This window comes from Halorhodospira halochloris (assembly GCF_002356555.2).
In the GTDB taxonomy this organism is placed as follows: Bacteria; Pseudomonadota; Gammaproteobacteria; order Nitrococcales; family Halorhodospiraceae; genus Halorhodospira; species Halorhodospira halochloris.
In genome coordinates, this window is sequence record NZ_AP017372.2 from 1381177 (window position 1) to 1438847 (window position 57671).

Annotated in this window: 46 protein-coding genes and 2 tRNA genes (2 of these 48 only partly in view); 20 read left to right on the plus strand and 28 right to left on the minus strand. The window is 55.0% G+C overall.

The annotated features are described in order from the left end of the window. Positions 1-133, plus strand: partial view of an EAL domain-containing protein gene (locus HH1059_RS06395; protein ID WP_096409348.1) — the final stretch only. Its footprint begins 1976 nt before the window's first position; only the last 133 of its 2109 coding nucleotides appear in the window; its start codon lies off the left edge, out of view; the stop codon is at positions 131-133. On the opposite strand, the gene HH1059_RS06400 is transcribed toward HH1059_RS06395, so the two are convergent. Further along, positions 80-2182, minus strand: coding sequence for a YgiQ family radical SAM protein (locus HH1059_RS06400; protein ID WP_096409350.1), 2103 nt, complete (start codon positions 2180-2182; stop codon positions 80-82). The genes HH1059_RS06395 and HH1059_RS06400 overlap by 54 nt on opposite strands. Before the next feature lie 69 nt (positions 2183-2251). Between HH1059_RS06400 and HH1059_RS06405 the strand changes: the two genes are divergently transcribed. Both HH1059_RS06405 and HH1059_RS06410 read left to right on the plus strand, forming a co-directional pair. Then, complete coding sequence (locus HH1059_RS06405; protein ID WP_096410361.1) at positions 2252-2860, plus strand: class I SAM-dependent methyltransferase; 609 nt, start codon at positions 2252-2254, stop codon at positions 2858-2860. Between the two features lie 451 nt (positions 2861-3311). Continuing rightward, positions 3312-7127 (plus strand): EAL domain-containing protein, encoded by a 3816-nt coding sequence (locus tag HH1059_RS06410; RefSeq protein WP_096409351.1) that lies wholly within the window; start codon positions 3312-3314, stop codon positions 7125-7127. 53 nt (positions 7128-7180) lie between these two features. On the opposite strand, the gene HH1059_RS06415 is transcribed toward HH1059_RS06410, so the two are convergent. The 7 genes from HH1059_RS06415 to HH1059_RS06445 all read right to left on the minus strand — a co-directional run bounded on the left by HH1059_RS06415 (position 7181) and on the right by HH1059_RS06445 (position 12872). Next, a tRNA-Leu gene (locus HH1059_RS06415) sits at positions 7181-7267 on the minus strand. 70 nt (positions 7268-7337) lie between these two features. Continuing rightward, positions 7338-7411 (minus strand) — tRNA-Cys (locus tag HH1059_RS06420). Between the two features lie 48 nt (positions 7412-7459). Further along, a complete protein-coding gene (locus HH1059_RS06425) occupies positions 7460-8686 on the minus strand; it encodes a LytR C-terminal domain-containing protein (protein ID WP_096409353.1) in 1227 nt (408 codons plus the stop codon). 17 nt (positions 8687-8703) lie between these two features. After that, on the minus strand, positions 8704-10098 hold the full coding sequence (gene hemN / locus HH1059_RS06430; protein WP_096409354.1) for an oxygen-independent coproporphyrinogen III oxidase: 1395 nt from the start codon (positions 10096-10098) through the stop codon (positions 8704-8706). Positions 10099-10171: 73 nt separating this feature from the next. Continuing rightward, positions 10172-11389 (minus strand): beta-ketoacyl-ACP synthase I, encoded by a 1218-nt coding sequence (fabB, locus tag HH1059_RS06435; RefSeq protein ID WP_096409356.1) that lies wholly within the window; start codon positions 11387-11389, stop codon positions 10172-10174. Positions 11390-11421: 32 nt separating this feature from the next. Beyond that, on the minus strand, positions 11422-11955 hold the full coding sequence (gene fabA, locus HH1059_RS06440; protein ID WP_096409357.1) for a bifunctional 3-hydroxydecanoyl-ACP dehydratase/trans-2-decenoyl-ACP isomerase: 534 nt from the start codon (positions 11953-11955) through the stop codon (positions 11422-11424). A 383-nt stretch (positions 11956-12338) separates the two neighbouring features. Next, the gene (locus HH1059_RS06445; protein WP_162549404.1) at positions 12339-12872 is read right to left on the minus strand and encodes a DUF4168 domain-containing protein; all 534 of its coding nucleotides are present in this window, start codon (positions 12870-12872) and stop codon (positions 12339-12341) included. A gap of 308 nt (positions 12873-13180) precedes the next feature. Between HH1059_RS06445 and HH1059_RS06450 the strand changes: the two genes are divergently transcribed. Next, complete coding sequence (locus tag HH1059_RS06450) at positions 13181-14734, plus strand: peptide chain release factor 3 (protein WP_096409360.1); 1554 nt, start codon at positions 13181-13183, stop codon at positions 14732-14734. 179 nt (positions 14735-14913) lie between these two features. Here the strand turns inward: HH1059_RS06450 and HH1059_RS06455 are convergent, their stop codons facing one another. Beyond that, the gene (locus HH1059_RS06455; RefSeq protein WP_096409362.1) at positions 14914-16113 is read right to left on the minus strand and encodes a TraB/GumN family protein; all 1200 of its coding nucleotides are present in this window, start codon (positions 16111-16113) and stop codon (positions 14914-14916) included. Between the two features lie 126 nt (positions 16114-16239). Between HH1059_RS06455 and HH1059_RS06460 the strand changes: the two genes are divergently transcribed. Further along, the gene (locus HH1059_RS06460; RefSeq protein WP_096409363.1) at positions 16240-17094 is read left to right on the plus strand and encodes a M90 family metallopeptidase; all 855 of its coding nucleotides are present in this window, start codon (positions 16240-16242) and stop codon (positions 17092-17094) included. Between the two features lie 346 nt (positions 17095-17440). Here the strand turns inward: HH1059_RS06460 and HH1059_RS06465 are convergent, their stop codons facing one another. After that, positions 17441-19348 (minus strand): propionyl-CoA synthetase, encoded by a 1908-nt coding sequence (locus HH1059_RS06465; protein WP_096409365.1) that lies wholly within the window; start codon positions 19346-19348, stop codon positions 17441-17443. Positions 19349-19552: 204 nt separating this feature from the next. On the opposite strand from HH1059_RS06465, the gene HH1059_RS06470 reads away from it, so the two are divergent. Together HH1059_RS06470 and HH1059_RS06475 are read left to right on the plus strand one after the other, a co-directional pair. Next, positions 19553-20338 carry an SDR family NAD(P)-dependent oxidoreductase gene (locus tag HH1059_RS06470; RefSeq protein WP_096409366.1) on the plus strand — a complete coding sequence of 262 codons (786 nt, stop codon included), beginning with the start codon at positions 19553-19555 and terminating at the stop codon, positions 20336-20338. Positions 20339-20642: 304 nt separating this feature from the next. Next, complete coding sequence (locus HH1059_RS06475) at positions 20643-21779, plus strand: aminotransferase class V-fold PLP-dependent enzyme (RefSeq protein ID WP_096409368.1); 1137 nt, start codon at positions 20643-20645, stop codon at positions 21777-21779. A 139-nt stretch (positions 21780-21918) separates the two neighbouring features. Here the strand turns inward: HH1059_RS06475 and HH1059_RS06480 are convergent, their stop codons facing one another. From HH1059_RS06480 to HH1059_RS06535, 12 genes are all read right to left on the minus strand, one after another. Then, positions 21919-23079 carry an AAA family ATPase gene (locus HH1059_RS06480; RefSeq protein ID WP_096409369.1) on the minus strand — a complete coding sequence of 387 codons (1161 nt, stop codon included), beginning with the start codon at positions 23077-23079 and terminating at the stop codon, positions 21919-21921. A 26-nt stretch (positions 23080-23105) separates the two neighbouring features. Next, positions 23106-23759 carry a dTMP kinase gene (gene tmk / locus HH1059_RS06485; RefSeq protein WP_096409371.1) on the minus strand — a complete coding sequence of 218 codons (654 nt, stop codon included), beginning with the start codon at positions 23757-23759 and terminating at the stop codon, positions 23106-23108. A gap of 202 nt (positions 23760-23961) precedes the next feature. After that, positions 23962-24975, minus strand: coding sequence for an endolytic transglycosylase MltG (gene mltG / locus HH1059_RS06490; RefSeq protein ID WP_096409372.1), 1014 nt, complete (start codon positions 24973-24975; stop codon positions 23962-23964). Positions 24976-25085: 110 nt separating this feature from the next. Beyond that, positions 25086-25949 (minus strand): aminodeoxychorismate lyase, encoded by an 864-nt coding sequence (gene pabC, locus HH1059_RS06495; protein ID WP_162549405.1) that lies wholly within the window; start codon positions 25947-25949, stop codon positions 25086-25088. Positions 25950-25957: 8 nt separating this feature from the next. Further along, positions 25958-27205, minus strand: coding sequence for a beta-ketoacyl-ACP synthase II (gene fabF / locus HH1059_RS06500; protein WP_096409375.1), 1248 nt, complete (start codon positions 27203-27205; stop codon positions 25958-25960). A gap of 247 nt (positions 27206-27452) precedes the next feature. Then, entirely contained in the window at positions 27453-27692 is a 240-nt protein-coding gene (acpP, locus tag HH1059_RS06505; protein ID WP_096409377.1) for an acyl carrier protein, read from the minus strand. A 142-nt stretch (positions 27693-27834) separates the two neighbouring features. After that, positions 27835-28587, minus strand: coding sequence for a 3-oxoacyl-ACP reductase FabG (gene fabG, locus HH1059_RS06510; protein ID WP_096409378.1), 753 nt, complete (start codon positions 28585-28587; stop codon positions 27835-27837). A gap of 33 nt (positions 28588-28620) precedes the next feature. Next, complete coding sequence (fabD, locus tag HH1059_RS06515) at positions 28621-29565, minus strand: ACP S-malonyltransferase (protein WP_096409380.1); 945 nt, start codon at positions 29563-29565, stop codon at positions 28621-28623. A 90-nt stretch (positions 29566-29655) separates the two neighbouring features. After that, positions 29656-30630: a beta-ketoacyl-ACP synthase III gene (locus HH1059_RS06520; protein WP_096409381.1), complete on the minus strand. Its 975-nt coding sequence runs from the start codon at positions 30628-30630 to the stop codon at positions 29656-29658. Then, positions 30627-31628, minus strand: a complete 1002-nt coding sequence (gene plsX, locus HH1059_RS06525; RefSeq protein WP_420797771.1) for a phosphate acyltransferase PlsX — start codon at positions 31626-31628, stop codon at positions 30627-30629. The genes HH1059_RS06520 and plsX overlap by 4 nt, the downstream gene beginning before the upstream one ends. A gap of 110 nt (positions 31629-31738) precedes the next feature. Then, positions 31739-31918, minus strand: a complete 180-nt coding sequence (gene rpmF / locus HH1059_RS06530; protein ID WP_096409385.1) for a 50S ribosomal protein L32 — start codon at positions 31916-31918, stop codon at positions 31739-31741. A gap of 56 nt (positions 31919-31974) precedes the next feature. Continuing rightward, positions 31975-32496 carry a YceD family protein gene (locus HH1059_RS06535; protein WP_096409386.1) on the minus strand — a complete coding sequence of 174 codons (522 nt, stop codon included), beginning with the start codon at positions 32494-32496 and terminating at the stop codon, positions 31975-31977. A gap of 495 nt (positions 32497-32991) precedes the next feature. Between HH1059_RS06535 and HH1059_RS06540 the strand changes: the two genes are divergently transcribed. Continuing rightward, positions 32992-33585: a Maf family protein gene (locus HH1059_RS06540; RefSeq protein WP_096409388.1), complete on the plus strand. Its 594-nt coding sequence runs from the start codon at positions 32992-32994 to the stop codon at positions 33583-33585. Positions 33586-33775: 190 nt separating this feature from the next. On the opposite strand, the gene HH1059_RS06545 is transcribed toward HH1059_RS06540, so the two are convergent. Together HH1059_RS06545 and HH1059_RS06550 are read right to left on the minus strand one after the other, a co-directional pair. Further along, a complete protein-coding gene (locus HH1059_RS06545; protein WP_096409389.1) occupies positions 33776-34723 on the minus strand; it encodes a S49 family peptidase in 948 nt (315 codons plus the stop codon). A 33-nt stretch (positions 34724-34756) separates the two neighbouring features. Next, positions 34757-35716: an RluA family pseudouridine synthase gene (locus HH1059_RS06550; protein ID WP_096409391.1), complete on the minus strand. Its 960-nt coding sequence runs from the start codon at positions 35714-35716 to the stop codon at positions 34757-34759. A gap of 505 nt (positions 35717-36221) precedes the next feature. Here HH1059_RS06550 and HH1059_RS06555 point away from each other — a divergent pair. The 4 genes from HH1059_RS06555 (at position 36222) to HH1059_RS06570 (ending at position 45358) form a co-directional block, all read left to right on the plus strand. Continuing rightward, complete coding sequence (locus HH1059_RS06555; protein WP_096409392.1) at positions 36222-38963, plus strand: Rne/Rng family ribonuclease; 2742 nt, start codon at positions 36222-36224, stop codon at positions 38961-38963. A gap of 1 nt (position 38964) precedes the next feature. Then, positions 38965-40956 (plus strand): CHASE2 domain-containing protein, encoded by a 1992-nt coding sequence (locus HH1059_RS06560; protein WP_096409394.1) that lies wholly within the window; start codon positions 38965-38967, stop codon positions 40954-40956. Positions 40957-41256: 300 nt separating this feature from the next. Continuing rightward, complete coding sequence (locus tag HH1059_RS06565; protein ID WP_162549406.1) at positions 41257-42627, plus strand: tetratricopeptide repeat protein; 1371 nt, start codon at positions 41257-41259, stop codon at positions 42625-42627. Between the two features lie 13 nt (positions 42628-42640). After that, positions 42641-45358, plus strand: coding sequence for a FecR family protein (locus HH1059_RS06570; protein WP_096409397.1), 2718 nt, complete (start codon positions 42641-42643; stop codon positions 45356-45358). 136 nt (positions 45359-45494) lie between these two features. On the opposite strand, the gene HH1059_RS06575 is transcribed toward HH1059_RS06570, so the two are convergent. Together HH1059_RS06575 and hemP are read right to left on the minus strand one after the other, a co-directional pair. Beyond that, positions 45495-45995 (minus strand): low molecular weight protein-tyrosine-phosphatase, encoded by a 501-nt coding sequence (locus tag HH1059_RS06575; protein WP_096409399.1) that lies wholly within the window; start codon positions 45993-45995, stop codon positions 45495-45497. 129 nt (positions 45996-46124) lie between these two features. Continuing rightward, the gene (gene hemP / locus HH1059_RS14080) at positions 46125-46379 is read right to left on the minus strand and encodes a hemin uptake protein HemP (protein ID WP_096409400.1); all 255 of its coding nucleotides are present in this window, start codon (positions 46377-46379) and stop codon (positions 46125-46127) included. Positions 46380-46845: 466 nt separating this feature from the next. Here hemP and HH1059_RS06585 point away from each other — a divergent pair, with 466 nt between their 5' ends. Together HH1059_RS06585 and HH1059_RS06590 are read left to right on the plus strand one after the other, a co-directional pair. Then, positions 46846-48957 carry a TonB-dependent receptor plug domain-containing protein gene (locus HH1059_RS06585; RefSeq protein WP_162549407.1) on the plus strand — a complete coding sequence of 704 codons (2112 nt, stop codon included), beginning with the start codon at positions 46846-46848 and terminating at the stop codon, positions 48955-48957. A 228-nt stretch (positions 48958-49185) separates the two neighbouring features. Next, complete coding sequence (locus HH1059_RS06590; protein WP_096409403.1) at positions 49186-49806, plus strand: cytochrome c; 621 nt, start codon at positions 49186-49188, stop codon at positions 49804-49806. A gap of 2 nt (positions 49807-49808) precedes the next feature. Here the strand turns inward: HH1059_RS06590 and HH1059_RS06595 are convergent, their stop codons facing one another. Beyond that, entirely contained in the window at positions 49809-50300 is a 492-nt protein-coding gene (locus tag HH1059_RS06595; RefSeq protein ID WP_096409405.1) for an HMA2 domain-containing protein, read from the minus strand. A 297-nt stretch (positions 50301-50597) separates the two neighbouring features. Here HH1059_RS06595 and HH1059_RS13610 point away from each other — a divergent pair, with 297 nt between their 5' ends. The 6 genes from HH1059_RS13610 (at position 50598) to HH1059_RS06630 (ending at position 57464) form a co-directional block, all read left to right on the plus strand. After that, positions 50598-51017, plus strand: a complete 420-nt coding sequence (locus HH1059_RS13610) for a heavy-metal-associated domain-containing protein (protein ID WP_179948758.1) — start codon at positions 50598-50600, stop codon at positions 51015-51017. Between the two features lie 17 nt (positions 51018-51034). Further along, positions 51035-51379 (plus strand): hypothetical protein, encoded by a 345-nt coding sequence (locus HH1059_RS06605; protein WP_096409406.1) that lies wholly within the window; start codon positions 51035-51037, stop codon positions 51377-51379. A 35-nt stretch (positions 51380-51414) separates the two neighbouring features. After that, positions 51415-51762: a hypothetical protein gene (locus HH1059_RS06610; protein ID WP_096409408.1), complete on the plus strand. Its 348-nt coding sequence runs from the start codon at positions 51415-51417 to the stop codon at positions 51760-51762. Beyond that, entirely contained in the window at positions 51755-52363 is a 609-nt protein-coding gene (locus tag HH1059_RS13280) for a YtxH domain-containing protein (RefSeq protein WP_162549408.1), read from the plus strand. Before HH1059_RS06610 ends, HH1059_RS13280 begins: the two co-directional genes overlap by 8 nt. After that, the gene (locus HH1059_RS06625; protein ID WP_096409412.1) at positions 52360-54471 is read left to right on the plus strand and encodes a heavy metal translocating P-type ATPase; all 2112 of its coding nucleotides are present in this window, start codon (positions 52360-52362) and stop codon (positions 54469-54471) included. Before HH1059_RS13280 ends, HH1059_RS06625 begins: the two co-directional genes overlap by 4 nt. 266 nt (positions 54472-54737) lie before the next feature. Next, positions 54738-57464: a phosphoenolpyruvate carboxylase gene (locus HH1059_RS06630; protein ID WP_096409414.1), complete on the plus strand. Its 2727-nt coding sequence runs from the start codon at positions 54738-54740 to the stop codon at positions 57462-57464. A gap of 136 nt (positions 57465-57600) precedes the next feature. On the opposite strand, the gene HH1059_RS06635 is transcribed toward HH1059_RS06630, so the two are convergent. Continuing rightward, positions 57601-57671, minus strand: partial view of a hybrid sensor histidine kinase/response regulator gene (locus HH1059_RS06635; RefSeq protein WP_096409415.1) — the final stretch only. 2752 nt of this gene lie beyond the right edge of the window; only the last 71 of its 2823 coding nucleotides appear in the window; its start codon lies beyond the right edge, outside the window; its stop codon occupies positions 57601-57603.

A 57671-nucleotide genomic window follows, 5' to 3' on the forward strand; every position in this document is an offset into this window, starting at 1 on the left:
GATTGAGACTGCCGAGCAGTTTGACTTTCTGCGTGATCTTGGCTGCCCGCAGGGCCAGGGCTTTGGCCTGGCAAAGCCGCTAACGGCCTCGCAGTTTAGCAGCTTTCTTACCTCTTCGGCCTTCTCCAGATGAGCCTGTGCCAGCTGGCTGGTGGTTAGGGATAAGGTGGTGTTTGCTGTTGCCGAGCACATCGGTGCGGCCCATTTTTTTCAGCGCATCGCGCAACAGTGGCCAGTTCTCCGGATCGTGGTAGCGCAGAAAGGCCTTGTGCAAGCGCCTTTTACGCAGCCCCTTGGCGGTAGCCAGGGCCTCTCCGCCGTCTTTGCCGAGCGGCTTTAGCGGGTTATAGCCGGTATGATACATCGCTGTGGCCAGAGCCATAGGCGCGGGCAAGAAGGCCTGCACCTGATTGGGACGAAAGCCGTTGCGCTTGAGCCACAGCGCCAGATTAAGCATATCCTCATCGGTGGTCCCCGGATGGGCAGCGATAAAGTAGGGGATCAGATACTGCTCCTTGCCGGCACGCTTGGAGTAATTCTCAAACAGCTCGCGGAATCTGTAGTAGACATCCATGCCGGGCTTGAGCATTTTTTCCAGCGGTCCCGGTTCGGTGTGCTCAGGGGCGATCTTCAGATAGCCGCCGACGTGGTGGGTTACTAACTCACGCACGTATGACTTGGAGTAAATAGCTAGATCGTAGCGTACCCCCGAGGCGACCAGCACTTTTTTGATCCCCGGTTGGGCGCGGGCCTGGCGGTAAAGGTTGATAAGTGGCTCATGGTCGGTGCTGAGGTTGCGGCAAGCGCGCGGGTAGAGGCATGACATGCGCCGACAGTGCGCCTCTATCTGCTTATCCTTGCAGCCAAGCCGGTACATGTTAGCGCTTGGTCCGCCGAGATCGGATATAACGCCGGTAAATCCTGCCGTCTTCTCTTTGATTGCGTCGATCTCACGCAACACCGATTCGGGTGAGCGGGACTGGATGATGCGCCCTTCGTGTTCGGTGATAGAGCAGAAGGTGCAGCCGCCGAAGCAACCGCGCATGATGTTGACTGAAAAGCGGATCATCTCCCAGGCCGGGATATGGCTGCCGTCATAGGCAGGGTGGGGCGCGCGGGCGAAAGGCAGTTCGTAGACGCTATCCAACTCATCGCTGCTCAAGGGGATCGGCGGCGGGGTGACCCAGACATCCTTATCGCCGTGATTCTGCACCAGGGTGCGCGCATTCCAAGGATTTGTCTCCTTTCTGATCACCCGGGCGGCGTGAGCGTGCTGAGCAGCATCGGTGCGAACACTCTGGTAGCTCGGTAAGGCTAGAGGACGACTCGAGGAACTCCCCCGAGGCGAGTGGCCGCTGCGGTAGTGAGGACGCCGTGGATCCATCCCTGGAGGGTTCATGGAGCCATCTTGGGCGCTAAAATCACCCCACCGGGGCGGCCGCTCGCTCTCGGGGAGTTCGTTGAGTCGTTCTACAGTTCCCGGTGAATCGCAATCTGAACCTGTCGCTGCTGCCTTGGCGGCGTATGCTATGCCCCGCAGATCCCTAATTTGCTCAGGCTTTTCACCTGCAGCTAGGCGGTGGGCGATATCCACAACGGCCCGCTCGGCATTGCCGTAGATGAGAATGTCGGCCTTGGCATCGAGCAGGATGGAACGGCGCACTTTATCCGACCAGTAGTCGTAATGGGCGAGGCGGCGCAGACTAGCCTCAATCCCGCCGATGATAATGGGCGTATTTTTGTAAGCCTCGCGCGCGCGCTGACTGTAGACGATTACAGCACGATCGGGGCGTCGCCCGCCGGCATCGTCGGGGCTATAGGCGTCGTTACTGCGCAGTTTACCGTCGGCGGTGTAACGATTGACCATGGAGTCCATGTTGCCGGCGGTTATGCCGAAGAAGAGATTCGGCTTGCCCAGGGTCTGAAAGTCATCTGGTGAGCGCCAGTCTGGTTGGGCGATTATGCCGACGCGAAAGCCTTGCGCTTCGAGCAGTCGGCCGATGATCGCCGCACCGAAGCTCGGGTGGTCTATATAGGCGTCCCCGCTGATCAGGATGATATCGCAGCTATCCCAACCGAGTTCACCCATCTCGCGTGGCGACATGGGCAGAAACGGCGCCGGGGCAAAGCAGGCGGCCCAGTATTGGCGGTATGAAAATAGGTGCGGGAGTTCTTTGTACATATTATGCTCAAGATTTATTTGCCGTTGAGTTATGTCCACAGGTCATTAGAGGAGGGCTAGGGGTTGCGAATCCGTGCTTGGCTATACGATAAGTTTCTGCTTGGTCTTACGGGCGGTTGGTACGCTGAGGTCATTGAACGTTTGCCGGATGGTGTGAAGCTGTTGGATGTAGGCATCGGCACTGCCGGAGCACTCTTGGCCAATGGCGAAAGGGTAGCGGCAAAAGATTTACACATAACCGGGATAGATATCGATAGCGATTATATCGCCTGCGCCCGCGAAAGGTTAAGGGGATCTGGGCTTGAAGATCGTATCGATCTGCGCCTTGAGTCGATCTATGACCACCAAGGCGGTCCTTATGCTGCGGTTTATTTCTCCGCCAGCTTTATGATCCTTCCAGAGCCAGAAAAGGCCCTGCGCCACTGCATGGATCTGCTCAGCGAGGGTGGCCGGATCTTTTTTACCCAGACGATTCAGAACAAGCCTTCGCGCTGGCTGGAGCGCTTCAAGCCGCTGCTAGGAAGATTGACAAGTATTGAATTCGGTCGGGTGACCTACGAGCAGGAGTTTCGTAATCAGATCCAAGCCGCCGGCCTGGAGCTTGAGACCTTCACAGCCCTGGATACTCGCGGCACCCAGTCATATTGCCTGGCGGTAGCCCGACCTAAGACCGGGTAATCCAGGTGGGCACCTCTCAAAACGCCCTCTGAACCTAGCTTCCCCCTGTGTGGAGAACGCTGCGAAGCCATCACTGGAGGCTCCATGGCGGCATCCTTGGGGGACCTCTAAAAACTTCGCCGGCGCCACCATCCGCCCCGGTGTGGAGGTCTTGGCGCCAGGGATGGCGCCATGAAGCCTCCAGGGATGGATCCACGGCGTCCTCAACACCGGGGCGGATGGTGGCGCCGGCGAAGTTTTTAGAGGCACCCCTTGGTGCCAAAACCTCAGCACCAGGGACAGCTTGGCCAGGAAGGGGGGGGTTAAAGGCGCCCATATAAGCGTGAATGATAACTATTATGGCAAAAACAGATTAACAGAAACTGCTTTAGGGTTATTGACATGCACCAACCGAAAATTGAATATAGAGGTGCAACGATAAGTATATATTGGGTGGGTGAGGAGCGGGCTTATGTCACTAAAAGACGTCCCCACGGGACTGCTGGAGTTATTTTTACATCATGTACCAACCGGCATTTTAGTCATCAACCAGCAGGGCTATGTCGTTACTATAAATCCAGCAGCACGCCGGCTTCTCGGTTTGCCCGACGCTTCCCTAGATCCTCCTGCTGACCACATTCCCGGCTCGCCCTCCGCCCCTTCCTCAACCACTCCCTCGCATCCTCATATCAATGATATCGCTTGGGTCTTGGATTCCGCCGAGTTATCTGATCAGACATGTGACTGCTCCTGGCCATGGGATAGATTGTTAAATAGTGCCGACAGCGAGGATAAGCTGCAAACCACCCTGTGCGTGATCGACTCCTGGCAGCGCAGGCGATTTTTGCGCTGCTTTGGGGTGGTTGCGCATACGGGAGACAGCAGTGCCGAGCGGCAAGTAGCCCTAGCGCTGGAAGATGTCACTGAGTATAAGGCAGCTGAACAAGAGCGTTCCGCGCTGATGGAGTTTATCGAGGTGCTGCCCGATTTTGTGGGCCTCGCCGATACTCAGGGCAATCTTTTATACCACAACCGGGCACTTAGAGAGGCTCAGGGAGAGGGAGGCGAGGTCCAATCCATCAATTCCCGGATCTCTGATGCCCATGACCCAGAGAGCCTTGAGCTACTCCTGAAGGAAGGGTTTCCGGTTGCAGAGCGGGATGGAATTTGGCGGGGCCAGACCTGGCTGCGCCATGTCGGCAAGGAGACGGAGATCCCCGTCGATCAGGTAGTGATTGCCCATCGTGACGCGCAAGGCAAGGTCAAGCGCTATTCGACGCTGATGCACAACCTATCCGTAGAGCGCGCGCGCGAATCTGAGATCGAGCGGCTGTTGTACCGTGATCCAGTTACCGGATTGCCGAATCGCATGCTTTTCCACGATCGCGTGGAGCAGGCGCGCTTGGTCCAGAACCGAGGCGATGAATTTCTTGCGGTTATCGTCTGCGATATTAGGGACTTCTCTGCCATCAATGAGAGCCTCGGTCAGGAAGGGGGTGATCAGGTACTAGCTGAGGTGGGCCGTAGGTTGCAGGCAAACTTGCCTCAGGAGGCTACTATTGGTCGCTTGGGTGGCGACTTATTCGGCATTCTGTTGCCACGTCTGGAGGAGGGCAAAGAAGCAGTCGAGTTCGCTGAGCGCATCGTCAGCAAGGTTGGAGATAGGGTGCTTTTCGCTGAGCAGGCTGTGCATCTAAACTTACGCGCCGGGATAAGTGTGACTAGCCGCAGTGGTGAATCTGCCCGGACGCTGGTCGATCAGGCCGATGCCGCCCGCCGGGCGTCTAAACGCAGCGGAGTCAAGTACCAGTTTTATAGCTCTAGTATCACCGAGCAGGCACGCGAGCATGTCTACCTGACAACGGAACTGCGGCATGCCTTAGATAACAACGATTTGCAGGTTTACTATCAGCCGCAGGTCGACTTCGTTAGTGGCAAGCTCATTGGGTTTGAGGCGCTGGTGCGCTGGCAACACCCTCAAGAAGGCTGGATAGGGCCAGGTCGATTTATCCCGGTTGCCGAAAGCAGTGGACTGATTGGCAGGGTAGGCGAACAGGTTATAGATTTGGCCGCAAGGGATTTTCTGCAGGCCCGTCGGGCCGGTTTTGCCGAGGGAAGGCTGGCGATCAATATCGCCGCGCCACAAATGAACCGGCCTAACTGGGCAATAAAGCTTCTTGAGGGATGGCAACGCAACGGTTTAGCAGCTACAGACTTGGAGCTAGAGATCACCGAGCGGCTGTTCGTTAGGAGCCGTCACTCTTTGATTGAGCAGTTGCAATACCTGCGCAGCTGCGGGGTGAAGATTGCGGTGGACGACTTCGGGACCGGCTACTCGTCGCTTAACTACCTCAAAGATCTTCCCGTGGATCGGATCAAAATTGATCAGTCGTTTATAACTGATCTGCCTGGGGATCACCGTACCGAAACGATTATCAAGGCCATCACTACCTTGGCCAAAGGGCTGGGTATGGAGGTATTAGCCGAAGGGGTAGAGACTGCGGGGCAAGCACAGGCATTAGGCTCTGCGGGCTGCTATCAGGGGCAGGGGCATCTCTTTGCCCGCCCGGCACCGGCTGCCTCGCTCTGGACAGGGCCTCAGCTTGAGTGCTGGAGGGTAGGTAACATGGCCGGGGCTGGCGCTGAAGAGTCTCGTATTCAATCAGCTTCGCCAGGTCCCGAAGAGGTTGCCGGCCAAAAAACTTGGGCCAAGTTAAGGGGTGAGAGAGAACGGCGCTACCGGCTGGCGCAAGAGGCTGCTCGATTTGGCATCTGGGAGTGGGACCTAGAGGCCGATGCCATAGATTGGGATAACGTATGCTGGTGGATGCTTGGATACAGCGCAGAGATGGTCGGCTCCATGAGCTATGACGAATGGAGGGCGATTATTCACCCTGAGGATATTGAAAATGTTGAGAGTCATATTCAGTACGCACTGACCAATGATACCCCCTATTTGATAGAGATGCGTTGCAGGTCAGCCTTCGGTGACTGGATTTGGGTGCAGGAGCGTGGGCAGGTAGTAAGCCGCGCGGATGATGGTCAGCCTTTGCTCATAGCCGGTGCCAACATTGATTTTGGCCAGTGTAAAAAGACCGAGGCTGACATTCAGCGTCAGCTGGAGCAGGCTAACGACACCCGGAGTACTTTCCTGAATGCAGTCAGCCATGAGCTGCGTACCCCTCTCAACGCCTTGATGGGGTTCGCCGACCTGCTCTCCGATTCAAGTCTCAGTGCAGAAAAGCGGGAGTTTTACGCGGCTAGGAGTCGCGATGCTGGGGAGCGTCTATTACATAAGATTTCTTCCATACTTGATCTCTCCCAGCTCAAATCGGGCGGAGTGGAGCTGCACTGCGATCGTCTTGAGCTGCGTTCACTAGTCTATGAGACGTGCTCACCGTTCCTTGAAAAAGCCCAGAACAAGAGGCTATCTCTTAGTTGGCAGGTTGCCGAGGAGGTCCCGACCTGGGTCGAAGGGGATGGTTATCGGATCAGCCAGCTCCTCAATTGCCTGCTTGAAAACGCTATCGAACATAGCGAGCGCGGCAGGATTTTGGTAGAGGTTAGTCAGCATAACCCGCAACAACTGCTGTTTGCTGTTCATGACAACGGCCCGGGGATTTCGCCCGAGGTTCAGGAAGAGCTGTTCGCCGCTTTTGATAAGGGCAGCTACGCTGATGAGGGCCAGCGTGGTCGTGGACTCGGGTTGTTGGTTGCTTACGAGTTGGCACGTCAGCTCGGTGGTGCGCTGTGGCTAAATAGTGTGTCTGAAGTTGGTTCGACCTTCTGTTTTACGGCGCAATTGCCGGCTATTGCTGCACCGGTGGAGAACGATGAAGCTTTTGCTCACGGAAATAATCTCGAGGAAGACGTGCAACTGCTGTGTGGCGAAGGCGTGCGTGTGCTTATCGCCGAGGACGATCCGGTCAGCGCCCTGCTAATACAGACACTGTTACAGAATCTTGGCTGTGATACCACTTTGACCGGTAACGGTCAGGAGGCTCTCGACACTTGGCAGCAGCATCCGTTTGATTTGCTCTTTCTCGATCTGCGCATGCCGCTACTCAGCGGTCTAGATGTTGTGCGGGCGGTGCGGAGTAAAGAAACAGACGAAAGTTTGCCATATACCCCGGCAGTTCTGTGTACCGCCCAAGCCCTTGACGAGGTGGAGCAAGAGAGTTTTCAGGCAGGTTTTGATAAGTACACGACCAAGCCAGTTAACGTGCATAAACTCAAGGAGATTATTCGGTGGCTGAGACACATTAGGGCATGGCAGGCCACGGTTTAAGACGGGTCATAAAGTGGTTGAGTGCTGGGAGCAATCGAATCTAAATTGCTGCATGGTGCCCGGGGCCGGACTCGAACCGGCACGGCATATTAGCCTGACGATTTTAAGTCGTCTGCGTCTACCAATTCCGCCACCCAGGCTATAGTTACGAGGAGAGCTGAGCGAGAAAGACCCTCAAGTCTTGCTAGTAACTGTGGAGGTTTCCCAGTTTGGAGGCTAGGGCGGGAATCGAACCCACGTACACGGCTTTGCAGGCCGCTGCATCACCACTCTGCCACCTAGCCAATAAGCGCGTATGTTACTCATTGAGTTGCTATTAGGTCAATACCTATCTATTGATCCAGCATCCCTTCAATGTCAAAGCCAATTAGAACTTTAATATCTGCTCCGTCGGGTAATTCTTCGCGCTCATCCACTAACTGATTGCCTGGCAGGGCGCGTGCTAGCTGTACCGCCTCGTCACGGTGCTCTTCCAGGTAACGAATTACTGTGCGATCTCTAGTTGGAGAATCTGGGTCATCCTGGCTATCTGTGACGGTTAAGTTGATGGCACTGATAGTATCTACTACTAAAGGCATCAGCTCACTGATGCCGGATTGATTGAGTATTATCACCGCTGCGGTTTCAGGTTCGCGTTCACCTTCTTCCAGCATACGCATTTCCAAGTTGCGAACACTCCGGGCAAGATTAGTTAGACGCTCTTCCAGAGCGGATATGCTGTCGTCATGATCTGAAGCGCTGACGCCAGTGGTTCGCTGTTGCGGGGCGGCAGCCCGGTGGCCATAGGTAAAGGTTACAAAGATTGCACTTTCAGGTTCCGCGCCATTTTGCAACAAATCTAACTGAGATATGACGTGGATATGGCTATTATTATCGAGATTAAAACTTACCCCAGGACGTACAGATAGACTATCCTGCTCACTGCGGGGGTTAGACTCTACCCCGCTTGTTCCCCTTATGCCCAGGTAAGGTTTGATGTTTGGATCTTCAATATCGAACTCGGCACCAGCCTCAAGAGTGAGTAGGCCGGCTGATCTGTACGATCCAGGGCCGGGGTCTTCGTCGGGGCGACGTTGATCAACTTCTTCCCAACTACCCCGGAGGTGTACCCTGCCGCCATCCCACCAGGTTTTATTTACTATATCTGCGCGAATGCCAAAGTTATCCGATCCACTTCCCAATCCCCTATCTTCGCTGCTCGGAGCGATAGTAGTGTAAGCTTGGACAGTGCCCTTCAGATCACTCCCATTGAAAAGCTGGTATGCAATTACTCCCGACAATGAACTGCGCATACCGCTATCTTCGGTCTCAAAGTCATAGCGATGCGGGGCCACGATGGTTAGATCAATAGGCCCATCCAGGCCAATCCTCACTCCAGCTATAGCATCACCCACGCTGCCATGCTTGCTACTGTAGTTTATGTAGCCGCCGGTAACCTGGGCATCATAAGAGCCGCTGCCTAACACATCAGTTTGGGCAGGGAAGGGGGAGGCTGCGGCTCCGCTACCAGCAGTCGCCGCAGCCAATAACGCAACGCTCAGAAGACATTTGCGTTTCACAGGGTTACAGCACCTTTCTAAAGCACTTTGCTATAGCGTTTGCCTTGCGTAGCTTCACGCTCAAGATAGGCGTCAAATGCCATGGCTACGTGACGTAGCATCAAGCGACCGCGAGGCAAGACTTGAATCCTCTCGCTATTTATATCGACTAGACCGTCGTCAACTAAAGGCTCAAGTCTTTCTATCTCCGCAGCAAAGTGGTCCTTAAAGTCTATGCCATGTTTTTTCTCGACCTCAGCAAACTGCAGTTGAGAGTGGCACATTAACTCAATTATGACTTCTCGGCGGAGGAGATCTTCTGCGCTTAACTCCAGTCCACGGAAGACTGCTAGTCTGCCGTTGGCAATACGCTCTTTATAATCCTCAGGTTCACGTAAATTCTGGCTATATGTCGGGCCAATCTTGCCTATTGAGGTAGACCCCAGAGCAATTAGATCGCAGTCCGCTCGGGTCGAGTAACCCTGGAAGTTGCGATGGAGTGTGCCTTGCTTTTGGGATTTGGCTAGCTCGTCTTCAGGTAGGGCGAAGTGGTCCATGCCGATAAAAACATAACCAGCATCAGTGAGCTTTTCTATAGTTCTCCCGAATAAGGTCAACTTCTCCTCGGGTCCGGGCAAATCATCTTCTTTGATCTGTTTTTGTATCTTGAATAAGTGAGGCAGGTGAGCGTAATTATATATTGCAAGACGCTCGGGGCGAATGTCGATTATCTCGTCAAGAGTCTGCTCGAATGACTCGGCAGTCTGTTTGGGCAGGCCGTAGATGAGGTCAACGTTTGTCGAACGGAACCCGTAGCGGCGTCCCTCTTCAATTATTGAGCGGCACAGCTCAGGACTTTGCTCGCGGTTTACCGCTTTTTGTACCGTCGAATTAAGATCTTGAACTCCAACGCTCATGCGGTTAAAGCCGAGTTCAGCAAGACGGGAGACGGACTCGAGATGGAAATCTCGGGGATCAATCTCGATTGAAAACTCACGCTTATCACTTTCCTCGAGATTGAAGTGCTCGCGTAGATTTTGAACCAGCCTAGCTATGTCCTCATCACGCAAATAGTTCGGCGTGCCCCCACCAAGATGGAGTTGCTCGACGCGTCTGTTGTCGTCGAATAGCTCGCTCTGCATAGCGATCTCGCGGAAGACGTGCTCCAGGTATTCTTCGGCGTGCCGATAATTGGCCGTGACTATTTTATTGCACGCACAGTAGAAGCAGACATTACTGCAGAAGGGGACGTGCATGTATACAGACAGGGGCTTGGGGTTAGGCACCTCATTGCTGGCCCGGGCTGCAGCGGCATAGGATTGGTCATCAAAATCTTCGTGGAACTGTGGTGCAGTCGGGTAAGAAGTGTAGCGGGGTCCGCTGACATCGTAGCGGCGCAGCAAGTCGCGGTCGAATTGGAGACGTTGTTCCATAGCGAGACCTTCAGCCTTTTTCGAAAATAGAGATAATGTTTTACATTAACTACGCATTACTCTGCTTCACCTGTCAGCCGGTATAACGGCGTAGGGCTAGTGTAGCGTTCGTTCCCCCAAAACCGAAACTATTGGACAGTACGGTATCCAGCGAAACATTTTCGCGGGTCTCGGTGACTATGGGCACATTTGCTGCTTCGGGGTCTAGATCTTCAATATTTATTGAGGGGGAGATGAAGCCATGCTCCATCATAAGCATAGCGTATATGGCTTCCTGAACGCCTGTAGCACCTAGGGAGTGCCCGGTCAGCGATTTGGTCGAGGATATCGGTGGAATATCATTGCCAAAGACATTGCGAAGCGCTTCAATTTCTGTGATGTCACCTGCCGGCGTACTGGTGCCGTGGGTATTGACGTAATCGACTTTGCCCTCAACTCCACTAAGGGCTTGCTGCATGCAGCGGGTGGCACCTTCGCCTGATGGGGCAACCATATCGTAACCATCTGATGTAGAACCGAATCCGACCACCTCCGCGATTATTGGTGCGCCGCGCTCCAGGGCGTGATCCAAGGCCTCAACTACTACCATGCCGCCCCCGCCAGCTATCACAAAGCCATCCCTGTTGGCATCATATGGGCGCGAGGCCTTCTCTGGGGTCTCGTTATATTTAGTCGTTAGGGCCCCCATGCCGTCGAACAGTTGAGTCAGGCTCCAGTGTTCCTCCTCGCCACCGCCGGCGAAGACTATATCTTGCTTGTCGAGTTGAATCTGCTCCATAGCGGCGCCTATGCAGTGGGCACTAGTAGCACACGCAGAGGTTATGGAGAGGTTAACCCCTTTAATAGCAAAAGGAGTAGCCAAGCAAGCCGACACTGTACTGCCCATGGTACGGGTTACCCCGTACGGCCCAATCTTGCGGACACCGCGCTGACGCAAGGTATCAGTGGCGTTGACGATATTAGCGGTTGAGGCGCCACCGGATCCTGCGATCAGGCCTGTGCGGGGATTGGATATGTGGTTCTGTTCAAGCCTGGCGTCGGCAATGGCTTGATCCATGGCTATGTAGCTATAGGCAGCGGCATCACCCATGAAACGCATGGTCTTGCGGGGGATGTGATCTTGAACGTCGATCTCGCAGCTACCAGCTACCAAGCTGCGCAGTCCTACTTCTTCATATTCCGGGCGGTATTTTATCCCCGAGCGCCCGGCCCGCAGTGATGCAACAACCTCCTCTCGATTGTTGCCGATGCAGGAGACTATACCTAGACCAGTTATAACTACTCGACGCACTGTGGCCCTCCTTTCGGCTCTAGCATGAGCATTCAGTCCTTGTTGGTGCGCTCCAACTCACCAGCATTTTGAAACAAGCCCACCTTTAGGTCGTAGGCCTCATAGATCGGCTTGCCATCAACATAGACAATACCATCAGCAATGCCCATGACTAACCGTCTATTGATCAACCTCTTCAACTCTATATTGTACGTAACCAGCCGGTTCTCGGGGAGTATCTGGCCCGTAAACTTGACTTCTCCACAGCCGAGCGCGCGCCCCGCGCCGTTGCCGCCGATCCAGCCTAGGAAGAAGCCAACCATTTGCCATAGGGCATCAAGACCCAAGCACCCCGGCATGACAGGGTCACCGCGAAAGTGGCAGTTGAAAAACCACAAGTCTGGGTGGACATCCAACTCCGCTACCATCTCACCCTTGCCATGCTGACCGCCATGCTCATTGATTCGTGTTATGCGGTCAAACATGAGCATATTGGGGGCCGGTAGCTGAGGGTTGCCAGGTCCAAACAAGCGTCCGTGGCCGCTTAGTAACAGTTCTTCATAGTTATAGCTATGTTGCTTTTCCATGCTGACCTTCTGTCAGTTTCTCAAATGGGATACGAGAGCGCCTATCTGTGGGTCCATATCGTACACGCTCCCAAGATGTCTGGCCACGTAAATTATCCTTATTGCCATGGTGGCACCCTTAAAAACTGCGCCTAAGCCAATTAGTTGCCCCGGTGTGGAGGACACCGTGAATCCACCCCTGGAGGTTTCATGGCGCCATGCATGGCGCCAAGATCTCCAAACCGGGGCAACTAATTGGCTTAGGCGCAGTTTTAGAGGAGCCCATGTGAGGGCACGCACGACGCTACTAGTTAACCCCGGTCATATAAGCATTTAATGAACCGGGGTTGTGCGCCAGCCAAGCCTCTATAAACATAGCTTATGAGGTTTGGGCATGGCAGTAGTCATTCATTTTCACGAATTTTAGCCGACACCTCATCGCGCAGATCGGGGTCCATATCCATGGCATTAGCTATTTCCGAATATTCCGGGACACTGAGCCCGTTATCCTCTATAGCCCTAACCATGTCGTCGTTAGCTTGCTCTTGTAGTTCACGCGCCTGCTCGCCACCGTCGGCCTGCTGGATATCGGATGTATAATCCTCTTGAATTTCAATGATCTCAAGGTATGCATCTACAAAACGCTCGATCTGCTGATCGCTGAATGTCGAGCGCTGTGGCTCGGGAGGTGCCATACCAGGATCTTGCTGCTGCATTCCCGGATCTTGCTGCTCCATCCCCGGTTGCTGCCCCATGCCGGGGTCTTCTTGTCCCATGCCGGGCTGCTGCTGCATCCCGGGGTCCTCTTGTTGCATACCAGGATCTTGCCCTGGGGGTGGCTCAGCACCCATCTGAGCTGTGGCAGTGACGGCGGTAGCACCTAGTAAGAGTGTAGTTACTGTTGCGGATATCGAATGCTTCAAGTGCCCATGTTGCATTAAGCTCTCTCCTTTTAACACCGTTCGCCGCCCGCCCCGCATCAGGTTGCTGGCATCCTATGCTCCGGATCTATCGAGTACTTGCGACAAAGGGGCAGACGGAACACGTCTATAGATCCTGTAACCTCGTACCCGGATTGACAGTGCAACAAGCGATGGGTTCCATAAGGCGGCTTTTCAAATCATCACTCCAGGGGTTACCATACCTTGCCTCAACAATCTGGGAGCCTCTAGCAGATGCCGCTGCGAACCATGTAAAGCTCCCGTTCGAGTATCCTATCTATTTCATCCACCGTTAAGGGGACACCATGCAGGAGACGTCTGCGGACGTTAGTAGCCGCCGTACATTCGCGATTATATCTCACCCTGATGCAGGGAAGACGACCCTAACCGAGAAGCTGCTCTACTATGGCGGCGCCATTCAGATGGCGGGCACAGTGAAGGGGCGCAAATCCAAGCTGCATGCCACCTCGGATTGGATGGCCATGGAACAGGAGCGGGGCATCTCGGTGACGTCATCTGTTATGCAGTTTCCTTACCGCGGATGCCTGCTCAACCTGCTCGATACCCCTGGGCACGGGGACTTTTCTGAGGATACCTACCGAACCCTAACCGCTGTTGATTCGGCGCTGATGGTAATCGACGCAGCTAAAGGTGTTGAGCAGAGGACTGTCCAGCTCATGGATGTCTGCAGGATGCGCTCAACCCCCATTACAACCTTCATAAACAAGCTCGATCGCGAGGGTAGGGATCCGGTAGAGCTGCTCGATGAGATCGAGTCGGTCCTGAAGATTCGCTGCGCTCCGGTTACCTGGCCGTTGGGCATGGGCAAGTCATTCCGCGGGGTCTATCACCTGGAGCATGATCGCGTCCGCCTCTTTGCCGATGGTGAGGTTATTGAGGGGTTGGACAATCCTAGATTGGATCAGCTGTTCCCCTATGAGGTTGAGCACTGGCGTGAGCAGATAGAGTTAGTCAGGGAGGCAAGTGAATCGTTCGATCATCAGCAATACCTCGATGGGGAGTTGACTCCGGTCTACTTCGGCTCGGCGATCAACGATTTTGGCATCCGCGAGCTGCTCGATGACTTCACCGATCATGCCCCCGGGCCACTCAGCCGGGACGCCGGGAGGAGGGTAGCAGCGGAAGAGTCCACATTCAGTGGCTTTGTCTTCAAGATACAGGCCAATATGGACCCTCAGCACCGCGACCGCATAGCCTTTATGCGGGTCTGTTCAGGTCGCTTTGAGCCCGGGATGAAGCTTCATCAAGTGCGTACAGGCAAGGATGTAAAGGTCCCGCGCGCCACTACCTTCCTGGCTAGTGATAGATCGCACGCTGATACTGCTTTGCCGGGAGATATCATCGGCATCCACAATCACGGCACGATCATAATTGGGGATACGTTTACTGAGGGTGAGAAGCTTCACTTCAAGGGGATACCCGATTTTGCTCCGGAGCTTTTTCGGCGCGTCGTGTTGCGCGATCCGATGCGCATGAAGGCATTGCAAAAGGGTCTGCAGCAGCTGTGCGAAGAAGGAGCAACACAGCTTTTCCGCCCCCTCATAGGCAGTGAATGGATAGTAGGTGCTGTTGGAGCCTTACAGTTCGACGTGGCTGCCTACCGGCTGCGTAACGAGTATGGCGTCGAGTGTAGCTTTGAGCCAGTGCAGGTCTTTACTGCACGTTGGGTCGAATGTGACGACGCCAAGATGCTGGAGCGCTTCAAATCGCGCAACGAATCGGCCCTCGCCTATGACGGAACTGATGCGCTGGCTTATCTAGCACCCACTCGTGCCAATCTCGATATCACCCAGGAACGCTGGCCGGATGTGACCTTCCACGCCACCCGGGATCGCTAACCGATGGCGCCTCACCCCCAAGAGGAGCAACGCAGCTTACTAGCTGTCCAGGAGTGGCAGTCATGGCGCCAGGGGGTGGCGCCATGAAGGCCCCCAAGGGATCGATTTACGGCGTCCTCCACTCCGTACCAAGTAAATGGCCCAGGTAAATAGCCCAGGGAAGTTTTGAGGTTCCCGCTTTAGGCACTGATTAAGCGCTCAATGATCCGTGCACCAGCTAAATAGGTACCAGCTGCTGAGCCTATCGAGGCGAATAAGAAGACTAGCAGGGTCCGTGCCACTCGGTTAGTCCACCAGCCTTGCCAGCGGGTTACGTGTTTACGTAGGCTGCGAAAGTCGCCGACCCGAGGGCGGCGCACGGTCAGTTCAATCGCTGCGGCCACAAAACCAGCCCCAATAGTGGGATTTAATGACGTTAGCGGAGCCGCCAAGAAGGCACCCGCTACGGTAATCGGGTGCCCATAGGCGATGGCGACCCCTAATGCAGAGAGCCCGCCGTTGAGCAACACCCAAGTGGCCACCAGGGTCCATCCCAATTCAGGGCTTTGAGCAAAACCTAGCGCAAACCCCGACAGCACAATAACCACCACCGCCCAGGCGAGGAATTTTGGCCACCGTGAAGGGGGAGGGCAGGTATCGAGCTCCTTGACCTCTGCAGCAGGTTTTGGGGTCGGTTGCTCCAGTGCTGATGCCACACCTTCAAGGTGGCCAGCACCTAGCACTACCAAAACCTTGCGAAATTTGCCCGCACACTGCTCAAGCACCCGCGCTGCCATATAGCGATCGCGCTCTTCGATCAGTGGCTTATAAAGGGTCTTGCTGCTTTGGGCCATCTCGCGGAAGGTTGACTCCATTATGTCGCCCTTCTTGAGCCTTTCGACATCTTCAGAGTCAATCTTCTGCGAGGTGGCAACACTGGCTACTAGGCCGCCGATAAGCCCAAAGCGCTGATACCAGGGGACGTTGCGATAGAGGCGGCGCATGGTGGTGCCCACCTCACGATCAATGAGCACCAACTCGGCACCATTATCTTCGGCCTGTTGTGCCGCCGCTTTAAGCTCCGCCCCAGGCTCTACCCCGAGTTGCTCGGCGAGGCGTTGTTGATATGCGCCTAGGGCCAAGTTGGCCATAATCAGGCCTCCACGCCCCTCACGTAAAACCTGAAAAAGATCAAGGTTCTCCAAGTAGTGAGGGTCGGTTAGGCTGCGCAGCCGACTCTCGCAAAGTTCTACCGCAACCGCGTCGTATTGGCCACTGCCTATTTCAGCAATCACCTCATCGGTGCTGGCCTGGGATATGTGAGCTGTGCCAAGAAGAACTATCTCTGTGCCATCAACCGTAATGGTTTTGCGTGGACCAGCTGTTGCGGTATCTGCCATTCTGAAAGCTCCGGTGTAAAATAAGCGTACGGATGTATCTGAGTTTGGGTGGTCCTGCTCGCCAACAATAAGCGCAATAGTATGTACCAGAGATAAGACAAAACCCAAGGGCTGGAGGTGAGCGGCATGGGCTGGATACGCAATTGGCGGCGCCGTAGGGTAGCCAACAGTAGGCGAATGCCTGCCAACTCATGGCCCCATGCTGAATCTGCTCTGCCTGGGCTACGCCGACTCGATTGGCAATTGCGTCAACAAATTGATGAATACGCAGTAGTTTTCCTTGCTGAAAAGAACTTTGAGGCAGTCGCTGGGGCTCGTCCCAGTGAAGGGCAGCTTGGCGCTATAGCAATCCAGGCAGTGTTACCGGTTCTTAGGTTGGGACTTGATTGGTACCTGCCGTGGAAGAGTGTACTGCTCTACCCTGGGGGGTTTGTGGCTGCCCATGAATATCAGGATGAATTCGGTGTTGTGCACGTTGGGCAGAGCCCCTTGATCGGAGAGGCCTGGGAAAAAGGCCCTCTTATTCTATCGCTGGAGGATGCCCTCGACCCGGAACCCGGGAGCTGCGTTGTGATCCATGAATGTGCCCACAAGCTTGATATGTTGCAAGGGCAGGTTAATGGCTTACCGCCACTGCCGTATGAGATGGCGGTAGAAAGGTGGGCAGAGAGCTTTTCCAATGCCTTCAAAGAGACCGCCCGAGCTGATGCAGGGTGGGATGACACAGGGTATAACCCGGATAATCCAGTAGATCAGCCAGGGGACCACTTAGAGACTAACCTATGGGTTACTAACTCGGGGACTAGCCAAGAGCAGCTGCCGCGGGCCTTTGACACGTTTAGCTCGACCGATCCAGGAGAATTTTTTGCTGTTGCCTCGGAGGCCTATTTTGCTGATCCAGCTCGACTACGCAGTTCATTTCCCAAGGTTTTTGATCAACTTCATCAACTTTACGGTTGGCAAATGCCGGTTGGTCGCTAGTGAATAAGCCACGCATGACGCCCAATCCTGGATGGTAACCTCTCACTTCCCGGAGCCACTCAACTGCCCCGGTGTGGAGGTCTTGGCGCCAGGGATGGCGCCATGAAGCCTCCAGGGATGGATTCACGGCGTCCTCCACACCGGGGCAGTTGAGTGGCTCCGGGAAGTGAGAGGTTTCCTGGTTGGCGTCTAATATGTAAGCCTAAAAAAATCTTTGGACGCCATACGCAACCCCAGCGGCAGTTATGGAACCACCATGGACGATTCCCCCTGGAGATCACAGCGCCATCCCTGGCACCATGAACTCCAAAGGGGGAGGGTACTTATCAAACGCAGCAATGGGGCATCACTGATTGGCGTAACGCCCGATGCGATGGTTTTGCATAGCATCAGCGATCTCATCCAAGCTGCCCGGATCATCAATAGTCGATGGGGTAGGGACGCTATTACGATCCTCTTTGGCCAGGGTGCGAATACTCTTGCGCAGTATCTTACCCGAGCGCGTCTTAGGTAGCTTCTGAACAATCGCAACCTGGCGCAAGGCCGCTATAGCACCGATCTCATCGCGGATACGCTTGACCAATTCCTTTTCCAGCTGCTCCTGCTCAATATCCGCTCCATCTTTGAGCACCACGAATGCCACCGGGAGTTCGCCTTTGAGTTCATCGTGGATACCGACAACCGCACATTCGGCTACCGCGGCATGGTCGCCGATGACTTCTTCCATCTCACCGGTAGACAGGCGGTGGCCCGCTACGTTAATGACATCGTCTACGCGCCCCATGATGAAGACATAGCCATCCTCATCGATGAAGCCGCCGTCCGAGGTGTCATAAAAACCGGGGAAGCGTTCCAAATAGGATTTGCGGAACCGCTCATCGTCATTCCACAGAGTCGGCAGGCACCCCGGTGGTAATGGCAGTTTTATTGCCAGATTGCCTTGCTCGCGGGCGGGGAGTTCAGCGCCGGCATCATCGAGTACGCGGATATCATATCCGGCAACCGGTTTGGTCGCGGAACCGCTTTTGACCGCATGAGGCTCTATACCCATGGGGTTGGCAACGATAGGCCAGCCGGTCTCAGTCTGCCACCAATGATCGATTACCGGACGTTTGAGGGTATCAGCGAGCCACTCGTAGGTCGGGGGATCAAGCCGCTCTCCAGCCACAAAGACATTCTTCAGACATGATATATCGTATTTGCCCAAGTGTTGTGCTTCAGGGTCTTCTTTCTTGACCGCCCGGAAGGCCGTCGGCGCGGTGAAAAATGCCTTGGCACCGTACTCCGAGATAACCCTCCAGAAGGCACCGGCATCAGGAGTGCGCACGGGTTTACCTTCGTAGACTACGCTTGAGCAGCCGCGTATGAGCGGGGCATAGACGATGTAGGAGTGCCCCACAACCCAGCCGACATCCGAGGCTGTCCAAAAGACCTCACCGGGGTGCAGGTCGTATATGGCCTCCATGCTCCAGTTCAGGGCAACAGCGTAGCCACCGCCCTCACGTACTACACCCTTAGGCTTACCGGTAGTGCCGGAGGTATAAAGAATATAGAGCGGATCTGTTGCATCAACCGGAACGGCATCTGCCGGCTCGGCTTTAGCAACCAGTTCATGCCAGTCGTGGTCACGCCCCGGCTGCAGCTCAACCTCGGCCTCTGGGCGCTTTACGTAGACAACATGGTTGGGGCTGTGGTTGGCTCTTTTGAGCGCTTCGTTAACTAGTGGTTGGTAGGGGATAACCCGCTCAAACTCAATACCGCAGCTTGCCGTCAGTACCGCTTTAGGCTCGGCGTCATCAATGCGTATGGCCAACTCGTTGGCTGCAAAGCCGCCGAACACAACCGAGTGGATTGCCCCGAGTCGGGCACAGGCGAGCATAGCAATAACCGCCTCGGGGATCATCGGCATATATATAACCACCCGGTCACCATGCCCAACCCCGAGGGAGCGGAGCATACCAGCTGCCTTGGTGACATCATCGCGCAACTGCCGGTAGGTAAAGCTAGTTTTGGTATTGCTGACCGGCGAGTCATAGTAAATAGCTACCTGATCCCCGCGACCTGCATCGACGTGCGCATCGAGGGCAAGGTAGGAAATGTTTAACTTGCCGCCCTTAAACCAATGATAAAAACCGTTTTCATCTTGGGAGAGTATCTGCTGCGGCGGTTCATGCCAGGCAAGCCGGTCAGCCTGCTTTTTCCAGAAGCCTTCAGGATCGCGGATAGACTCCTGGTAAATCTTTGCGTAATCCATGTATCCTCCTATTCCACTATGTTCTTCTTTTATTGGTCGATATTAGCTGTATTGCACTAAACTATAACCAAGTTGCTACTCAAGCTATAAGCATAGCAGTATGCCAATTTACCCTGCATGGCTGGCTATGCAAAGGTATTGACACAGATATCGTTGGACAACGAGGCATTTTTGATTCGCGGTAGCGCGGCGGAGGAATGATAAATGAAGTGGCAAGATGATGAGCTAGCGGTCGTGACCGGTGGTGGAACGGGGCTTGGCCGTGCTCTAGCACACGGCTTGGCGAAACAAGGTGCCAATGTCCTCATTGTTGGTAGGCGGGAGGAGCCCCTGAAGCAGACGGCCAGCTTTGCCCCGGAAAACATATCCTATCAGGCAGCAGATCTGGCTAGTGAAGATGGCCGCGATAAGGTGGCTAATGCTATTCCTCAAGACAAGCGAGTGCGAAGCCTGATCCATAATGCCGGTATGCTTGAGCCTATAGGGCCTCTGGCTGAGGTAGAGCTCGAGCAATGGCGCAAAGCAATTGCTATCAACGTTGAGGCGCCGCTATTTCTGACCAAGACCATGCTCGCGAAAATGCAGCAGGGTGGGCGAGTGATGCACGTCTCATCGGGTGCTGCACACAAGGCCATGGTTGGCTGGGGAACTTACTGCACTGGTAAGGCAGCACTGTTTATGCTTTATGAGGTCCTCAAAGAGGAGCTTTGGGATCAGCGGGTGCTGGTTGGTTCAGTCCGCCCAGGTGTAGTCGATACACCGATGCAGGAGTTGATAAGGCAACAGACGCCGGAGCGCTTTCCCGCGGTCAACCGCTTTGTAAAGCTCAAGGAGAATAATCAGCTCTATAAGCCAGAAGAGGCAGCTGACTTTATTCTCTGGGCTCTACTAGAGACAGCGGATAAGCAGTTCGTTGAGCAAGAGTGGAATATTGGTGATGAGGAACATGCCAAACGCTGGCAGGAGACTCGTTCAGGTAACCTGAGATAAGTAAGCTGATCTAAAGAGTACCACGACGGACCGGCAGCGCTGATTGTTGCCGGTTTTGTTTTCTGCTACACCTGATTTAACATAATATACCTTATGCGAACTTGCTCTTGGCGCTGTAGGGCGACGCTCCGAGAGCTGTTACCATTGACTATGGCTATGCTCGCTTATCCGCTCAGCGTTTCAGGCTTAGCCTTTCTGAGCTAGGCCTTTCTGAGCTAGCAGACATCTAGTACGCATCTAAACTGCTGCCAGAACCAGTAACGCTTAACGCTTACGTGCTTCACGAATCTATCTGGAATCAATAATGCCAAACCATCCGCAGTTTCCCCACGATCAAGACATCATCTACCTCAACCATGCCGGCGTCGGACCGTGGCCAAAGTGCGCCAGCGAAGCTGTCCAAGCCTTCGCTAGCGAGTGTGCTAGCCGTGGGGCTGCTGATTACCCGAACTGGATCACCGTTGAGACCCGCCTGCGCCAGCGGTTAAGCCGCATCATGGGAGTTCGGCACGAGGAAGATATCGCCCTGATTCCTAACACCTCCGCAGGGCTATCCATCATTGCCTTCGGGCTCGATTGGCAACCCGGCGATGAAGTGGTTATTAATGACCAGGAATTCCCTTCCAATCGCTGGGTTTGGCAGGCCTTGGAGAAGCGCTTTGGGGTCAAGGTAAAGCAAGTTTGCCTAGATTCAGCACCAACCCCTGAAGATGCGCTTATCAGTGCGCTAACAGCCAAAACCCGCATTCTTCCAGTAAGCAGCGTCCAGTATGGCAGCGGCCTGCGTATGGACCTTGAGCGTCTCGGCTCAGCGTGTCATGAGCGCGGAATAATCTTCTGTGTCGACGCTATCCAAAGCCTAGGTGCTCTACGCTTTGCAAGTGACTACGCCAGATGCATAGTTGCCGATGGCCATAAATGGATGCTCGGCCCCGAGGGTTTAGGGGCCATGTATATCTCACCTGTACTCAGAGAGAGACTAAACCTGCACCAATTCGGCTGGCACATGGTTGAACATCTAGGCGACTTTAAGCGCGACAATTGGCAACCAGCCCAATCTGCCCGCCGCTTCGAACCCGGCAGCCCCAACCTACTTGGTGCTCACGCCCTTGAGGCTAGCCTAGGGCTTATTGAGCAGACTGGCATAGATGAAATTGAGCGCGATGTCCTAGCTAATGCCCAACTTAACTTTGAAATGGCTCAACAGCGGGACTTCGAACTTGTAACGCCAACCTCGACTACTCGTCATGCCGGCATAGCAACATTCCGGATACCTGATATCGACCCGGAGCAACTGCTCGCTGAACTGCGCAACAGTGGCGTAGCCTGCGCTGAACGCTGCGGTGGGATACGTTTTTCGGCCCATTTCTATAATACCAGACAGGATTTGGGGCAAGCTTGGCAGAGGTTGGATGAGTGTGTTGACAGGTTACGCGATTAGCTCATCAGACTGTCGGCCTTTTCGTAAACCCATGCAACATAGCCTATCGAAAGACGATAGACATCCAGTTTCTCGTGTCCAAGCCCCATATCTCTTCGATCCCGATAGCGATCCCGATTTCGATTATCCCAACAGCTTGTTATAGGACACTTCTAGCCGCCCTGCCCCACAAGGCTGTCGATAAATCAATGAAAATAGCTTCAGCAGCTAGGCGACCTTGGAGAGGCTGCTCTAAATGGCGCCTATGGGCGGTGATCTGCTCGAAGACTTGGTGGAGTGAATCCAGCGGCGTGGCATCGGCCAATCTTTCGCTAAGCGCAGCAGGCAGCATGCCTAGCATTGAACCGCCGTGCTTACGCCGCAGCAACTCGGCAATCACTGCAGTTAGCATTTCCGCCAAAACATGCGGATTATCCTGCCACATCTGGGCTTCTTTGATTGGGTCGCCACCGGCGCTTAACCGATGCAGCTGCTGCAATAAGGCCTCTAGCCTGTCCAAACCGTGCTGATGCAGCATGTTGTGCGCACTGAAAGGCATGCCACCACACAGAACAAGGGCTTGGCGTAGCTTTTCAGAACTGAGGTTGTGGTGGCCAGACAACCAAAGCTGTGCCTCATCCAGCCGAGGGGAAGGTAGCTGGTGAATTGTGCAGCGACTGCGGACTGTAGCGGGTAATCTACCAGGGCGACCGGTAGCGAGGATCAAAAAGACTCCTTGGGGCGGCTCTTCCAAGGTCTTGAGAAGGCTGTTAGCGGCCGAGCGGTTGAGCCGGTCACACGGCACAATCACCGCAACCTTGGTGCCGCCGAGTTGGGCACTGAGGTGGAGAAACTCAATCAGGCCACGGACTGTATCGACGACTATTTCACCGCGCTCACCAGCTTTATTCGGACCCAGCAGGCGCATATCGGGATGATTGCCGGCGGCGGTCAACCGGCATGACTTACACTCCCCACAGGGGCGCTGTGCAGCGCTAGTGGGGCTGCCACCGCCCCCACCCCCTTGGTTAAGATCACACAACAAGGCCCGGGCCAAAGCCATGGCCAGAAAGCTCTTGCCCAAACCGGTACGGCCACTCAGGAGCAGCGCATGATGGAGTCTACCCGCGTCGAAGAGACCGAGCGAACGCTCCAATTCGGGCACAAGCCACGGTGCTAGATCAGAGCTGCCCTGAATAAGCGCCTGGTGCACATCATCTTCGCTAGCACCTTGCTGCTGCTTATCACCTTGCTCTAAAGGCTGCTGCGATTTAGCGCCTTTGGTCTTAACAGCACCAGTGTTTTGCCGCCTGCTCGCCATTAATATTCTTTAACCTGGCTGCTAATTCAGTTGCTGCGTTGCTCTATCAAACCGCGAATAGCCTGCTTAACCTGACGGGTAACATAGTCAACTGACTGATTAGCGTCTATGACACGGAACCTTTGCGGTTGAGCGGTGGCTCGGTTTAGGTATGCCTCTCGGACAACCGCAAAGAAATCATCTTGCTCCTTCTCGAAACGATCAGCCTCTCCTTTGCGCTTTCCCACCCGCTCTCTGCCGACGTGCGGCTCTACATCCAGCAATAGGGTAATATCTGGCTGTATATCATCGGGCATCGCCCACTTCTCTAATGTAGCGATACGCTCCGCCCCTAAACCTCTACCGCCGCCCTGATAGGCATAGCTAGCATCCGTAAAACGATCACTGATTACCCACCTTCCTGCCTCAACATTAGGGCGAATCACCTGAGCAACGTGTTCGGCGCGGGCGGCGAAAAGCAACAGCGCCTCGCTCTCGCCAGACATACCCCGATAGTGGGAGTTAAGCAGAATTGCCCTTATCGCCTCACCGACCTCGGTACCACCAGGCTCGCGAGTGACTATCGGATTGTTGATCCCCATCTCAGCTAGTGTTGAGCTGATAGCATCAAGACAGGTTGATTTGCCCGCCCCTTCAATGCCCTCAATAGTGATAAAAAAACCTCTTGCCTTATCCAGCATTTATCCCGCCTTTGCCCCGCAATACTATTTATATCAACCAAGTCTGCAAACTCCCCCCGGAGCCACCCCATTGCCATTGCCCCGGTGTTGGAGTTTTTGGCTCCAGGGATGGCGCCATGAAGCCTCCAGGGATGGGTTCACGGCGCCCTCCAACACTGGAGCAATGGGGTAGCTCCGGGGGGAATTTGCGGAGGTCACCTAATTATCGATTACCCAATATATAGCGCTGTACAGCTCGATTGTGTTCTTCCAGAGTTGACGAGAAGTGGTGAGTGCCGTCGCCCCGGGCGACAAAGTAAAGCTCGTCACCCGGCTCAGGATTTACCGCGGCCTTAATCGATGAAGAACCGGGCAATGCTATCGGTGTCGGCGGCAACCCGCTGCGGGTGTAGGTGTTATAGGGTGTGTCCCGGCGCAAATCGGCACGAGTGATGCGGCCAGAGAAATCATCGCCTATGCCATAGACAACTGTCGGATCGGCCTGTAGACGCATGCCCTTATCTAGACGGCGAATGAAGACGCCGGCAATGCGCGCCCTCTCCTCTTCTACCCTAGCCTCACGCTCAATAATGGAAGCCAGAATCAAGGCATCGTAAGGGGTATCTAACGGCAGACCAACCTGTCTAGTTTGCCATATCTGCTCTAGGCGCTTAATCATCTCAGAGTAGGCGTTGCGTAAAAATTGGCGATCAGTTATGCCACTGGGGAAGTTGTAGGTGGTTGGATAAAACAATCCCTCCGGATGGCGATCTTCGCCTATTCCTAGCTCTTTCAGCAGATCTTCCTTTTCAACTCCCTCGAGGGTATATTCGATCCTATCGTGCTGGCGCAGTGACTCGAGTAGTTGGGCCAATGTCCACCCTTCGACGACTGTCAATCTGTGCTGTACCACATCTCCAGCTGCCATGCTATCGAGAAGCTGCTTGGCGCTGATGCTATCACTGATAGCATACTCGCCTGTCTTGATCTGCCCAGCAAGGCCGGTTATGCGGCCATACAAGCGCATAAACAAAACCGTATGCGAATCCACCCACCCTTCTCGTTCCATCCTATGCGCCACCGCGCTAAGGGATGATCCATCAGCTATCTCTATTACTTTGGGTGAGGAGTCTACCTGCAAAGGCTTGTTGAGCTTGTATGCGCCCAGCCCAAGAATACTGGCAGGAAGAATAATTGCCAGTGTGGCTAAGATAAAAAGGAATCCGCGCAGAGTCATGATCCAGCCCTCACCCAGCCTAAGCTCCAGATCTAAAACGAAGCTAGCCTTTATAAGCCCAGCATACCACCCACATTAATTAGGAAAAGGCCTGGGCATAGCCCGGTTGCCTACTTAGGCAGATCCAGTGTACGCATAACCTGATCAGGAACCAGCGAATCTTGGGCGACGCGCTCCAGGAAGCGGTTAGCTATATGGCCCTGCGCAATAGTACTTTTAGCTACTGAGCGGACACGCCATACCCCTATGACACTGTTGGTTAGGAAGAGCTCGTCGACATCACCTAACTCCTCAGGGTACAGCCCTCTATGCTCAACCCTTAAGCCGAGCTCAGGGGCCAAATCAATAATCCGCCGCCGCATAACACCCTCAACGCCGCAGTAATCGAGCGCTGGTGTTACAAGGGCTGACGACTGCACAACAAAAACATTAGTCGCTGTGCCTTCAACAACCAAGCCGTTCTCATCGAGCATCAAACCTTCAGCAACACCCTGATCACGCCACTCTCCGCGAGCCATGACCTGCTCGAGGCGGTTGAGATGTTTGATGCCTGCCAACGCCGGTTGTGAGCTAAGGCGGGTTTTGCATATATTGACTTCAACCCCCTCAAACCAATTGCCGACGGTCTGTTTGGGCGGCTCATGGAGGGTCAGGACTCGAGTAGGCAAAGGCCGTGATGGGGGGGCGTAGCCGCGGTTCTCCCCAGAACCACGAGTGTAGATTATCTTCAGAACAGCCTTTTCTATGTCACGTACTAAATAACGCGCCTCTTCCCGAAGTAAACTTAGTGGCGGTTCAGGCAGGCCAAGTCGGCGCGACCCATCCAAAAGCCTGTCCATGTGGTAGTTCCAAAGGCACAACTGACCATCGCGCACGGGTATGGTCTCAAATAGCCCATCCCCGTAGGTAAGCCCCCGATCGTCGGGGTCTACAACAGCTTCAGAACGGCCATTAACAAGCTTTTTATTTTGCAAATCTGTGCCTATTCGACATGACTAAATATCAATGAGGCATTAGTGCCGCCGAATCCAAATGAATTAGTTAGCACATGGCGTAGTCCCTTTTGCCGCGCCTCATGGGGCACCAAATCAAGCCCCTCACATTGCTGATCTTGTTCGTCTAGGTTTATGGTGGGCGGGATAACACCATCACGAATTGCTAATAGGCAAAATGCCGCTTCAATACCGCCAGCTGCACCTAACATGTGCCCAGTCATTGACTTGGTTGAGCTCATCGGCACCCCATGGGCGCCGTTTGCATAGAATAACCTGCGAACAGCCGCAGCTTCAGCAACATCTCCCACTACTGTAGACGTCCCATGGGCGTTTATATAGTCGATATCCTCAGGGTTTAGGCGCGCATCCGCTAGAGCCCGGGCCATACAGCGCTGGGCTCCTTCACCACTCTCTGCCGGTTGAGTTATATGATAGGCATCGGCACTGTTACCAAACCCGGTCACCTGAGCGTAGATATTGGCGCCCCTACGCTTAGCATGTTCGTATGACTCGAGGACTAGTACTGCCGCACCCTCACTTAAGACAAAACCATCCCTATCACTGTCCCACGGCCTGCTCGCCTGTTCAGGGGCATCATTGCGCTGGGATAGCGCCCGTGCCGAGGCAAAAGAAGCAACACCAAGCGGCGTAATGCACTTCTCGGCACCACCTGCCAGCATAACATCTGCATCACCGGCTGCTATCATACGGGCAGACACGCCTATACTGTGGGTGCCCGCAGCACAAGCAGTAACAGCTGAAAGATTCGGACCGCGCATCCCGAAGTGGATGGATATATTGCCGGAGGCCATGTTTATAACGCTGCTTGGCACCAAAAAAGGGGAGACCTTGCGCGGCCCTCCGTCGATAAGGGCCTGGTGACCATTCTCAATACCCTGTATGCCACCTATACCTGAGCCGATCGCAATACCGATCCGATCCGGTTCGCTGGATTCAACATCCAGGCCACTATCATCGATAGCCTGAGCAGAGGCCCCAAAGGCATAGTGGATAAACGGATCCATCCGTTTAGCCTCTTTAGCCGACAAGTGCCTGGCTATATCAAACCCTTCTATGGTGCCGCCTATTCTGACCGAATATGAAGATACATCGAACTCCGCTATTGATCTGACACCACTTTTGCCGGAGATTACTGACTCCCAAGCCTCATCGGCGGTTATCCCGACAGGCGAAACTATCCCCACCCCCGTCACAACAACTGCATTACTATCCATGTCACACTCCAGGCGCTGATTTTCGAAGAGGCCAGCTACCCGCCTCCTCGCCGCGCGGGGGGCCGTCCAATCCACGACTCACCCGCTTTGGCTCTGGGGCCAGTTGGTTAAACCCGGGATTGATGCAAACCTCGGGTAGTGGTTGGGAGCGCCGGATCGCACCGCAGAAGGTGTGAATCCGGGCTTATCCCCAACGCCATATGGCCAGTGCCTGTACCCGGCTCTGTAGCCGGATGGAGGGGATTTATCACCCCTCCAGATGCTTATTGATATAGTCGACCGCTTGCTGAACCGTCGTGATTTTTTCGGCTTCCTCGTCGGGGATTTCACACTCGAACTCTTCTTCAAGTGCCATTACCAGCTCTACAGTGTCGAGGGAGTCGGCTCCCAGGTCATCGACGAAGGATGCCTCGCCCGTCACTTCCTCATCCTTAACCCCTAATTGCTCTACGACAATCTTCTTGACGCGATCTTCGATGCTGCTCATTTAAACGATCCTCCGAGATTTCATTTGGCGCATCCTTCAGGCATGCGGCGCGTATTGTAGGGAAACAAAACGCCGAGTACCAGAACTACTCCAAACTTTTATTGCTTGAGTGATTTTACTGATGAAATAGGCATCTTTTTTGCTATCCCATATACATACCGCCATTGACATGTAACGTCTCGCCGGTTATATAACCGGCACCTGGAGATGCTAGGAACGCGACTGCAGCAGCTATGTCTGCGGGGCTCCCAAGCCGCTCCAAGGGTATGTTACCAGTCAAGGCACTGCGCTGCTCTTCGCTCATAGCAGCGGTCATATCGGTTTCTATGAAACCTGGTGCCACAGTGTTCACGGTGATGCCACGGCCGCCGAGTTCTCGCGATAAAGACTTAGTGAATCCGATCATACCGGCCTTTGCGGCTGCATAGTTCGCCTGTCCGGCATTCCCCATGGATCCAACTACCGAGCCGATGTTTATTATCCGTCCGCGCTTAGCTTTAGTCATGCCTCGTAGACAAGCCTTGCTGACTCGGTAAACCGAACTGAGGTTAGTATCGAGGATAGAATCCCACTCGTCATCTTTCATGCGCATTAGCAGATTGTCGCGGTTAATCCCGGCGTTGTTGACCAGGATCGTCGGAGCACCAAATTGAGCGGTTATATCCTTGACCACCGAGCTAATCTGCTCAGTATCCGTAACATTCAGGGCCATTCCGGTACCTGTAATGCCGGATTTTTGCAAACCCTCACTAATCGCAGTAGCACCGGCATCGCTCGTTGCCGTTCCGATAACCACTGCGCCCGACTGACCCAGTTCGTGTAGGATCGCGTGACCTATACCGCGGCTTGCCCCAGTAACAAAAGCCACTTCACCTTCCAGGTTATAGTGCCCCACTCAATCCCCCTATCTTGTTGACGTTCAGGAAATTCATGAAAAATTACCAAGCAACTTATCGAATGAACCAGGCTCATAAAGTGGCTCAGCCGACAAGCTTTTTTCAATCCGCTTGACCAGTCCACTAAGCACTTTCCCTGGTCCACATTCGCCGACCACTTGCACCCCGTCGGCTTTTATCCTACTTATCGTCTCGCTCCAGCGAACCGGATTGGCTAGCTGTTGCACCAGCTTTACGCGGATCCCCTCCGGGTCCTGGCAGGGCTCTACATCGACGTTATGCAGCACCGCAGATCTAGGCGGCACAATATCAACAGCTGCGAGCTTATCGGCAAGACGCTCAGCAGCAGGCTGCATCAAGCTACAATGCGAAGGCACGCTGACCGATAACGGCAATACGCGCTTAGCTCCCTCCTGCCGGGCTATCTCACCTGCGCGTTCCACGGCCTCGGCATCACCAGCAATAACCACTTGACCAGGGGCATTAAAGTTTACAGCCTGAACTACTTGGCCCTGAGCTGCGCGAGCGCACGACTCAATTACCTGCTCATCCTGCAATCCTATTATTGCTGCCATAGCCCCCCTACCGGCGGCTACCGCCTCTTGCATGTATTTACCGCGCTCTGCGACCAGTTCGACTGCATCAGCAAATTGCAAACTACCCGCCGCTACAAGCGCAGAGTACTCACCCAGACTGTGTCCAGCAAATAGGGCAGGCTCTTTGCCGCCCCGTTCTTGCCATAACCGCCACAGAGCGACGCTAGCGGTAAGTATAGCCGGCTGGGTACGATCCGTGCGATCTAGCTCTTCGGCAGGCCCCTGCTCACTGAGTTGCCAAATGTCATAGCCAAGAACTTGACTAGCTTCCGCAAAAGTATCCCTGACTGTTGTTGATTCAGCCCAGGCGCTCATCATGCCAACAGACTGCGACCCCTGTCCGGGGAAAACAAAAGCGAGATCGCTACTCGATGTACTCATCTGCTTTATCCTTGTTCGCTTATCAACAATGGCCCCTTACAAGCGGTAGCAACTGCATGGTTGATTCAGGGAGTTTTGCTACATTGGCCCCTAGTAGCGTACCAGCGCCGATCCCCATGTGAAGCCGCCACCAAAGGCCTCCATCAGCAGCAATTCACCGCGCTTGATGCGCCCATCTTTGACAGCGGTATCAAGGGCGATTGGCACTGAAGCAGCTGATGTGTTGCCATGTTCGCCTACTGTCACTACTACCCTGTCCATAGGCAATTCAAGTTTTTTGGCCGTTGCCTGAATAATCCTTATGTTAGCCTGGTGCGGGATCAGCCAATCGATTTCAGATTTATCGACCTGCGCACTCTCCAAGCTCTCCTCAACTATCCTGGTGAGCGTGTTGACCGCGACCTTAAAAACCTCATTTCCACGCATACGAATATAGCCGCTCTTATCATCGAGGGCGGAGAACCCTCGGCCTGGCCCCCAGGGGACGTATAGCAGCGACTCGAAGCTACCATCGGAGTGCAGATGGGAGGAAATAATCCCATCTTCATTTTCGCTCGCCTCCAAGACTACCGCCCCGGCCCCGTCACCGAACAAGACGCAGGTGCCGCGGTCATCCCAATCCAGGATTCTGGTCATCGTTTCTGAACCAACCACAAGCGGGCGTTTGGCAGCACCTGAGCGGACAAATTTATCAGCTATACCTAACGCGTATATAAACCCCGAGCACGCGGCTGAAACATCGAAGGATGGGGCCCCTGGTTGAATATCCAGACGGCTCTGTAGCACTGAAGCGGTACTAGGAAAGATATTATCCGGGGTACAGGTAGCTACAATAACCAGGTCGATATCACTGCCACTTACGCCGGCTGACTCCAACGCTCGCTGCGCGGCAACCAGGGCAAGATCTCCGCAAACCTGGCTCTCTGCTACTACTCTGCGCTCGTAGATCCCGGTCCTCTCGCGTATCCAATTATCCGAGGTATCGACTAGCTTCTCGATATCGTGATTAGTTACCACCTTTTCAGGCAGATAGCTACCGGTACCTAAAATCCTTGCCCTGGTCACCGCCTTCTCCTAAATCCACCGAGCAACCCCCCAATCCTCTCCCCTATGAGCCCAGGCACATTTTGCTCAGCCTCAACTACCGCAGTATCTATAGCGCGACCGAATGAGAAGCTGTCCGCCGAACCATGGCTTTTCATTGCAACAGCGCGCAGGCCAAGCAAGCTCGCGCCATTATACTGGCGAGGGTCAATACGGCGGCGCAAAGATTTGAGCACCGGCAGAGCTACCAGACCTGCAAGGCGGGTCAAAATATTGCGATGGAACTCCATACGCATATAGTCAGAAATCAAGGAGGCCACGCCTTCACTGCTTTTCAGAGAGACATTGCCAACAAAACCGTCACAAACGACTATATCGGCCTCTCCTGAGAAGACACCATCACCTTCGATATAACCGGTGTAGTTTATCTCCTCGGCATTACTGAGCATTTCAGCAGCCTTTTTGACCTGATCGTTACCCTTGATATCCTCCTCGCCAATATTCAGTAGACCAACCCGCGGGCGTTCTATGCCGTAGACAGCCTCAATCGCAACTGAACCCATTACTGCAAACTGGAACAGATGCTCTGCCTTACAATCTACGTTGGCGCCCAGATCAAGCATGTGCGTAGCACCGCCCTTAGCCGGGATAGTGCTCATAATTGCTGGCCGATCAATGCCGGGCAGAGTCTTCAGCAGGTAACGGGCCGTGGCCATTAGAGCGCCGGTGTTGCCGGCACTAACACAGCCATCGGCCTCACCGGCCTTGACCATATCGAGGGCAACCCGCATGGAAGAGTCGCGCTTATTACGCAGGGCGATAGACGGTGACTCATCCATCTCAACCACTTGGCTGCAATGTCGAGTTATAAGTCTACCTGAGTCAGGCGCCTGCAACTTGTCAAGTTGTTCAGCTATGGCCGACTCACGGCCGACTAGGATCAGCCGCAAATCCTTGTGTCGCTTGATGGCATCGACCGCAGCAGGCACAACTACACTTGGGCCATAATCACCGCCCATGGCGTCGAGGGTGAGCGTTGTAGTCACACCATCTGCGCCGACTGCATCTGCCCCCCGATCTTTGCTTTGAGCATTAGTCATGCCCACTTCCTCGATAGACCGAGTTGCAGTCAATCTTCTTGGCCGCGAGTAACCTTGCGGCCCCGATAATAACCATCTGGACTTACATGGTGGCGAAGGTGCGTCTCACCAGTTCTCGGCTCAGTCGACAAGGTCGGTTTGCCAAGCTTATCGTGCGAACGGCGCATGCCTCTCTTGGAAGGCGTTTTACGATTTTGCTGTACTGCCATTACTTCAACTCCACATCTGTCATGCGAATTAAATATTCATTCGAGTAGCTGTGAAATCACTTGCGTTCACAGCTATCGTCACCAAAAACCCCGCGCAACTGCGCAAAAGGGCTTAGCTCTTCACGAGAAATTCCGGCTCGGTTAGGAGGAGGACTGCACTCGCCTTCCCGGTGTCGGGCGACAACGGGCAAAGCAAGCAGCAACTCCTCCTCTGCCAAGTCCATCAGTTGTACTCTTCCTCCAGCACTAACGAACGGCTCAAGATCGTCAGGCAATTCCTCTCCTTCAGCCTCTGAGCTGACCAAGGTTAACCGGAACTCCTCCTCCACAGCGTGGGGGTAGGCCCCAAGACAACGCTGGCAAATCAGTATCAGCTCAGCGGTAACACTACCTTCAACAAAACGGCGCCCGCACTCATCAACACGACCCGCTATAACCAGGTGAGCTCCGCCGTGCGCCTCTGCAAGCAGCGGGACCAATCTCGCCATCTGCCCTAAGGCAAGCTCGCCTGCATACGTAGGCGCGTCAGGACCAAAATCGTCGGGAGTCAATCCTTGCGGTAGCATAGGCTGTGGCATGTTATAGAGGCTCAACGGTACTGTAAAGCATCAAGTGAGCATAGTCAGTATGATCAGTGCCAAACTAGGAGCTTCAAAGAGGTGCCTCTAAAACTTCGCCGGCGCCATCATCTGCCCCGGTGTGGAGGACGCCGTGAATCCATCCTTAGAAGCTTCATGGCGCCAAGACCTCCACACCGGGGCAAGATGATGGCGCCGGCGAAGTTCTTAGAGGCTCCCAAAGAGCTTTTGTGCAGACACCACCACTGTCGTGTGGGGCACAAAGTGAATCCATCTCAATAGTATTTTTTAGATGCATCCTAAAGGTAATGCGCTCGACAATCAAACCTGTCGAGTTGAGCAAGGGGTGGGTTTCTAGAGTGCCCAAATGCTAAAGTACATCGATATGGCGCGACCAAGAACTGCTATGCTGAACTCGTGGTTCAGCAGTTTTTCACTGCAGTTGGCTACGCGTTAGCTTAGCAGTCACTTTAAGACAACAAACAGGACCTGCGCATGACCAGCCCCGATCACGAATCTAAAAAATTGATCCTGGCTTCAGCATCCACTTATCGTCGCGACTTATTGGCAAGGCTCAAGCTAGACTTTGCAGTCCAGGCTGCAGACATCGATGAATCTGTGCCTTTTGATGAAACTGCTCACCACGCGGTGTTGCGTTTAGCAGAAATGAAGGCCAGGACTGTGGCTGAAAAGAATCCCGGGGCGGTAGTTATAGGGAGCGATCAAATTGCCCTACTAGGCGAGAAAATCATCGGCAAACCCAATACCCGCGAACAAGCAAAACAGCAATTGCGTCAATCCTCAGGCCGCAGCGTCGATTTTCTGACCGCTGTAACAGTGATCGACGGCGAAAAGGTAGAGCAAGATATAGACACGACGCGGATAAAGTTTAGGGACCTTGATGATGATGCTATAGACAGATATTTGGATGCCGATGAGCCTTACGATTGTGCCGGAGCTATTCGCTCCGAGGGCCTGGGGATCACTCTCCTTGCAGCTGTGGACACCCGCGACCCATCAGCACTTATCGGGCTTCCCTTGATTGCCCTAACTAGAATGCTGCGAGAGGCAGGCTTCGCAATCCCTTAGGACACCTCCAAAAACTCCCCCGGAGCCATCCAGCTGCCCAGTATGGAGGGCGCCTTAAATCCACCCCTAGAGGCTTCGTGGCGCCACCCCTGACGCCACAGCCTCCATGCCGAGGCAACTGATCCCCTTCGGTGGAGAGGTTTCTAAAGGCGCCCTTATTCAGCGATCCCTAGCAACTAACTGCCGTCCATCAATGGACCTGGTACTCCAACCTCTTGAGGGTGTAGTAGAGCCCTTGGCCGACACTAATGCCGAATTGCTCGCTTAATTCAGTAAAGAAATCGCGTTTGGCCGTATAATCGACCACCTCTTCCTCGCCGATTACGTCGCGAGCAACGCTGGATACGCTGCCTATCTCATCAGCTAAGCCGAGCTCTATGCTTTGAGCACCGGTCCAGACCAAGCCTGAGAATAAATCCTCATTGTTTTCTTCATCCAGCCGTTCACCACGCCCCTCCCGAACAGCATCAATGAACTGCTGATGCATATCCTCAAGCATTAGTCGTAGATGCTCGACATGATCGTCCCTTAGAGGTGAAAAGGGATCTAGAAACGCCTTATCCTCACCGGCGGTGTGAACACGCCGCTCAAGCCCGAGCTTCTCCAGTGCCTCTTCGGCGCCGAAGCTGCCGGCTATAACCCCGATCGATCCGACTACGCTCGAGCCGCCAACATGAATCTTGTCAGCTGCCGCGGCGACAAAATAGCCGCCAGATACGCCTATATCATCAATTACCGCGTGCACTGGGATATCGGGGTGCTCGTCACGCAGGCGCTTAATCTCATCGTAGATGCGCTGCGAGTGGACCGGACTCCCGCCTGGGGTATTGATTCTAAGCACTACCCCGGCAACATCGTCCGCTTCAAAAGCCGCATTCAGGCCCTTGATTACGTTGTCAGCGCTAGATGCAGAATCAGACATAATTGGTTCATTAATACGTACCTCGGCAGTATGCGGCCCGACCTCTTCTTTATCAGTGGTCATAGCACACTGGGTGATACTGATGGCAAGGACGAGAATAGCTACTACCAAAGCGATGCGGGTTATAATCCGCCATAGCCTATTACGGCGACGTTCACGTAGCGCCTCGTCAAGAATCTCCCGCAGAGCTGCACGTTCCCAAGCTTGATCGCTCATTACATCTCCCATTTTGTCAATTGGTTGTGACTGTTACTTCATGGCATTTGTTAGCACTTTGTTGAGTTCAGCGCTCAATGGCGCTTGGACATGCAACCGGTTACCTTGCTCCGGGTGGCGAAAGGCAAGCTCGTTAGCATGTAGAAACAGGCGCCTTAAACCGAGCTCTGTGCGCAGCCGTGAGTTGCTCTGGCGCTCGCCGTAGCGATCATCACCGGCAACCGGATGGCCGATATGGCGAGCATGCACCCTAATCTGGTGAGTGCGCCCTGTAGTCAGCTTGATATCAACAAGCGTGCCGTATGGGCTTTGACTTATCACTTTAACCAAAGTTTGGGCGCTGCGCCCACGTTGCGAAACGCGCACCAACCGTTCATGTCCCGCGCCCGCTAGTTTTTCGATTGGCGCGTCTATAACTTGTTCTGGCTGCTTAACTTCACCTACCAATAATGCGGTATAGCGTTTTTCAATATCGCCATTGCGCAGCATTTCGTGTAATCGGCGCAGGGTTGAGCGGCGTTTGGCCAGCAGCAGGCAGCCGCTAGTCTCCTGATCCAAGCGGTGAACCAACTCAACGAAGTGCAAATCGGATCGAATTTGGCGTAGCGCCTCAATTAGCCCGATCTTCACTGTGCTGCCACCGTGCACGGCTAAGCCACTCGGTTTATCTATGACGAGTAGGCGTTCATCCTCGTATAAAACACCGTCTCGCAGTGCCCTTTCCAATCCCGAAGATGGCTCAGGCCTAGGCTTGTGCTCTGAGTCAGCAATCACTACAGGAGGCAAACGCACCACCTCGCCAGCTTGAAGTCGCCGGGTCGGCTTAGCCCTACCGCCGTCCACTCTTACCTCGCCGCGCCGCAATAATCGATAGACACGACTACGGGGCAGGCCCTTGAGCAGACGCAACAGAAAATTATCTATCCGTTGGCCTGCTTCATCGTCGCTAACCTGATGATATTTTACGCTACTATGCGTTGATGTTGTTGACATTATTTATCATACCGCCCGTTAAGGGTGATTAATACTACGTTTGTAGGATATGCAAGTTGCTGATAGAATTGAGCTGGCGCTGGTAAGTCGACGATAGTCTAGAGTAATTGCATGGCAAAGTACTACATATACTCTCAGCGCAGAAGTTTTCCGGGCGCAGCGCCTGAGGCATGAATGGCGCCGCCCAAATTGCGGCATGAGCATATACGCACATACATAAAGACAATTGCCAGATAGACCAATGAAGAGGCGTTATCGCCACTCTATCCAGGCAGATGAAGACAAATAACGCGAACAACAATAGCCCTGCGCCCAACTTGGAGTCAGTGTATGGTCCGGATCTCTTCAGGCCAGCCAAATCGGCCACAAGATGCCGTGATTAATATCTGGCAAGTTTCTCGACAACCTGGTGCGCTGCATCGCGAACCGGCGTCTGAAGCGACCCATGGGCTACTCCCCTGCTCTCCCAACGCGATGGCTGCGGGGCTGTGGAGAGTCAACCACCATGAAAAGAATGTTGATCAACGCAACCCAACCAGAAGAGTTGCGGGTTGCCCTAGTAGATGGACAAGTCCTATATGATCTCGACATAGAGGCTCCTTCGCGGGAACAAAAGAAGGCTAACATATACAAAGGGATCATTACTCGCGTAGAGCCTAGCCTGGAAGCTGCCTTCGTGCGCTACGGTGCTGAGCGGCATGGCTTTTTGCCCTTCAAGGAGATAGCGCCCTCTTATTGCGTAGGGAGTGATGGACAGCGCTCTACCCCGCGTGAGTCCTTGCGCGAAAACCAGGAGGTTCTGGTCCAGGTGGATAAAGAGGAGCGCGGCAACAAAGGCGCCGCGCTGACCACCTATATCAGCCTTGCCGGGCGCTACCTGGTACTCATGCCCAACAACCCACGTGCAGGCGGGGTTTCTCGCCGTATAGAGGGCGCCGAACGGGCCGAGATACGCGAAAGCCTGCGCCATCTCGAGGTGCCCGAAGGCATGGGCCTTATTGTGCGCACCGCCGGAGTTGGGCGGAACACGCAGGAGCTGCAGTGGGACCTCGATTACCTGCTTAAGCTGTGGGACGCTATACTCAAGGCGGCCATGGAGCGCCGTGCGCCATTTCTCGTCTATCAGGAGAGCGACGTAATAATCCGCGCCCTGCGTGATTACCTGCGCCCCGAGATCGGCGAAATACTAGTCGATGATGAGGATGTCTTCGCCAAGGCCCGGGACTTCATCGATCAGGTGATGCCCTATAACCGCCAGAAACTCAAGCTTTACGACGATCCGGTCCCACTGTTCTCCCGTTATCAGGTCGAAAGCCAGATAGAATCGGCCTTTCAGCGCGATGTCAGGCTGCCCTCCGGAGGGGCCATAGCCATAGATCATACCGAAGCTCTGATCTCCATAGATATCAACTCATCGCGCGCTACCAAAGGCGCGGACATTGAAGAGACAGCCCTCAACACCAACCTGGAGGCGGCCGACGAGATAGCCCGGCAGCTGCGTCTGCGCGATCTCGGTGGGCTAATCGTGATCGATTTTATCGATATGGGGCCACCGCGCAGCCAGCGAGAGGTGGAGAACCGGTTGCGTGAGGCGGTTAAGGCTGACAGGGCGCGAGTACAAGTAGGTCGCATTTCCCGTTTTGGTCTTCTGGAGATGTCGCGCCAGCGCCTGCGCTCCTCTTTGGGTGAAGCCCACCAAGAGGTTTGCGGGCGGTGCGGTGGCCAAGGAACGGTGCGCAGCGTCGAATCACTGGCCCTGTCTATACTGCGCATCATCGAAGAGGAGGCAATGAAAGATAAGACGAGCAAGGTCCTTGCTCAATTGCCCCTTGAAGTAGCGACTTTCCTATTAAATGAGAAGCGCTCGCAGATTAGTGATCTGGAAAAACGGCACTCTGTACATATCCTCCTGATCCCTAATCGCAACCTGGAAACGCCCCACTACGATATCCAACGTCTGCGCACCGATGAGTGGGAGGATCAAGATGATAGTAGCTATCAACGGCTCAGCCCCGCTGAAGAGACCAACCTGATTGATGCTGGGTTGCCGACCCCACGCCCGCAACCTCCTGCAGTACAGGGGGTTACACCTAGCACCCCGGCTCCTTTCGCCAGCGGCGCTGACTCTGCACAAGATTCCGATCAGACCACTCAGCGACCGACAACCAACAACGAACAAGTGCCCCTGGGCTGGATCTTCAGCCAGCTGCGCGGTCTGCTTTTCCAGAGCGGACAAAAAACCGTCGATGGCAATACCGCCTCCTCGCGGCAACCAGAATACCGCTCAACTGACGAGCAAGATGATGGCGATAGAAAATCCGGTTCTAGCCGCGGTAAACGTGGCAGCAGTAGCGGCCGCTCCCGCTCAACTCGTGGGCGGCGCAGCCGCAACACTAGCAGCCGCCGCCGCGCAGAGACCGAGAGCGGTGAGCAACAGGAATTGGCCACAGCAGATCAGCCCGAATCGCTGCAGCCCAGTAAGGCCGATGCAGATACGGCCGATGCAGATACGGCCGATGCAGAAGAGTACGAAGGTTCTTCTGCCCTGCCAGCATTTGAAGATATAGAAGATCAGGCTCAAACCCCGCCTTCAGCCCAGAGCGATAGCGCTGATACTGATATAGATTCTGCGGATAACGGCGATGGGGAGGCGGCTGATAGTGCTCGCAGCCGCTCTTCCAACCGCTCCGGTCGAAGCAGGCGCGGCAGACGTGGCGGGAGGCGCCGGCGGCGGAGCAGCTCAACAACTGAGACTGCAGGCGAAATTGAATCAAATGATGGTGCTGATACGAACAGTGCCGCCGATGAATCCTTGCCAATACCCGACCACGAGGTATTCGAAGAAGGGGCGCAGGCAAATGGCGCCGCTAACGGAGCCGCATCCAGCACTAGTGATAAAACAACCCCGGACCAAGCTCAAACCGGCAGGAAATTTGTGCGCAGCGGCCGCCCGCGAATTCCGCGGCGACAAAAATCGGCTGAGCAGGAATGCACAGACCCTGCGTGGGCAGATGATGTCGACTCGAGCACTGAAGAGAGCTGTAACACTCAGCGCGATGACTTGGCGCCTGAAGAGCAGCCCAGTCCAGAAAACTGGCGCCCTTCCCAGCAAATCGCCAGAAATAAGCAGCTAGTTCCAATAGAGCGAATAGAGCGAAACTTGCCCATTGAGGGCTTTTCCGGTACAAGCAGAGCAGATCACGCCCAGGAAGAGTCTGCGAACAAAGAGACGGAAGATAATATCTGATATGATCTGGCGCCGCGCCCGGGATAAGGCATGGCCTTTGATTCTCGGGCTTACAATGCTCATCGCGGTAGTCTGGGCTGCCTATACACAGTTCGGACCTGTGCGCGAAGCGGTCGATACCGCGGAGCGTTTTTTCTACGATCAGCGCCTGCTGTGGACACAGACCGGTCAGGACGATTTCGATACCGAAGTCGTCGTGATAGATATTGATGAGTCTAGCTTGGCGAGGATCGGGCGTTGGCCATGGCCGCGGGCTACAGTTGCCGAGCTTACCGAGCGCCTATGGGATGCCGGGGTTGTGGTCATCGGCTACGACGTGGTCTTCGCCGAACCGGAGCGCAATATCGCTGAGCAGGTAGCGCAGGCTGTCGATGACCCACAGCTAAAAAATCGTCTAGACAGGCTACGTGAGCAATTCGACGGCGATAAGCGCCTCGCTGATAGCCTCAGCAAAGGGGATAGCGTCCTCGGGTTTATCCTCCACAGCGATCAGGCCGGCACTAAAGTCGGCTCCTTACCCCCTCCCACCAAAGATAGCCTGAGCATAGAGCAAAGGCCGCTGACCGTCTTTCGCCTGCCTAGCGTAACCGCCAGCCGCCCGGAACTGGTAGAAGCAGCAGGTGCATCGGGATTCTTTACTGTCCGCCCGGATCCAGACGGTGTGGTACGCCGCGCGCCACTGCTGCTCGGCTATGAAGATAAACTCTATAGCTCACTAGCCCTTGAGGTAGTCAGACAGTATCAGCTGCTCCACAGCATTGACATCATCAGCAAACCTTTCGCCGATGCCAAAGCGATCGATCGGGTTGAACTAGGTGGATTAGAGATACCCACGGATTATCGCGGTCAGGTTCTAATCCCTTACCGGGGCCCTGAAAAGACCTTCCCTTACGTTAGCGCCGCTGATGTTCTAGAAGGCAAGGCCGCAGAGGAAAAGCTAGAAGGCAAAATAGCACTCCTCGGAACCAGCGCATTAGGCCTGTACGACCTCCGCCCCACGCCAGTAGGCTCCGCGTATCCTGGGGTTGAGGTTCATGCAACCCTGATTGATGCCATGCTCAAGGGAGACTTTCCCAGGCAACCGGCCTGGGCAGAGGGAGCCGACTTCATTACCCTGATGAGCAGCGGACTCCTGCTCACTGCCACCCTGCCCTTCCTAGCACCGCTGAGTACTCTGATCCTGGTCGCTGCTCTATTGGCTGCGGTGATAGCTACAAACCTCTGGGCATGGGCGGCACATGGGATAGTATTAAGCATAATTCCAACCCTTGCAGCGGTAACCTTGATTACCTTCGTAAATCTAGGCTGGGGGTTTCTGTTTGAATACCGGCGTAGAAACATGCTCCGCCAGCGCTTTGGTGAGTATGTGCCACCCGAACTTGTAGAACAGATGGCCGAGCGCCCAGATGAATATAATCTGGAAGGTGAAACCCGCGAGATCACCCTGCTTTTTGCCGATATACGCGGTTTTACCACCCTGTCTGAAAAGCTTGATGCAGCCACCCTGAAGAGTGTCCTGAACCGCTTCTTCACCCCCATGACCCGAATCATCTTTGAGCACCACGGCACCATAGATAAGTATGTCGGTGACATGATAATGGCCTTCTGGGGCGCCCCTATGGATGATCCCGAGCAGCGTAAAAACGCCCTGGAGGCGGCATTTGCAATGCTCCGCGAGACAGATCGATTGAAAGAGGAGTTCGCTGCTGAAGGCTTGCCGGCAATTGAGATCGGCATCGGCCTGAACACCGGGCCGGCTAGTGTCGGCGACATGGGCTCGGAATACCGCCGCGCTTACACCGCCCTTGGCGACTCAGTTAATCTTGCTGCGCGCACCGAATCGAAGACAAAAGACTACGGGGTGCGGCTTCTTGTCACAGAGCATACCCGTGAGGGCTTAGAAAAGCAATACTCTTTTAGGGAGATTGAGCGGGTTCAGGTTAAAGGGCGCAACGAGCCGGTAACCATGTATGAGCCAATAGGGGGCCTATAATAACCCCTTGAACCACGCCAGCACCCCCTCTGCTAAGGAGAACGCCTTAACCACGCCCTAAAGGCCTTGATGGCGCAATCCCTGGCGCCGGAACATACAAGGCTGGTGTTTGTGCAGGGCTCAAAAGCTGATTAGGGAAGGCTTTAGAGAGAAAAACCGCACAGCCCTTTGAATGATTTTTAACGCCTGCCTTATTTGGATGAGTAGTGCCTGGAGGTAAGAGTCGAAGTGCGTCAGATAACAGCATTCTTTTATCCGATTGGAATTTTTCTTAGTGTAATGCTATTTCCGGCTGTGCTGATGTCCGCGGAATATTCGCTAAGGCAGGTCATAGCAAGCATTCAGGCTGAGATTCTACAAGGTGAATACCACCGGGCAGCTACCCTTGCCCAAGAACATGAGTCAGATTTCGCAGGCATACCGGAGTTTGACTTTGTCGGTGGCATAGCCTTGATGCATGCTGACAATCCGGAGCGGGCATCGCTGTTCTTCGAGAGGGTAACTATTGTTAGACCCAGAGATAGTAGGGCCCGATTTGAGTTAGCGCGCTCACTCTTCGCCATCGGTGATTACGATTTAGCACGGGATAATTTTACAGCTGTTGTTGAACTCGACCCGCCGCAGCAGATTGCTGATAGCGCACAGCGTTTTATCGACGCCATAGACCGCCGGGCGGCAGCACAGGTAGCCCAATTCCTGAGATGGGTGGAAGGCCGCGTCGGTTATGACGAAAACGTGTTAAGCGCTAGCAACAGCATCATAGAAGGCAACATAGCCAATCTTCAGCACGGCCTGGTAAACCTCAGGCTATACGAGTACGAAGACTCTGGCGCTTCTGACTCTTTTGCCGAAATAGCCGCGGGCGGTTTATACAGCACCCCCTGGGTGGCCAATTCTCGGTGGCGTTTCAATGGGCAGTTTCAGCACCGCGGTTACTACGACTGGGACATTTTCGATCAGACTGTAGTGCAGTTGGGCGGCACACGAGTTTGGCGTCAATCTCATGAGCAGCAGATACATCTAGCTAGCGACATACAGCACATTCGCCTAGACGATGACCACCTCTATTCCCGCCTTCGCATAGCGCCTCAATACCGCCGGATGATCGGAACTGGGGCTCAAGCTAGGTTAATGCCAGAGATAGCATATAACTCTTATGAACTCGATGACCGTGACTCGATATTGGCGAGGATAAACGCGAGCGTCATGGGCGCACTTAGCGAAAGACTCGTCATGGTCGGCAGTGCCGGTATGGGCTATGAAGAGGCCGAGGCCGACATCTACTCCAGATATACCCTGGAGGCAGGAGCCGGATTCCAGATCTTCATAGACGAAGGGCGCCTATTCACAATCAATGGAAGCTTGCAAAGACAGCATTACCGAAGCGGCGTAGATGTTGACGCAAGCGATGTCAGCACGGTACTGACCTACCTTGGTGGTGATGACATTGAGTTGGACTCCACCCAGCGTGAGCTACTAGCACGCGGACTTAATGACAGTGCCGAAAACTCTCTGCTGCGCAGGGTTACAGCTAGTTACATATTCTCCTTTCCAGAGACACCGTGGCGACTGACATTAACTTATTCGCATACCGATAAGAGTTCCAACATAGACTCACGCCAATTCGATCGTGACCAGTACTTCGTTGGCCTGCGCTACGACTGGAACTAGATAGGGGACAAAGATGACTAGTTCTCTCTGTACCAAAAAGGTAACCCACTATGCTCTCCCGGGAGTGGCCTTAGCTGCTGGTCTTTTTGCGGCCCCCGCCGCAGTGTTAGCTGGGAATAGCAGTATAGGCATGGTGCTGGCCACTCGTGGCGATGTCTACGCCGAGCGAGACGATTCGAGGCGCAGCCTATCGCGTCGCGATGAGATATATGTTGGGGATACGATCCACACCGCTAGCAACGCCCGCGCCCAGATCCGCCTGAACGACGACCAGAGCATAACCCTGCGCAGCGATACCCGATTGACCTTTGAGCATTTTGAGTTCGACGCTGAAGAGCAAAGCGGAGAAACACGCAAGTCACTCATCGAAGGGGGCATGCGGGCTATAACCGGGGCCATTCGTGGCGAAGAAAACTACTCTATAGAGACCCCAGTTGCGGTTATCGGGGTACGCGGGACCATTTCCGAGATTGCCCACGGCGACGCCTTCGGCACCGTCGGTGGTACTCCTCGTGGTAGTGGCTGGGTAGAGAACGCGGGCGCATCCCCCGAGCGCCTGTTGACCGGTGAAGATCAGCCCGACACTTACTTCCAAGTAATAGATGCGGAAACCCCTCCTGAGCCTTTGCCGTCACGTCCCGTACAGCTTGACAGCGTCACGCAGGACGTCGGTGAAGATGAGGATGATGAGCCTGAAGAGGATGAGGCAGAAGAAGAGGAAGATCAAGAAGATGAACCAGACGATCAGGATGAGCCTGCCGACGAAGAGACTGAAGATGACCAGTTAACTGATGAGAGCGCTGACGCTGATGATAGTGACAGTGAGGATACCGTAACTGAGGCAGTGGCCGATCAGCAGCGCGAGGTATCAGAGGAGGAAGTTGACGATTCAGTCCGCGCTTTAATATTTACCAGCGATCCTGATAGCGACAATCCCAAGGTATTTAAGGCCTCGGTAAAGTATGATCCAACCGACCCTGCTGGCATGAAGTTTGAGCTAGCTGATAACAGTGATCCTATTGTCAGAGAGGACGGTGAAACGCAAGCCTTCGGCAGCAGAGGACAGAGTTCCTGGGGCGCATGGGTCTACCCTGCAAAAGACCCCGTAGTATGGATTACGGGGAGATCGGATCTTGAACCGGCGGAGTTTAAGACATCCTTTATCGAGCGACTCGAGGTTGAAGGTAAACTGCAGTTGGGCGCAATTGATGGCGTGATCTCCGGCAGCCCTGCCAAACTGCTCGGCGAACAGGCTATTTCAGTTGCAGAGACAGATTTTGCTGCCTTTAACCTAGATTTTACGGCTGGCGATGGTCTTAACTCATCAGCCGAAATGCTTTTAGAGACGGCCATACCGAGCAATTTAGCCACCACAAGCGAAGATCAATTCTGGGAGCGCTGGCACGCAGAGTTCAGTGACAGCGTCTCAATCAATGCTAATGATCTGACTTTGGAAATAAGCACCGTAAGTGGTAGGTATCAGATAACTGATGCTCGATGCTTAACGTGCGATGATCACCAATACCTAGCAGAAGCAGACTTATCCGGAGAGGTAGTGATTCAGCTCTACGGCGACCCTGATGATGCCAGTGCCGGGGCCCTTCTGCATCTCGAGGCAGACTACTCTTATCAACAACATATATGGAATGACGGAGAGCTGCCTGATGAATTCTATGACTCCGAATTGATAGCTGCACTATATCTGCAGGAGGGGTTAATAGCTGATATAGATAGTCATATATCGCCACCTGAAAAAGAACCCGACTTGCCTGATTATGGTAACGGATATAATGACGAAATTCCTTACCATAGTTTCGACTATATTTCTTTTGGAGTAGCCAAGCTAAGCTATCCTGAAACAACTACACCCTTGTTGTTCTTCCCAGCCGAACCAGGTGATGATCCACATGAAGACGTGGTTTTTAGCATCTGGGATTATACAGATGCTGCCTGGGAAGACGAACCGGACAATTTTCAAGATTATCTAATGAGCCTAGAAAGAGGCGATGATGAACTGCTTGATAGCGGCGAATCAACCAGTCATGAGGTCTACTGGGGAGCATGGGGGCAAAAAGATGAAGGTGGAGTGATTCTGCCTAGTGCCAGCTTATACGCCGGTGAAGAATTAGGAACAGAGTATCCGGTTGTTTGGCTATACGGCCGCAGTGCCTTTACTTGGGATGACTACCAGTACGACGCAATGTTATCGAGGTTGGAGAGTGATGGCATAGATATGGCTCTGGAAGGCGGTATTCTTTTATCGACTCTCCCGGAAGGCATCGATCACCGTGATACATTTAAGCTATTTACTGACATCCCCCCTACAGGCATAAACACATATTTTGGTTCAGGCAACTTGATATTTGAACCTGAAGGACTGGATTTAGACCTAGCACTCGAGCGTGAATTTTTTATTGAAGACCATAGTGTCTATGAGTTATGGAATATAAATGATTCACATGACCTTGCATTAGATCCAGCTAACTTACTAGTTTCATTTGCACTAGAGGGAGATCTGCAGTTAACCGCGGAAGGTGAGAACGGTTTCAAAGCTACTAGCGGTGTTACGGGCGTTATGTCCCTAGCTATATACGGGGAGCCGGATCAACTTGGTGCTGGAGGCAACCTCCGGCTAAATGCTCATGAGCACTTTTGGCTCGAAGATGTCGGCAACCTGGAAGAACTACAAGGCTCCCATGCCTTAGAGGGAGTGATTTACTTCGAGGAATAAGCATAGGCCGTGTGGCCACCTCGAAAATACTCTACTCTTGTATATGCCAATATTTGCGCTGTGGAGGTCTCTGCGCTAAGGGTAGCGCTTAGACCTCCACTTAACGGGGCATCGTGGGGTGCTCACAAGAGGGATGTTAGGAGCGGGAGCGCCCCAACCGCTGCTTAAGATCGTCCACCAGGCCTTCACTGGCCTCCTCAATCAGGTCGTAGACAAGCTCAAAGCCCTGCCTGCCGCCAAAATACGGGTCGGGCACTTCGCGCTCTCGACGCTGCGCGGCGTAATCGAGAAACATGCCTAGTTTATCGGCATGCTTGGGTGGGCAATCAGCACGCAACAGATCAAAATTATCCTGATCCATGGCCAGAATCAGGTCGAATTCATCAAAATCGCTGCGCTCAACTTGCCGGGCGCGCAGGTCGCTGATATCGATACCGCGCTGACTAGCGGCATCTTGGGCGCGCGGATCAGGGGCCTTGCCGATATGGTAATCGTGGGTACCAGCTGAATCTGTCTCTACCACCCCCTGCAAACCGGCCTGGCGCAGGCGCTCACGCAGTACTCCCTCAGCTGTGGGGGAACGGCAGATATTGCCCATGCAGACTAAGAGGATTCTAATGCTCGCACTATCTTCCATCGGATATCCCTAATATTGCTTCCTGTTGGGGCCTCTAAAACCGAAAAAAATGTTAAGCCACGCAAACCCCTTAAGCATACGAGCAATCTAGTTGTTTCTCAATCAGCGCTTACTCTCCCAGACTATGATTTATTTGGTTAAAATCAATTTTCCTTGGCGGGTTTGCTGTAGTCGGTACTCCTGCTCGCCATGAACTATGATCAATTGCCGACACCCACAGAACAACTCCTCGCTGCTGAACTTATTCGGCCTTTTACTGCGGCCGCATGCACCACACCCCTGACAGCACCCGCATAATTCTTCACCGCCATGCGCACATACCGAGGTATTGGCACAGTCTGTCTTTACTGTAGAAAGATTTGATTTGTTCTTATGTAAATCCATGTTCCGCCCCCCAAAAAAAGGCTACTAGCGAAGTTTCTGTATCGAATAGTAACGATTATCGTTTGCATGTCAAGGCTGTCCCAGTTCTTCACCAGATATAGAATTAGAGTAATTTAATGCGTGCTAGCGTTTTAATCGGTGCATTTATATTCATTTATGCGTAAATACAAAAAAATCCAAAGCCCTTATTGACTACTGAATAATAATCATTACCATTGCTACCAACAAGCCAAGCCAGCTCTTCTCCACCTTGAGAGCAAGCCAGGAAGCGTAAGTATCACCTGCTCACAGCAGATAACCAGGGAATGATAAAAAGATGAGAGTGGCTAAGTTAGGATGCATTCTTAAAGTTCGGCATCAACAATACGTAACATCCAGCTCAGCAGTTGCAAGCTCTGGAACTGATCCGCGCATAAACCTCACCAACTCCTCCCTACCCGGGTTGCTGCTAGGCGCTGGAGCCTTTTTGGCTGCTGGCTATAGTGCCGGCAGCAGTGCCGACGACAACGCAAACGATCCCCTATTCCACCACGGCCTTGATCCCGTAACCGTCACCGCCCCAACCCGCAGTGAGAGAGCTCGCGATGAAAGCCCGGGCAGCATTGAGGTGATCACCTCTGAACAGATCAAACGCAGTGGTGCCACCATGCTTGATCAGGTTCTGCGCAATCAATCAAGCATGTTTGTAAGCCCAGACGGGACATCGCACTCGATCCGCGGGGCGAAACGCGAGGATACCGTGATACTGATCGATGGCCGCCGGGTCCTCGGCGAGCCGAGCCGTCGCTACGCGCTCAACCGTATCCCGACCGGACGGATCGATCGGATTGAGATCGTCAAGGGACCCGGCAGCGTCCTCTACGGCTCCGATGCCCTAGGCGGCGTCATTAACATCGTGACCCGCCGTCCCGAACCAGGCCTGCAGGGGAGTATCGACCTACAGGCCGGCGCCCGCACCGAGGACGGCGAGGCTCAGCAATACAATGCCTCGTTCAATCTGCTCGGCGGCAGTGAGGACACCCTGGTGAGCCTCTTTGGCCAGGCCCAGAGCCGGGATGGCTATAAGGAGGAAGAGACGGGCAACGTCGGCCTCGGTGGCGACAGAACGCCACCATCCGACGCTCCCCCACCGGGCTGGGCGAGCGAGCTGGATGACCTCGAGGACACGTACACCATCGACGAGTACCGGCGCGACGAGGCCGACGTCTACACCATCGGCGGCTCCCTTGAGCACTGGTTCAATGACCGCTTCAGCGTCGCGCTCGAGGGCAGCTACATGAAAGAAGAGCGCCGCCGTGACTATATCAACACCGGGCGCAACAACACTGCACTGGAACACAATGATAGCTACCGCCCCGCCTTCAACATCCCGGTTAGCTGGCATGACGACAACCAGCGTTACGAAATCGCGGCTAGCGCCGATTGGCAGGCAACAGATAACCTTGCCCTGAACCACCGCATCTATTACAGCCGCTACGAGAAGGATCGTTTCGTGCCGGTTATCCCCTATCAGGACCTGGGCTGGGCAACCCAAAGCGAGAGTGATTTCCGAGAGCGCGATATCACCCTTACTGACTTGAGAAATGAGTTTTTGAGCACATGGACCCCAGACCCAAACCACACCCTACAGCTTGGTTTTGAACACCTAGATCACGAACAAGAAGACCATATTGACGGCCAACAAGGCAGCACGCGCTGGCAGGCGGGCGTCTTCGCGCAGCACGAATGGCAAGCCACCGACAGGCTCGATGTCATCTATGGCGCCCGCTACGACGATGCCTCCATAGATCAGGACAATACCTCTGTAGAAGGCGGTATCATCTACGCACTAGCACCACAGATGCAACTACGCGCCAATTACGCTCAGGGCTTTAAATACCCTGAGACGCGCGACCTTTATGCCGACACCCATACACCTGCGGGTGACCTAAACCTCGGTGCCCGGGTCATCCGCGATGAAAAAAAAGATACTCACGAGCTCGACCCTGAGGAGAGCGAGAACCTTGAAATAGGCCTAAGGGGCAGCCTAGGCACCCCCAGAGAAAGAGAACTGCGCTATGATCTTAGCGCCTTCTACACCGAGATCGACAATCGCATTGAAAGGGTTCGCTATCGAGATGAGGGCTACAGGACCTTCTACAACATCGGGAAATCCAGGACGCGAGGGCTGGAGGCCGCTATCGAGGCAGACTGGTCTCCTACTTGGGGTACGGATCTGAGCATAACCTGGCTCGAGGATGCCTCCTGGCGCGAGGTGACCCGCCAAGACCTGGATTACGAGTTCATCCCCAACGCCCCCGAGTTCAGCGGCATGGCCAGTATCCGTTGGCAGCCTAGAGAAGCCTGGAGCTTGCAGGCCAGGGCTCGCTTTACTGATGAATATTACACTGCCACCGACGATGATGAGGTTGATGAAAGCTATACCACCGTCGACCTCAACGCCAACTACCGACCTACCAACTGGGAAGGAACCCGGTTTTACGCAGCTGTTGATAACATATTTGATGAAGGTAACGACTCCTCACTGTATGCTGATCCTGGACGCTTTGCCCGGGTTGGCATGGAGTATGAGTTTTAATTTGGCAGCGCCAATCAGTAATAGCTAACAAAAGGAACCTCCAAAGGTCGCCACTGAGCATGGCAGCCTCGGTGAGGAGGGCTCTTGACGCCAGGGATGACGCCAAGAAGCCTCAAGGGATGGATCCGCGGTGTCCTCCACGCCGAGGCAAACATGCCCAGTGGGGAGTTTAGAGAGGCGCCCCAAAGCTACAAAAACCGGGCATTAAATTCAGCGAGGTGTTCGCTCATGGATCACTCAAGATTAACCGCCGCAGCTGCACAACAACCGCTACTGCGCAGGATTGCCGTATACTCATTATGCGCCGCTTGCGCACTGTTCAGCGCCGTAATAGCCACCCCGGCTCATGCCGAATCACGCACCGCAATAGAGATACCCCGCGCCGATCAGGAGCACTGCCAGGCGCGGATGCGGGAATACCTGCAGATCACCACCGAAATCCTCTGGGCCACCCTGGATGGCGATATGCAAACCGTAGAGGAGAAAGCTATTCAGGGCGTGCCAAGCCGATATCGGGAGGACTTAGTCGATAACGATAACGACCAACCCAACTCCACCTTAGGTCAAGGCAGAGGCGAACAGAGTGGCGGGATGGCCATGCGAGGCGACGGTCTAAGGGGAGCCGGCGAAGGCCGCAGGGGGGATGGCGGACCCCGCCATGAGCGCATGGAGCAGATCATGCCGTCCGCCTATCAGGCGATGATGCACAGCATGCACGAGGACTTTATGCAGATGGCCAAGGATGCCCGGGATAAGGCAGACCCCCAACATACCCAGCGCCAGCTTGCCCGGATAAAGGATAACTGTGTCGCCTGTCACGCGAGCTACAAATTCGCCTCGGAAGAGTAAAACTAGCGCAGCAAATGGCGGCGATAGACATACATATGCACTGCCAGAGCAGCAAAAAAAGCCCAGCCGGTGACGGTATGCCAATACCGCCACCCCGGGTACCTAAACAGCCCGGTCGCCAAAACAACCACGAGGCTGCCTAGCATCACCTGCTTTGCATGCCGATTGGCTACCATCCGTGCCGGGCGCGACTTGCGGCTGCCCCCAGCGCCACGCTTACCACGTTGAGCAGACTTAACCGGGCTCGGAGCAGCGTAGCTAACCCCCAACACCTGCTCTGCTACTTTTAGAATCTCAAGCTCCAGCGACCTCCCGGCAGCAGCTTGGTGATCATAGCGGACCACCGCCGAACCGGCCTTGGAGTTTACCCGCACATCAATTACATCATCCAACTCCCACAAGTGGTGCTGTAACCGTTGCAGGCTTCCAGGGGCGCGCAACTCATCGCCGCGTACGCGCAGACGACCGGGGATGGAGGCTACTATGCTGATCATGACAAGCAGAACACCTGTTATATATATATATTAATCTCTCTTCCTGGCGGTAAGATTGGATGCTTGCAGCTAGATTTGCAATAGGTATCATAGCAAGGTACAGCGAATAGGAACCTGGGGTATCCAGAGCCCCCTACCGGATCGCAAAACGACGCAACAAACATCCCAGCCAGCCTGTTTTCGCCAGCCAAGGATGTTGCTAGCTCAAGGATCAAGGACTTCGGTATATTGCATAGAGTTACCAGCAACTAATCAGAAGATCCCTGAAGTTAGTACCAACTGCCACACGGAGGCGACTTGGCTAGTGACCATTCCAAAGCGCAGGCTTGTGCGCCAGAATCACCCCGACAGGAAACTCACCCGGTCTGGGAACTACTCTCTTGTGTGCGCATCGCTCACCACATCAGCGGCAGAATCCGCTTCAAACTGGAAGCTGATCTAGCCGCGCGCGGCCTGCGTCTGCCGAGCAAAGACTCACTCAAGAAAGCCCATACCCTGCTCCAGCAAACCCCGGGGATTAAATCGGTGCGCATCAACCCGTATGCGCGCTCCTGCACGATAGAGTACGATCCCCAGAGAATACCCGAGGCAGGCTGGAGTGACCTGCTCGCCGGAAACGCAACGCCCCAAGCAGCAGAGTTACAGCAGTTAATAGATAAACCCCTGCAGGAGAGTGCCGTTCAGGCAGTAATAGATGAAGCAATGCCCAACAGATAAGTAGCGGAGGGATAAATATGCACCCGATAATACCTTTTGCCGCCGGCCTTGCGGTTGGCGCCGTCGCCCTCAGAATGATCAAAAATGAACGGACCCAAAGCAGCATAGATAGAGCCGGTAAGAGTGTCCGCCGCGCTACAGCCTCGGGGCTCAAGGGCATAGAGGGCGCCTCTTCCAAAGCCCGCAATTACCTTGAGAGCGATCACCATGAGGACGAGGCAACCCATCATGGGCATAGGCACGGGCATGGGCATGGGCATAGCGCTAGCCATGACTCGGTGGATGCTCAGCAAAGCATTGATGCAGAAGAGGTGGCAACAGATAGCAGCAGTGACTCCTTCGGGGGCGGCGAAGATAAATAATCACACCCTCTTCGCGGAGGTTATGCGGAGGATCTATGGACAACTCTAAACCGGCCCCGTTTGACTATCGGCGCGATTACAGAGGCTACTTTATTCGCGGCCTGGTTGCCGGGGCATGCCTTAGCGCAGTACGCCACGGGATGCAGGGCAACCCCCCAGTTGAGATGCGCACCATCGCTCGCAACTCCCTCCAGGAAGGCACAGCTATTGCTGCGGGGGCAAGGGCTGCAGTAGCAATTGCGGAGCGCGACTACACCAATGCCGCAGTATCTGCCTGCGCAGGCTTAGCTGGTGTCTACCTCATAGAGCGGATGCTGGGGGAGCGCCAAACAGCAAACCACAACCACAAATCAACCGAACGTGAGGTCAGCGAAGATGAGTAAAGAGGACGACAAAGAGCATAATCATCAAGGCTGGGGCGATGGCCATTACCAGCAGCCCGGCTACCACCCTCACTATGGGTACGCTCATCACCAACCGCACCATTTCGGCCCCGGTTTTGCCCCTGGCTACCCTCCCCATGGCGGCCACCCGCACCCTGGAGCCGTCCCTCCCGGTTACGGCCCAGCCCCCGGTTACTATCATCCTCACGGCTTTGCCCATCCGGGCTACGGCCCGCACCACGGTTATCACCCTAGTCACTACCCCGGCGCCAACCCCTTCTATCAACCGCATCCAGATCAAGGCTACGGAGCAGGCCAGGGCCAGGGTTATGGCTACAGCTACGGCCAGGGTGGATATGGCGCTGGTCAACAAGGTTGGCTGCAGGGGCTGCTCAACGCCCCCCACTCCCAGCAGTTTCTAATGGGTCTAGCCGTCGGCGCTGGTGCCGCCTGGGTGCTCAGCGACGAGGAGACCCGGGAGAAGCTAATGCGCGCCGGAGTCAACCTCTACTCCAATCTTACCGGTGGGGTCGAAGAGCTCAAAGAGCAGCTTGCTGACATCCAGGCCGAGTTGGACGCCGAGCGCCATAAGAATCAATGAGCAACGGCGGAAGTTGGTTTGCCGAACTGCAGCCGCTCCACGCCGCTTGGGGCGGCTCATGGGGGCGGATTCGCTTTCGCTATCGCTGTCTGCCCGCTACCCCGCTCGCGGCAAAACGCATCGAACGCGCGGTCGAGTCACTTAAAGGGGTGACGCATGTCCGCGTTAACAGCAAGGTGCGCTCATTGGCGGTGACCATCGACACCGAATTGACCGATGTCCACACCCTGGCTAGGCGCATAAGCGAGCTGGAACCACCTGAGCAAATTATCGCTATACCTCGCGAGCGAGCACGGCGTGGGGGCTGGGGCAGAACCCTGCTAAGCGGTGCGGCACTGCTTGCTGCTTTACGACTCAACCCGGCATTCATGATGCCGCTGAGCATATTTACCGCCGCCCCGGTAATTGCCAAGGCGACTAGCGATCTGTTTTCGCGCAACCTCAGTTCGCATGTTCTCGAAGGGGTGGCAGTAGCCATCTCGTTGGGTCGAAAAGACTTTTTGGCCGCCAACGCCACCTCATTCCTCCTCGCCCTCGGCGAGCAGCTAGAAGATACCATCGCCCGGCGCTCGGATAACCTCCTCAAGCACCTCATGCACCCGACGGATAACGAAGTCTGGGTCGAACGCGATGGCGTTGAGGTGCTGGTTGACTCGCGCGAACTGGAAACCGGCGATAGCGTTATCGTCGGCACCGGGCAGGTTATCCCCATCGATGGCACTGTGCTCAGCGGCATAGCACAGGTCAACGAAGCTACTATGACCGGAGAGAGCCTGGCTGTTAAAAGGCGCCGCGGTGACAGCGCGCTATCCGGCACCCTGGTTGAGGAGGGGCGGCTGTGTATATACGCCGAGCGCGTAGGCAGTAACGCAGCATCTTCACGCATTGCCGACTTCGTCGAGCAGGCCCTGGCGGCCAAAGGCACAACGCAGTTACAGACGGCGCAACTAGCCGACGGCCTAGTGCCAATGGTGGTCGGCCTCTCCGGTGCCACCTGGGTACTAACCCGCGACTGGGAAAGGGTGGCCGCGGTATTACAGGCCGACTACTCATGCGCCCTCAAACTGGCGACTCCGGTGGCCTTTAAATCGGCTATGTACCGCGCCGGCAGCAAAGGCATGCTGGTCAAAGGAGCCGAAGCGCTGGAGCGCTTGGCCGAAGCCGATACCTTCGTATTCGATAAGACCGGCACCCTGAGCAGCGGTATGCTGGAGGTGACCGACTCAATCGCGTTTGACGCCGATTACAGCGCTGAGGATCTGATCAACCTCGCCGCCTCGGTTGAAGAGCACTACTTCCACCCCATGGCCATGGCTGTCGTCGAGGCAGCCGAACGGCTAGACAATAAACAGCATTTCAACCACCAAGAGGTCGAGTTCATCGTTGCCCACGGCGTTGCGAGCGACATAGATGGCAAACGTATCGTAGTCGGCTCCCGCCACTTTCTGGAGGATCATGAGGGGATTGATACCAGGGACCAGGAAAAGCATATCAGCGAGCTCATCAGGCAAGGCAAAACCATTCTCTACATCGGCTTCGGCGGCGAGCTACTCGGTATCATCGCCCTGCAGGATACCCTGCGCGCAGAGAGTGCAGCGACGGTCGCCGAACTGCGCCGACTCGGCGTGAACAAGATCATCATGCTCACCGGCGATCACCAGGAGCGAGCGCACTCCACTGCGCTGGAATTAGGACTAGATGACTATCGCGCCGAACTGATGCCGGAGCAAAAAGCCGATGTCCTAACCGAACTAACCGCAAACGGCGGCAGGATAGCCTTCGTGGGTGACGGAATAAATGACGCCCCTGCCCTCTCCGGTGCTCACGTTGGGCTGGCCATGCACAACGGCGCTGAATTCGCCCGTCTAGCAGCCGATATAACCTTGCTCGAGGACGATATCTCCCGGATAGCCGACGCCAAACGCCTTGCATTAGCGACCAAACGGCTTATCGACAGTAATTTCCGCATTACTGTGGGAGTCAACTCGACCATACTTCTTGCCGCGGCAGCAGGCCTGCTAAGCCCGGTTAGCACCTCGGTTATCCATAATGGCAGCACCATTCTGACCCTGCTGCGGGCGCTTGCCGGACCGACGCAGCGTCTTTGACGCAACACCTCCATTATGGTCTACCATAGAGAGCCTCTAAAACTTCGCCGGCGCCACCATCTGCCCCGGTGTGGAGGACGCCGTGAATCCATCCCTGGAGGCTTCATGGCGCCATCCCTGGCGCCAAGAGCTCCACACCGGGGCAGATGGTGGCGCCGGCGAAGTTCTTAGAGGCACCCCATAATGGATGAACAAATTGACGATAGGCAGCAGATTCCGGGCACATCCGGCCTGGTCCACGCGCTTATCCTCCGAAGGCCAGCACCATGCAACCAATCAGCGCCAGGTTCTCGGATATATCCGCAGTAAGCGATGCCAGCTTCATCCCCGCGCAGCTGCGCGATGAGATCGCCATGCTCGACGGGATTCTCTACGACGTGCTCAAGGAGTGTGAAGGTGATAGGGTTTTAATCCCCCTAGCGCGTCTGAGACAGGCCGCCCATGAGCTCTACCTGCAATCCGCAGAAGGTGCCGATCCCGATCCTATCCTCAATGAACTGCGCGAGCTCGACCCCACCACCGCCCATAAGGTGGCCCGCGCCCTGACCCTGCACTGTCAGCTGCTCAACCTAGCCGAGGACCGTCAGCGCGTGCGCAGTCTGCGCGCCCAGGGCCGCGATGGGCGCATCGTCGAAGATGCCATCGAGTCCGGCATCCACGAGGTTATCGAACTCGAAGGCAGTGAAGCGGTCGAGGCGCTAATCCAGCGCCTGCGCATCCATCCGGTGCTGACCGCCCACCCCACCGAGGCCCGCCGGCGGGCGGTAGTCGATGGCCTACAACGGATCTCGCAGCAGCTCGAACGCCTCGACGCCCCGGAGGCGGACGACGCCTTCGCGGTCGACGTTCGCCGGCGCTTAGCCGAAGAACTTACCGCCCTGTGGGCGACCGCGCCTTTTCGGCAGGAGCGCCCTACCCCGCTCGATGAGGTCAGGCGCATAATGGCGGTATTCGATCAGACCCTCTTCGACCTCGTACCGGGAGTTTACCGCGAGGTAGAACGCACCCTAGCACGGCGTTACACCGGCGCTACGCCCCCGCGCACCCCGGCATTCCTGCGCTACGGCTCCTGGGTCGGCGGGGATCGCGACGGCAACCCCAACGTCACCGCTCAAGTAACCCGCCAGGCTGTAGAGCAGCAGACCGAGCAAGTGCTGGAACGCCTGGAGCGGCGCACCCGTAATATCGCCCGGCTATTCACTGCCAGTGATCGCTACATCAAGCCCTCAGAGCAGCTGCAAAGCCAGCTCGAGCGTGACCAGCAAGACTTCCCTGAGCAAGCGGCAGCGCTGCAGCGCACCTCCCCCGATCAGCCGCACCGGCACAAGCTTGTTTACGCCGCCGAGCGGCTTAGGGCTCGGCGCCAGAGCGACCCGCGCGGCTATACCGGCGCCGAGCAGATGATCGCCGATCTCGACTGCCTGCAACGCTCCCTAGATGATGCCGGCGTACCGCGGCTGGCCTACGGCGAGATACAGGATCTGCGCTGGCAGGTGGCCACCTTCCGCTTTCACCTTGCGGAGTTGGAACTGCGCCAGCACTCTAGTATCCACGCCGCGGCCATCGAAGAACTGGCGCCCGGCTACAGCGACGATGCCCACGCCCTTGACCGCCTGGCTCGTGACGGTTGGCAGACGACCCCCGAGCCGACCACCGAACAGACTCAGGAGGTCCTGGACACCCTGCGCACAGCCGCACAGGTTCAAGCCACCCATGGGCCGCGTGCCTGTCACCGCTACATAATCTCTTTCACCCGCTCGGCTGCCGATCTGGTGGCAGTACGCGCCTTAGCTCGCCTAGCCGTGCCAGCGGAGCAATGGCCCGATTTTCGCCTCGACGTAGTGCCGCTGTTTGAGACCCGGCGCGATTTAGAGCACGCCGAGCGGGTGCTCGATGAGATTCTGCAATTACCAGGCGAGCGTGCTGCTTTAGCCGAGCGTGGCAATCACCTCGAGGTCATGGTTGGCTACTCCGACTCGGCCAAGGATGTGGGCGTCTTTGCAGCCAACGCCGTGCTCCACGACATCCAGGAGCGCTTGGCCAATTGGGCCCGTGATAACGATATCAACCTGACCATTTTCCACGGCCGTGGCGGCTCTTTAGGCCGCGGCGGCGGGCCGCTGAATCGGGCAATCCGCGGCCAGGCGGCGGGTTCAGTAAGTGCCCGCCTTAAGGTAACTGAGCAAGGCGAAATGATCTTCACCCGGTATCGGACCGTCGAATCGGGGCGCTGGCATCTGGAGCGGACAACCAACGCCGTGCTCGCCATGTCTACCCACCACGCCGAAGAACACGCGGCGCGGCTGGCGGGGCGCTATCGTGACGATCTCCAACGGATGAGCAGTGCTAGTGAGAGCGCCTATCTGGAGTTGGTGAAGGCGCCGGGGTTTGCCGAGTTCTTCGCCCGGGTCACCCCCTACGAAGAGATTGGTCAGCTGGAGATCGGCTCGCGCCCTGCCCACCGCAGCAAAGCCCGCGATCTGGAAAGCCTGCGCGCCATACCCTGGGTCTTTTCCTGGTCGCAGAGCCGCATCAACCTTGCCGCCTGGTATGGAGTCGGCACCGGGCTGGCGGTAATCGGCGAGGAGCAAGGGGGTATTGCCAAATTACGCGAAATGCGCCGCGAATGGCCCTTCTTCGCTCAGCTGCTGGAGAATGTCGAGATGGGACTGGCCCGCGCCGATATGATCCTGGGCAGCAAGGCGCTGGATATGGGCGAGCAGCCGCAGCTGCGCGATCGCATCCTCGATGAGTGGCAACGCACCGAGAAGTGGGTGCTGATTGCGACCGGTAAGGATTATCTGCTCGAACGTCAGCCGTTTGCCCAGGCTAGTCAGGAGCTACGCCGCACCGATGTGGATGCCCTATCCCTGTTGCAGCTCGCGGCCTTAGACCAGCTTCGCAATGCCAGTGAGCAGGACCGGGGGCCGTGGACTGATTTGGTCAAGATGACTATAGCTGGGTTGAGTTCGGGGTTGCAGAATACTGGTTAGGGGGTGGCAGCGTTACTCACGCCTCTCATTACTCCCCGCGGTGGAGGACGCCGTGAATCCTTCCCTGGAGGCTTCATGGCGCCATCCATGGCGCCATGATCTCCACACCGGGACAGTTCGTGGCTCCGGGGGAGTTTTAAAGATTCCCGATAGCCTGCTCTGCGCTCTTAAGAGCACGCTCCAGGGCGTCAACTAATTGCCCATCTA

Bases quoted from the DNA above. Each gene is read 5' to 3' on its own strand.
- HH1059_RS06400 (WP_096409350.1), bottom strand. From the start codon at position 2,182: ATGTACAAAGAACTCCCGCACCTATTTTCATACCGCCAATACTGGGCC.
- HH1059_RS06410 (WP_096409351.1), top strand. From the start codon at position 3,312: ATGTCACTAAAAGACGTCCCCACGGGACTGCTGGAGTTATTTTTACAT.
- hemN (WP_096409354.1), bottom strand. From the start codon at position 10,098: ATGGAACAACGTCTCCAATTCGACCGCGACTTGCTGCGCCGCTACGAT.
- fabA (WP_096409357.1), bottom strand. From the start codon at position 11,955: ATGGAAAAGCAACATAGCTATAACTATGAAGAACTGTTACTAAGCGGC.
- HH1059_RS06445 (WP_162549404.1), bottom strand. From the start codon at position 12,872: ATGCAACATGGGCACTTGAAGCATTCGATATCCGCAACAGTAACTACA.
- HH1059_RS06450 (WP_096409360.1), top strand. From the start codon at position 13,181: ATGCAGGAGACGTCTGCGGACGTTAGTAGCCGCCGTACATTCGCGATT.
- HH1059_RS06455 (WP_096409362.1), bottom strand. From the start codon at position 16,113: ATGGCAGATACCGCAACAGCTGGTCCACGCAAAACCATTACGGTTGAT.
- HH1059_RS06460 (WP_096409363.1), top strand. From the start codon at position 16,240: ATGGGCTGGATACGCAATTGGCGGCGCCGTAGGGTAGCCAACAGTAGG.
- HH1059_RS06465 (WP_096409365.1), bottom strand. From the start codon at position 19,348: ATGGATTACGCAAAGATTTACCAGGAGTCTATCCGCGATCCTGAAGGC.
- HH1059_RS06470 (WP_096409366.1), top strand. From the start codon at position 19,553: ATGAAGTGGCAAGATGATGAGCTAGCGGTCGTGACCGGTGGTGGAACG.
- HH1059_RS06475 (WP_096409368.1), top strand. From the start codon at position 20,643: ATGCCAAACCATCCGCAGTTTCCCCACGATCAAGACATCATCTACCTC.
- HH1059_RS06480 (WP_096409369.1), bottom strand. From the start codon at position 23,079: ATGGCGAGCAGGCGGCAAAACACTGGTGCTGTTAAGACCAAAGGCGCT.
- tmk (WP_096409371.1), bottom strand. From the start codon at position 23,759: ATGCTGGATAAGGCAAGAGGTTTTTTTATCACTATTGAGGGCATTGAA.
- mltG (WP_096409372.1), bottom strand. From the start codon at position 24,975: ATGACTCTGCGCGGATTCCTTTTTATCTTAGCCACACTGGCAATTATT.
- fabF (WP_096409375.1), bottom strand. From the start codon at position 27,205: ATGGATAGTAATGCAGTTGTTGTGACGGGGGTGGGGATAGTTTCGCCT.
- acpP (WP_096409377.1), bottom strand. From the start codon at position 27,692: ATGAGCAGCATCGAAGATCGCGTCAAGAAGATTGTCGTAGAGCAATTA.
- fabD (WP_096409380.1), bottom strand. From the start codon at position 29,565: ATGAGTACATCGAGTAGCGATCTCGCTTTTGTTTTCCCCGGACAGGGG.
- plsX (WP_420797771.1), bottom strand. From the start codon at position 31,628: ATGGGCGGTGATTATGGCCCAAGTGTAGTTGTGCCTGCTGCGGTCGAT.
- rpmF (WP_096409385.1), bottom strand. From the start codon at position 31,918: ATGGCAGTACAGCAAAATCGTAAAACGCCTTCCAAGAGAGGCATGCGC.
- HH1059_RS06535 (WP_096409386.1), bottom strand. From the start codon at position 32,496: ATGCCACAGCCTATGCTACCGCAAGGATTGACTCCCGACGATTTTGGT.
- HH1059_RS06540 (WP_096409388.1), top strand. From the start codon at position 32,992: ATGACCAGCCCCGATCACGAATCTAAAAAATTGATCCTGGCTTCAGCA.
- HH1059_RS06545 (WP_096409389.1), bottom strand. From the start codon at position 34,723: ATGAGCGATCAAGCTTGGGAACGTGCAGCTCTGCGGGAGATTCTTGAC.
- HH1059_RS06550 (WP_096409391.1), bottom strand. From the start codon at position 35,716: ATGTCAACAACATCAACGCATAGTAGCGTAAAATATCATCAGGTTAGC.
- HH1059_RS06555 (WP_096409392.1), top strand. From the start codon at position 36,222: ATGAAAAGAATGTTGATCAACGCAACCCAACCAGAAGAGTTGCGGGTT.
- HH1059_RS06560 (WP_096409394.1), top strand. From the start codon at position 38,965: ATGATCTGGCGCCGCGCCCGGGATAAGGCATGGCCTTTGATTCTCGGG.
- HH1059_RS06565 (WP_162549406.1), top strand. From the start codon at position 41,257: ATGTCCGCGGAATATTCGCTAAGGCAGGTCATAGCAAGCATTCAGGCT.
- HH1059_RS06570 (WP_096409397.1), top strand. From the start codon at position 42,641: ATGACTAGTTCTCTCTGTACCAAAAAGGTAACCCACTATGCTCTCCCG.
- HH1059_RS06575 (WP_096409399.1), bottom strand. From the start codon at position 45,995: ATGGAAGATAGTGCGAGCATTAGAATCCTCTTAGTCTGCATGGGCAAT.
- hemP (WP_096409400.1), bottom strand. From the start codon at position 46,379: ATGGATTTACATAAGAACAAATCAAATCTTTCTACAGTAAAGACAGAC.
- HH1059_RS06590 (WP_096409403.1), top strand. From the start codon at position 49,186: ATGGATCACTCAAGATTAACCGCCGCAGCTGCACAACAACCGCTACTG.
- HH1059_RS06595 (WP_096409405.1), bottom strand. From the start codon at position 50,300: ATGATCAGCATAGTAGCCTCCATCCCCGGTCGTCTGCGCGTACGCGGC.
- HH1059_RS06605 (WP_096409406.1), top strand. From the start codon at position 51,035: ATGCACCCGATAATACCTTTTGCCGCCGGCCTTGCGGTTGGCGCCGTC.
- HH1059_RS06610 (WP_096409408.1), top strand. From the start codon at position 51,415: ATGGACAACTCTAAACCGGCCCCGTTTGACTATCGGCGCGATTACAGA.
- HH1059_RS13280 (WP_162549408.1), top strand. From the start codon at position 51,755: ATGAGTAAAGAGGACGACAAAGAGCATAATCATCAAGGCTGGGGCGAT.
- HH1059_RS06625 (WP_096409412.1), top strand. From the start codon at position 52,360: ATGAGCAACGGCGGAAGTTGGTTTGCCGAACTGCAGCCGCTCCACGCC.
- HH1059_RS06630 (WP_096409414.1), top strand. From the start codon at position 54,738: ATGCAACCAATCAGCGCCAGGTTCTCGGATATATCCGCAGTAAGCGAT.